48 protein-coding genes and 1 pseudogene (1 of these 49 cut by a window edge) are annotated in these 57,460 nt (G+C 64.9%); 20 read left to right on the top strand and 29 right to left on the bottom strand.

Annotation, left to right across the window (positions count from 1 at the left end):
• The 4 genes from peaB to LU671_RS24900 form a co-directional block, all read left to right on the top strand.
• Positions 1-1,009: the 3' portion of a quinohemoprotein amine dehydrogenase maturation protein gene (gene peaB / locus LU671_RS24915; protein ID WP_203652543.1), read on the top strand. The gene continues 422 nt to the left of window position 1, outside the view; the window shows 1,009 of its 1,431 coding nt (coding positions 423-1,431); its start codon lies beyond the left edge, outside the window; the stop codon is at positions 1,007-1,009.
• Position 1,010: 1 nt separating this feature from the next.
• Positions 1,011-1,334, top strand: a complete 324-nt coding sequence (gene qhpC / locus LU671_RS24910) for a quinohemoprotein amine dehydrogenase subunit gamma (RefSeq protein ID WP_050705338.1) — start codon at positions 1,011-1,013, stop codon at positions 1,332-1,334.
• Positions 1,335-1,353: 19 nt separating this feature from the next.
• Positions 1,354-2,475, top strand: coding sequence for a quinohemoprotein amine dehydrogenase subunit beta (peaD, locus tag LU671_RS24905; protein WP_232857246.1), 1,122 nt, complete (start codon positions 1,354-1,356; stop codon positions 2,473-2,475).
• Between the two features lie 163 nt (positions 2,476-2,638).
• Complete coding sequence (locus tag LU671_RS24900; protein ID WP_232857245.1) at positions 2,639-4,321, top strand: AMP-binding protein; 1,683 nt, start codon at positions 2,639-2,641, stop codon at positions 4,319-4,321.
• A gap of 3 nt (positions 4,322-4,324) precedes the next feature.
• On the opposite strand, the gene LU671_RS24895 is transcribed toward LU671_RS24900, so the two are convergent.
• The 3 genes from LU671_RS24895 to LU671_RS24885 all read right to left on the bottom strand — a co-directional run bounded on the left by LU671_RS24895 (position 4,325) and on the right by LU671_RS24885 (position 7,420).
• A complete protein-coding gene (locus tag LU671_RS24895) occupies positions 4,325-4,882 on the bottom strand; it encodes a TetR/AcrR family transcriptional regulator (protein WP_203652546.1) in 558 nt (185 codons plus the stop codon).
• A 299-nt stretch (positions 4,883-5,181) separates the two neighbouring features.
• Positions 5,182-6,333 (bottom strand): acyl-CoA dehydrogenase family protein, encoded by a 1,152-nt coding sequence (locus LU671_RS24890; protein WP_062363361.1) that lies wholly within the window; start codon positions 6,331-6,333, stop codon positions 5,182-5,184.
• A gap of 16 nt (positions 6,334-6,349) precedes the next feature.
• A complete protein-coding gene (locus LU671_RS24885; RefSeq protein WP_203652548.1) occupies positions 6,350-7,420 on the bottom strand; it encodes an enoyl-CoA hydratase/isomerase family protein in 1,071 nt (356 codons plus the stop codon).
• 330 nt (positions 7,421-7,750) lie between these two features.
• On the opposite strand from LU671_RS24885, the gene LU671_RS24880 reads away from it, so the two are divergent.
• From LU671_RS24880 to LU671_RS24870, 3 genes are all read left to right on the top strand, one after another.
• Positions 7,751-8,599 (top strand): helix-turn-helix transcriptional regulator, encoded by an 849-nt coding sequence (locus LU671_RS24880; protein WP_232857244.1) that lies wholly within the window; start codon positions 7,751-7,753, stop codon positions 8,597-8,599.
• 68 nt (positions 8,600-8,667) lie between these two features.
• Complete coding sequence (locus LU671_RS24875; protein ID WP_232857243.1) at positions 8,668-10,158, top strand: aldehyde dehydrogenase; 1,491 nt, start codon at positions 8,668-8,670, stop codon at positions 10,156-10,158.
• A gap of 22 nt (positions 10,159-10,180) precedes the next feature.
• Positions 10,181-11,563, top strand: coding sequence for an aspartate aminotransferase family protein (locus tag LU671_RS24870; RefSeq protein ID WP_232857241.1), 1,383 nt, complete (start codon positions 10,181-10,183; stop codon positions 11,561-11,563).
• Between the two features lie 130 nt (positions 11,564-11,693).
• Here LU671_RS24870 and LU671_RS24865 read toward each other — a convergent pair whose 3' ends face one another.
• The 8 genes from LU671_RS24865 to LU671_RS24830 all read right to left on the bottom strand — a co-directional run bounded on the left by LU671_RS24865 (position 11,694) and on the right by LU671_RS24830 (position 17,704).
• Complete coding sequence (locus LU671_RS24865; protein ID WP_232857239.1) at positions 11,694-12,095, bottom strand: ACT domain-containing protein; 402 nt, start codon at positions 12,093-12,095, stop codon at positions 11,694-11,696.
• A 102-nt stretch (positions 12,096-12,197) separates the two neighbouring features.
• Positions 12,198-12,683: a DUF2878 domain-containing protein gene (locus tag LU671_RS24860; protein ID WP_232857238.1), complete on the bottom strand. Its 486-nt coding sequence runs from the start codon at positions 12,681-12,683 to the stop codon at positions 12,198-12,200.
• A 3-nt stretch (positions 12,684-12,686) separates the two neighbouring features.
• Positions 12,687-13,946 (bottom strand): SAM-dependent methyltransferase, encoded by a 1,260-nt coding sequence (locus LU671_RS24855; RefSeq protein ID WP_203652554.1) that lies wholly within the window; start codon positions 13,944-13,946, stop codon positions 12,687-12,689.
• Positions 13,921-14,730 carry a DUF1365 domain-containing protein gene (locus LU671_RS24850; protein ID WP_232857237.1) on the bottom strand — a complete coding sequence of 270 codons (810 nt, stop codon included), beginning with the start codon at positions 14,728-14,730 and terminating at the stop codon, positions 13,921-13,923. The genes LU671_RS24855 and LU671_RS24850 overlap by 26 nt, the downstream gene beginning before the upstream one ends.
• Positions 14,727-15,974, bottom strand: coding sequence for an NAD(P)/FAD-dependent oxidoreductase (locus tag LU671_RS24845; protein WP_232857236.1), 1,248 nt, complete (start codon positions 15,972-15,974; stop codon positions 14,727-14,729). The genes LU671_RS24850 and LU671_RS24845 overlap by 4 nt, the downstream gene beginning before the upstream one ends.
• A gap of 6 nt (positions 15,975-15,980) precedes the next feature.
• The gene (locus LU671_RS24840) at positions 15,981-16,733 is read right to left on the bottom strand and encodes an SDR family NAD(P)-dependent oxidoreductase (protein WP_232857235.1); all 753 of its coding nucleotides are present in this window, start codon (positions 16,731-16,733) and stop codon (positions 15,981-15,983) included.
• Positions 16,730-17,152: a nuclear transport factor 2 family protein gene (locus LU671_RS24835; protein ID WP_232857234.1), complete on the bottom strand. Its 423-nt coding sequence runs from the start codon at positions 17,150-17,152 to the stop codon at positions 16,730-16,732. The genes LU671_RS24840 and LU671_RS24835 overlap by 4 nt, the downstream gene beginning before the upstream one ends.
• Before the next feature lie 105 nt (positions 17,153-17,257).
• Entirely contained in the window at positions 17,258-17,704 is a 447-nt protein-coding gene (locus tag LU671_RS24830) for a PAS domain-containing protein (protein ID WP_232857233.1), read from the bottom strand.
• A 153-nt stretch (positions 17,705-17,857) separates the two neighbouring features.
• On the opposite strand from LU671_RS24830, the gene LU671_RS24825 reads away from it, so the two are divergent.
• Positions 17,858-18,745, top strand: coding sequence for a MerR family transcriptional regulator (locus tag LU671_RS24825; protein WP_232857232.1), 888 nt, complete (start codon positions 17,858-17,860; stop codon positions 18,743-18,745).
• 7 nt (positions 18,746-18,752) lie between these two features.
• On the opposite strand, the gene LU671_RS24820 is transcribed toward LU671_RS24825, so the two are convergent.
• The 4 genes from LU671_RS24820 to LU671_RS24805 all read right to left on the bottom strand — a co-directional run bounded on the left by LU671_RS24820 (position 18,753) and on the right by LU671_RS24805 (position 21,846).
• Positions 18,753-19,682, bottom strand: coding sequence for a malate dehydrogenase (locus LU671_RS24820; protein WP_232857231.1), 930 nt, complete (start codon positions 19,680-19,682; stop codon positions 18,753-18,755).
• A 298-nt stretch (positions 19,683-19,980) separates the two neighbouring features.
• The gene (locus LU671_RS24815; protein ID WP_232857230.1) at positions 19,981-20,676 is read right to left on the bottom strand and encodes an anti-sigma factor; all 696 of its coding nucleotides are present in this window, start codon (positions 20,674-20,676) and stop codon (positions 19,981-19,983) included.
• Positions 20,673-21,212 carry a sigma-70 family RNA polymerase sigma factor gene (locus tag LU671_RS24810; protein ID WP_232857228.1) on the bottom strand — a complete coding sequence of 180 codons (540 nt, stop codon included), beginning with the start codon at positions 21,210-21,212 and terminating at the stop codon, positions 20,673-20,675. The genes LU671_RS24815 and LU671_RS24810 overlap by 4 nt, the downstream gene beginning before the upstream one ends.
• A gap of 100 nt (positions 21,213-21,312) precedes the next feature.
• Positions 21,313-21,846 carry a DUF3455 domain-containing protein gene (locus LU671_RS24805; protein WP_203652564.1) on the bottom strand — a complete coding sequence of 178 codons (534 nt, stop codon included), beginning with the start codon at positions 21,844-21,846 and terminating at the stop codon, positions 21,313-21,315.
• A 293-nt stretch (positions 21,847-22,139) separates the two neighbouring features.
• Here LU671_RS24805 and LU671_RS24800 point away from each other — a divergent pair, with 293 nt between their 5' ends.
• Positions 22,140-24,041 (top strand): potassium transporter Kup, encoded by a 1,902-nt coding sequence (locus LU671_RS24800; protein WP_232857227.1) that lies wholly within the window; start codon positions 22,140-22,142, stop codon positions 24,039-24,041.
• A gap of 162 nt (positions 24,042-24,203) precedes the next feature.
• On the opposite strand, the gene LU671_RS24795 is transcribed toward LU671_RS24800, so the two are convergent.
• The 3 genes and pseudogenes from LU671_RS24795 to LU671_RS24785 all read right to left on the bottom strand — a co-directional run.
• Entirely contained in the window at positions 24,204-24,746 is a 543-nt protein-coding gene (locus LU671_RS24795) for a Fic/DOC family protein (protein WP_332880096.1), read from the bottom strand.
• A 65-nt stretch (positions 24,747-24,811) separates the two neighbouring features.
• Positions 24,812-24,982 (bottom strand): YhfG family protein, encoded by a 171-nt coding sequence (locus tag LU671_RS24790; protein ID WP_232857262.1) that lies wholly within the window; start codon positions 24,980-24,982, stop codon positions 24,812-24,814.
• A gap of 255 nt (positions 24,983-25,237) precedes the next feature.
• Positions 25,238-25,356, bottom strand: a pseudogene (locus LU671_RS24785) (LysR family transcriptional regulator); the annotation flags it as partial.
• Between the two features lie 236 nt (positions 25,357-25,592).
• Between LU671_RS24785 and LU671_RS24780 the strand changes: the two are divergent.
• From LU671_RS24780 to LU671_RS24770, 3 genes are all read left to right on the top strand, one after another.
• Positions 25,593-26,576: a DUF1852 domain-containing protein gene (locus tag LU671_RS24780; protein ID WP_232857225.1), complete on the top strand. Its 984-nt coding sequence runs from the start codon at positions 25,593-25,595 to the stop codon at positions 26,574-26,576.
• A 27-nt stretch (positions 26,577-26,603) separates the two neighbouring features.
• Positions 26,604-27,632, top strand: coding sequence for a methionine synthase (locus LU671_RS24775; RefSeq protein WP_232857224.1), 1,029 nt, complete (start codon positions 26,604-26,606; stop codon positions 27,630-27,632).
• 87 nt (positions 27,633-27,719) lie between these two features.
• Positions 27,720-28,229 carry a flavin reductase family protein gene (locus tag LU671_RS24770; protein ID WP_232857223.1) on the top strand — a complete coding sequence of 170 codons (510 nt, stop codon included), beginning with the start codon at positions 27,720-27,722 and terminating at the stop codon, positions 28,227-28,229.
• A gap of 361 nt (positions 28,230-28,590) precedes the next feature.
• Here the strand turns inward: LU671_RS24770 and LU671_RS24765 are convergent, their stop codons facing one another.
• From LU671_RS24765 to LU671_RS24735, 7 genes are all read right to left on the bottom strand, one after another.
• Positions 28,591-29,052, bottom strand: a complete 462-nt coding sequence (locus LU671_RS24765; RefSeq protein WP_156859478.1) for a type II toxin-antitoxin system YhaV family toxin — start codon at positions 29,050-29,052, stop codon at positions 28,591-28,593.
• Entirely contained in the window at positions 29,052-29,369 is a 318-nt protein-coding gene (locus LU671_RS24760) for a type II toxin-antitoxin system PrlF family antitoxin (protein WP_232857222.1), read from the bottom strand. The genes LU671_RS24765 and LU671_RS24760 overlap by 1 nt, the downstream gene beginning before the upstream one ends.
• Before the next feature lie 116 nt (positions 29,370-29,485).
• Positions 29,486-30,841 carry a hypothetical protein gene (locus LU671_RS24755; RefSeq protein ID WP_232857221.1) on the bottom strand — a complete coding sequence of 452 codons (1,356 nt, stop codon included), beginning with the start codon at positions 30,839-30,841 and terminating at the stop codon, positions 29,486-29,488.
• The gene (locus LU671_RS24750; RefSeq protein ID WP_232857220.1) at positions 30,838-37,134 is read right to left on the bottom strand and encodes an AAA domain-containing protein; all 6,297 of its coding nucleotides are present in this window, start codon (positions 37,132-37,134) and stop codon (positions 30,838-30,840) included. Before LU671_RS24750 ends, LU671_RS24755 begins: the two co-directional genes overlap by 4 nt.
• A 14-nt stretch (positions 37,135-37,148) precedes the next feature.
• Complete coding sequence (locus tag LU671_RS24745; RefSeq protein ID WP_232857218.1) at positions 37,149-37,784, bottom strand: 4Fe-4S single cluster domain-containing protein; 636 nt, start codon at positions 37,782-37,784, stop codon at positions 37,149-37,151.
• Between the two features lie 2 nt (positions 37,785-37,786).
• A complete protein-coding gene (locus tag LU671_RS24740; protein ID WP_232857216.1) occupies positions 37,787-39,619 on the bottom strand; it encodes an AAA family ATPase in 1,833 nt (610 codons plus the stop codon).
• 306 nt (positions 39,620-39,925) lie between these two features.
• Positions 39,926-40,840 carry a LysR family transcriptional regulator gene (locus LU671_RS24735; RefSeq protein ID WP_232857215.1) on the bottom strand — a complete coding sequence of 305 codons (915 nt, stop codon included), beginning with the start codon at positions 40,838-40,840 and terminating at the stop codon, positions 39,926-39,928.
• Between the two features lie 207 nt (positions 40,841-41,047).
• Between LU671_RS24735 and LU671_RS24730 the strand changes: the two genes are divergently transcribed.
• The 6 genes from LU671_RS24730 to LU671_RS24705 all read left to right on the top strand — a co-directional run bounded on the left by LU671_RS24730 (position 41,048) and on the right by LU671_RS24705 (position 50,576).
• Complete coding sequence (locus tag LU671_RS24730) at positions 41,048-42,070, top strand: zinc-dependent alcohol dehydrogenase family protein (RefSeq protein ID WP_110738667.1); 1,023 nt, start codon at positions 41,048-41,050, stop codon at positions 42,068-42,070.
• Between the two features lie 259 nt (positions 42,071-42,329).
• Entirely contained in the window at positions 42,330-43,730 is a 1,401-nt protein-coding gene (locus LU671_RS24725) for a hypothetical protein (RefSeq protein ID WP_232857213.1), read from the top strand.
• 117 nt (positions 43,731-43,847) lie between these two features.
• Entirely contained in the window at positions 43,848-45,500 is a 1,653-nt protein-coding gene (locus tag LU671_RS24720; protein WP_232857211.1) for a VRR-NUC domain-containing protein, read from the top strand.
• Positions 45,497-47,752: an ATP-dependent DNA helicase gene (locus LU671_RS24715; RefSeq protein WP_232857209.1), complete on the top strand. Its 2,256-nt coding sequence runs from the start codon at positions 45,497-45,499 to the stop codon at positions 47,750-47,752. Before LU671_RS24720 ends, LU671_RS24715 begins: the two co-directional genes overlap by 4 nt.
• Before the next feature lie 79 nt (positions 47,753-47,831).
• Complete coding sequence (gene pgm / locus LU671_RS24710) at positions 47,832-49,469, top strand: phosphoglucomutase (alpha-D-glucose-1,6-bisphosphate-dependent) (RefSeq protein WP_232857208.1); 1,638 nt, start codon at positions 47,832-47,834, stop codon at positions 49,467-49,469.
• 222 nt (positions 49,470-49,691) lie between these two features.
• Positions 49,692-50,576, top strand: coding sequence for a pirin family protein (locus LU671_RS24705; protein ID WP_232857206.1), 885 nt, complete (start codon positions 49,692-49,694; stop codon positions 50,574-50,576).
• 74 nt (positions 50,577-50,650) lie between these two features.
• Here LU671_RS24705 and LU671_RS24700 read toward each other — a convergent pair whose 3' ends face one another.
• The 3 genes from LU671_RS24700 to LU671_RS24690 form a co-directional block, all read right to left on the bottom strand.
• Positions 50,651-51,544 carry an RHS repeat-associated core domain-containing protein gene (locus LU671_RS24700; RefSeq protein ID WP_232857204.1) on the bottom strand — a complete coding sequence of 298 codons (894 nt, stop codon included), beginning with the start codon at positions 51,542-51,544 and terminating at the stop codon, positions 50,651-50,653.
• Positions 51,545-51,699: 155 nt separating this feature from the next.
• A complete protein-coding gene (locus LU671_RS24695; RefSeq protein WP_232857203.1) occupies positions 51,700-52,116 on the bottom strand; it encodes a RidA family protein in 417 nt (138 codons plus the stop codon).
• Complete coding sequence (locus LU671_RS24690) at positions 52,116-53,432, bottom strand: flavin-containing monooxygenase (RefSeq protein ID WP_232857202.1); 1,317 nt, start codon at positions 53,430-53,432, stop codon at positions 52,116-52,118. Before LU671_RS24690 ends, LU671_RS24695 begins: the two co-directional genes overlap by 1 nt.
• Before the next feature lie 430 nt (positions 53,433-53,862).
• Here LU671_RS24690 and LU671_RS24685 point away from each other — a divergent pair, with 430 nt between their 5' ends.
• On the top strand, positions 53,863-54,540 hold the full coding sequence (locus LU671_RS24685; protein ID WP_232857200.1) for a DUF1028 domain-containing protein: 678 nt from the start codon (positions 53,863-53,865) through the stop codon (positions 54,538-54,540).
• Positions 54,533-55,693: an acetylornithine deacetylase gene (argE, locus tag LU671_RS24680; RefSeq protein ID WP_232857199.1), complete on the top strand. Its 1,161-nt coding sequence runs from the start codon at positions 54,533-54,535 to the stop codon at positions 55,691-55,693. The genes LU671_RS24685 and argE overlap by 8 nt, the downstream gene beginning before the upstream one ends.
• A 71-nt stretch (positions 55,694-55,764) precedes the next feature.
• Here argE and LU671_RS24675 read toward each other — a convergent pair whose 3' ends face one another.
• Positions 55,765-57,156: an APC family permease gene (locus LU671_RS24675; protein ID WP_232857197.1), complete on the bottom strand. Its 1,392-nt coding sequence runs from the start codon at positions 57,154-57,156 to the stop codon at positions 55,765-55,767.
• Positions 57,157-57,460: the final 304 nt, after the last annotated feature.

Raw genomic sequence — 57,460 nt, 5'->3', positions numbered from 1 at the left:
GGTGGAGATGCTGCTCAAGGAGTCGCCCGACGAGCAGCGCTACAGCGTGGTGTTCTTCGGTGGCGAGCCGCTGTCCAACCGGGCGCTGATCGAGCACATGGTGGCTTACTGCGAGCGGCGCTTCGCCGAGGTGGGCAAGCAGGTCGAGTTCATCATGACCACCAACGCCACCTTGCTGACCGAGGAAGTCGTCGACTGGCTCGACGCTCACCGTTTCGGTTTGTCGGTCAGCATCGACGGGCCCAAGACCGTGCACGACCGCAACCGCATCACCGTGGGCGGGCAGGGCACCTACGACGTGGTGCGGCGCAAGGCCGACATGCTGCTGTCGCGCTACCGCAGCCGGCCGGTGGGCGCGCGGGTCACCCTGACCCGTGGCATCACCGATATCGAGACCATCTGGAACCACCTGTTCAACGAACTGGGTTTCGCCGAGGTCGGTTTCGCCCCGGTGACCTCCGGCGACATGGCCGACTACAACCTCACCGGCGACGAGCTGGTGCAGGTGTTCGCCAACATGAAGGCCCTGGGCCGGCGTTACCTGGAGGCGGCGCTGGAGCATCGCAACATCGGTTTCTCCAACCTGCACCAGCTGATCACCGATATCCACGAGGGCCACAAGAAGGCCCTACCGTGCGGCGCCGGGCTGAAGATGCTGGCGGTCGACCACGAGGGCGAGCTGAACCTGTGCCACCGTTTTACCGGCTCCAGCCTGCCGACCTTCGGCAACGTGCACCAGGGCGTGAAACAGGCGCAGCTCAATGATTTTCTCTCGCAGCGCCTGGACCGCAGCGGCACCGGCTGCGACAGCTGCCGCATCCGCAACCTGTGTTCCGGCGGCTGCTACCACGAGAGCTACGCCCGCTATGGCGATCCGCAGCACCCGACCTACCACTACTGCGAGCTGATGCGCGACTGGGTCGACTTCGGCATCGAGGTCTATAGCCGCATCATGGCCGCCAACCCGGCCTTCATCGATCGCTACATCACTCCCAGGAAGGCGCATTGACATGAAGCACCTCAAACCGCTGAACAACAAGGCGCGCATCCTCGAACAGGCCGCCGCCGAAGACCGCGTCGACGAAGTGCTGGCCATGAGCGCCGTGGCCGGCTGCACCGCCACCACCGACCCGGGCTGGGAAGTGGACGCCTTCGGCGGCGTCAGCTCGCTGTGCCAGCCGATGGAGGCCGACCTCTACGGCTGCTCCGACCCTTGCTGGTGGCCGGCCCAGGTGCCGGACATGATGAGCACCTACCAGGACTGGAACGCCCAGGCGACCAACTCCGCCGAAGACTGGCGCAACCTCGGCACCGTATTCCCGAAAGACAAATAGAACGACAAGGGGAAACCGCATGAAAGCTGGATTCTGCGCGCAGCTCGCGCTCACCATTGCCGCCACGGCCTGCGCCTGGGCGGCCCAGGCAGATGATGCAGGCCCGGCCTTGAAGGCCGGCCATGAATACCTGATCGCCACCAACTACCCGAACAACCTGCATGTGGTCGAGGTGGCCAGCGACACCCTGTACAAGACCTGCCGCATGCCCGATTCGTTCGGCCCCGGCACGGCGATGATGGCGCCGGACAACCGCACCGCCTACGTGCTGAACAACCATTTCGCCGATATCTACGGCATCGACCTGGACAGCTGCAAGACCACTTTCCACGCCAACCTCTCCAGCGTGCCGGGCGAGGTCGGCAAGGCCATGTACTCCTTCGCCATCAGCCCCGACGGCAAGGAGGTCTACGCCACGGTCAACCCGAGCCAGCGCCTGAACGACCACTACGTGGTCAAGCCGCCGCGCCTGGAGGTTTTTCGCACCAGCGACGGCCTCGACGCCAAGCCCGTGCGCAGCTTCCCGATGCCGCGCCAGGTCTACCTGATGCGCGCCGCCGACGACGGCAGCCTGTACGTGGCCGGGCCGGACATCTACAAGCTCGACGTCAAGACCGGCCAGTACAGCATCGCGCTGCCACTGCGCAGCTGGAACCGCCCAGGCTACAGCGCCCCCGACGTGCTGTACTTCTGGCCGCACCAGAGTTCGTTGCATGAGTTCTCGATGCTCTACACCATTGCGAAGTTCAAGGATGCCAAGCAGGACCCGGCCACCGCCGAGCCGCTGTACGGCTACCTGAGCATCGACCTGAAGACCGGCAAGGCCCACACCCAGGAGTTCGCCGAACTGACCGAGTTGTACTTCACCGGCCTGCGCTCGCCCAAGGATCCGAACCAGATGTACGGCGTGCTCAACCGCCTGGCCCGCTACGACATCCAGCAGAAGAAACTGGTCAAGGCCGCCAACCTCGACCATACCTACTACTGCGTGACCTTCGACAAGGCCGGCGACAAGCTCTATCTGGGCGGCACCTTCAACGACCTGGCGGTGTTCGACCCGAACACGCTGGAGAAGGTGAAGAACATCAAGCTGCCCGGTGGCGACATGTCGACCACCACGCCGCAGGTGTTCGTTCGCTAGAGGACCGGGAAATATACATCCCCGTGTAGGAGCGGCCTTGTGCCGCGAAAGGGGCGCGCAGCGCCCCCGGCGATTTCAGCGTCACAGCGAGATTGGGGCTGCTTTGCAGCCTTTTCGCGGCACAAGGCCGCTCCTACAGGGATAGCACAACAAGAGAGCCCCTATGCCCCAGCCCAGCCATACCCAAGGCTCAAAAGCCACTCCCTTGCTCACCCACTGCATCGGTGACGCTTTCGACGCCACCGTCGCCCGCTTCCCCGACCGCGAAGCCCTGGTGGTCCGCCATCAGCACCTGCGCTACACCTGGCGGCAACTGGCAGACGCTGTCGACCAGCACGCCCGCGCCCTGATGGCCCTGGGCCTGCAGGCCGGTGATCGCCTGGGTATCTGGGCGCCCAACTGCGCCGAGTGGTGCATCACCCAGTTCGCCAGCGCCAAGATCGGCGCGATCCTGGTCAACATCAACCCGGCCTACCGCACCAGCGAGCTGGAGTACGCCCTGGGCCAGTCAGCCTGCCAATGGGTGATCTGCGCCGACGCCTTCAAGACCTCCGACTACCACGCCATGCTGCTGGACCTGGTACCCGAGCTCGGCGCCTGTCGGCCGGGCGAGCTGCGCAGCGCCCGCCTGCCCGAGCTGCGCGGGGTCGTCAGCCTGGCCGCCACGCCTCCGAATGGCTTCCTGGCCTGGCCGGCGTTGCAGGCCCGCGCCGGCGAAACCGACGCCGGGCAACTGGCCGCACGCCAGGCCAGCCTGCACCGGCACGAGCCGATCAATATCCAGTACACCTCCGGCACCACCGGTTTCCCCAAGGGCGCTACCCTCAGCCACCACAACATCCTCAACAACGGCTACATGGTCGGCGAAAGCCTCGGGCTGACCGAGCACGACCGGCTGGTGGTGCCGGTGCCGCTGTACCACTGCTTCGGCATGGTCATGGCCAACCTCGGCTGCATGACCCACGGCAGCACCCTGATCTACCCCAATGACGCCTTCGATCCGCTGCTGACCCTGCAGGCCGTGGCCGAGGAGCGCGCCACCGCGCTGTACGGCGTGCCGACCATGTTCATCGCCGAACTCGACCACCCGCGCCGCCATGAATTCGACCTCAGCAGCCTGCGCACCGGCATCATGGCTGGCGCCACCTGCCCGATCGAGGTGATGCGTCGGGTGATCGACGAGATGCACATGGGCGAAGTGCAGATCGCCTACGGCATGACCGAGACCAGCCCGGTGTCGTTGCAGACCGGCGCCGTCGACGACCTGGAGCGCCGGGTGACCAGCGTCGGCCGCACCCAGCCGTGGCTGGAGAGCAAGGTGATCGACAGCGCAGGTGGCACCCTGGTGCGCGGCGAGATTGGCGAGCTGTGCACCCGTGGCTACAGCGTGATGCTCGGCTACTGGAACAACCCCAAGGCCACCGCCGAGAGCATCGATGCCGATGGCTGGATGCACACCGGCGACCTGGCGGTGATGGACGACGAAGGCTATGTACGCATCGTCGGCCGCAGCAAGGACATGATCATCCGTGGCGGCGAGAACATCTATCCGCGAGAGCTGGAGGAGTTCTTCTTCACCCACCCGGCGGTGGCCGACGTGCAGGTGATCGGCATCCCCTGCAGCCGCTATGGCGAGGAGATCGTCGCCTGGATCCGCCTGCACCCGGGGCAGGCGCTGGGCGAGGAAGCGCTGCGCGACTGGGCGCGGGCGCGCATCGCCCATTTCAAGGTGCCGCGGCATTTCCGCTTTGTCGACGCGTTCCCGATGACGGTGACCGGCAAGGTGCAGAAGTTCAGGATGCGCGAGATCAGCATCGAGGAACTGGCCGGCGGCACAGATCGCTAGTCATCAGCCCTGTGGCCGGGCACCGTTGAGGAACAGCTGCTCGACCGTCTGCGCAGTGTTGGCGCTGGCGGCGCGACCGCGGTGCTCGGCATCGACCATGCCGTAGATCATGGTCATGAATATCTCGGTGAACACTGCCGCGCTGATGTCGATGCGTAGCACGCCCAACTGCTGGGCACGCAGGAAGAACGCATCCATGGCCTGGATATAGACCTGCCAGCGCAGGTCCTCGGCGTCGTTGAGCAAGGTATCGGGGCGGTACTGGAACATCAGGAACATCAGCAGTTCGCGATGCTTGAGGTGTTCGGCGATCAGGTGTCGGATGCCGGCCAGCGGTTCGACGCGCTCGAGGTCGGCTTCAAGAATGACCTGGTTGAGCACCTGCTCGCCATGATCCTCGAGCAGTTTCACCAGGTTGTCGCGGGTGCCGCAGAAGCGGTGCAGGGTGGCCTTGCTGACCCCGGCGGTTTCCGCCAGCTCCTTGAGGGTGGCGCGGGGGTGGACGACAATGGCCTGGGCCAGGGCCTTGAGCAGGCGCTCTTCCTGGAGGGTTCTACGCATGTGGGACCTCGAGTCGGGGTTCGGCGACGAAATATCCAAAATTGTATCATATGAGACGAATAAATCTCATAAAGGGTGCGCAAGGCCGCTCTCACGGAACAAAACACAATTCTTTGATTTGACTGGGGCAGCGTGGGAGCGGGCTTGCCCCGCGATGCGACGTTTGGCACCGGCTACGCCGGTGATCGCGGGGCAAGCCCGCTCCCACGCTGGAACTCTGTTACCTGCGCGACAGCGTAGCCCGAAGGGCTGGGCGATCTCCTACAGGGATCGTGCGTGGCTTGAGGCAATGGCCGGGCTCACACCGTGTAATGCTTCAACTCACGCGCAATCAGCATGCGCTGGATCTCGCTGGAACCCTCGTAGATCTGGGTAATGCGCGCATCGCGATAGTACTTCTCCACCGGATAGTCTTCCAGGTAGCCGTACCCGCCATGCACCTGGATCGCCATCGAGCAGACCCGTTCGGCCATCTCCGAGGCGAACAGCTTGGCCTGGGAGGCCTCCGACAGGCAAGGCTTGCCGGCACTGCGCAGGCGCGCGGCATGCAGGATCAGCAGGCGCGCAGCGTTGACCTGCACCTGCATGTCGGCCAGCAGGTTGGCAATGCTCTGGTGCTCGTTGATCGGCTTGCCGAACTGGATGCGCTCGCGGGAGTAGGTCAGCGCCGCCTCGAACGCCGCGCGGGCAATGCCCAGGGCCTGGGCGGCGATACCGATACGCCCGCCTTCGAGGTTGGACAGGGCGATGGCCAGGCCCTTGCCGCGCTCGCCCAGCAGGTTGGCGGCCGGGATGCGGCAGTCGTCCAGGGTCACCGCGCAGGTGTCGGAGGCACGAATGCCCATCTTGTGCTCGCTGCGGTCGACCTTGAAGCCTGGGTTGTCGGTCGGCACCAGGAAGGCCGAGAGGCCTTTCTTGCCCAGTTCCGGGTCGGTCACGGCAAAGACGATGGCCAGCTTGGCCCGGCGGGCGTTGCTGACGAACTGTTTGGCGCCGTTGATGACCCACTGGCCATCGACCAGCTCGGCGCGGGTGCGCAGGTTGTGGGCCTCGGAGCCGGCCTGGGGCTCGGTCAGGCAGAAGCAGCCGATCGCCTCGCCGCTGGCCAGTTGCGGCAGCCAGGCCTGCTGCTGCTCGGGGGTGCCGTAGGCCAGCAGCGGGCCGCAGCCCACCGAGTTGTGGATGCTCATCATCGCCCCGGTGGCGCCATCGGCGGCGGAGATTTCCTCGACCGCCAGGGCGTAGGCGACATAGTCGGTGTAGCTGCCGCCGAACTGCTCCGGGGCGACCATGCCGAGCAGGCCCAGTTCGCCCATCTTGCGCACCACGTCATCGTCGATCCAGCCGGCCTTTTCCCAGGCCTGGGCATGGGGCGCGATCTCGCCGCGGGCGAAATCGCGGGCCATGTCGCGGATCATTATCTGCTCTTCGCTTAGTTCCAGGTCTTGCATCTGTGTACTCCCGGGCTCACAGGCCTTCGAAGAATTGGTCGACCCGCTGGGCAGTGAGGCCGGCCAGGGTCGGCGGGTTCCAGCGGGGTTGCTTGTCCTTGTCGACGATCAGGGCGCGCACGCCTTCGATGATGTCGCCGTGGGCGAACCACTGGCGGTCGATGTGCAGTTCCATGGCGAAGCAGTCTTCCAGGGCCAGGTGGCGGCCACGGCGCAGCAGTTCCAGGGTGACCGCCATGGCCAACGGCGAGCGGGTTTCCAGCAGGTCGGCGGTGTCCAGCGCCCATTGGCGGCTGTCGCCGATGGTCACGGCGCGCAGTTGCTCGATGATGCTCGGCAGGTCGGGCAGGGCGAAGAAGTGGTCGATCACCGGGCGCAGTGTCGCCAGCGGCGCGTCCGCCAAGGTCTGTGTGCCCTGCTTGGCGAGCAAGCCTTGCAGGTCCTTGAGCGGGTTGGCGCCGAAGGTCAGGCGGTCGAGCCCGTCATCCAGGGCCGCGAGCTGCTCACTGTCGACGTACCAGTCGGCCAGGCCGCAGTAGAGGGCATCGGCAGCCTTGATCTGGCTGCCGCTGACGCCCAGGTAGATACCCAGTTCGCCCGGTACCCGGGGCAGGAAGTAGCTGCCGCCGACATCCGGGAAGTAGCCGATGCCCACCTCGGGCATGCCCAGGCGGCTGCGTTCGGTGACGATGCGCAGGTCGCAGCCCTGGGCCAGGCCCATGCCGCCGCCGAGGGTGAAGCCGTCCATCAGCACCAGCACCGGCTTGCGGTAGCGGTGGATGCACAGGTCCAGGGCGTATTCCTCGACGAAGAAGTCCTCGTGCAGCTTCTCGCCGGCCTTGTAGCTGTCGTGCAGCGAGCGGATATCGCCACCGGCGCAGAAGCCCTTGGGGCCCTCGCCACGCAGCATCACGGCGTGCACCTGCGGATCCTGGGCCCATTGGTCGAGGTGGCGCTGCAGGCTGCGTACCATGTCCAGGGTCAGGGCATTGAGGCCGGTGGGGCGATTAAGGGTGAGGTGGCCAATGTGGTTGCGGACCTCGGCCAGTACCTGATCCGTTGCCGAGGGTTGAGCGTGCGCGGTCATCGCGGTCTCCCTGCTTTGTTATTGATTTTCCAAGTGAAGTCCTGGAATGCGCGGGCGGATCGAACGATCCTGTCATGCAAAATTACCCTGCACAATTGGCAAATCTGCAGGGTTACCCTGCATTTTTGTCGCCATGCGCATTCCAAGTCTGATGCAGCACTGTAACAACTCCACGCCCCCTGTAGGAGCGGCCTTGTGCCGCGAAAGGGCCGCTCCTACAGGGGGACGTGCAGCAATTGAGACTGGCTCCTCACCCCGAAGGGTGATAGCCGCCCCGTCCCCCCCATGAAACAATCCCGCCCAGCACTCACCCTGGCGGGGACAACAACAATGAGCAACGCCCAGCTGAATTCGCCCGACTGGTACGCGCAGATGGCCCGCGTGGTCGACGCCATTGGCACGCCCGGCTTCGTCGAGGCGTTGTTCGCTGCCCTCAACCAGCTGGCGCCGTGCCAGGCCATCACGGTGTTCCTGTACCCGCGCAAGGGCTTGCCGTCGGCGCTGTTCGCCAAGGACGACGAGGGGCCCTGGCTGCCCGAGGGCAATGTGCAGAAGTACCTCGAAGGCTACTACCTGCTGTGCCCGTTCTACCGCGCCTGCATGGACGGCATGCCCGCCGGCTGCTACCGCCTGAGCGATGTCGCGCCCGATCATTTCAAGCGCAGCGAGTACTACACCTCCTTCTACCAGCATGCCCACCTGGAGGACGAGCTCAACTACCTGGTGCCGCTGGACGCCCAGCTGTCCATCGCCGTGGCCCTGGGCAGCACCCGGCGCCTGGGCAGTCGCCAGGTGGCCGAGCTCAAGTGCGTTGCCGCCTGGGTGGTGGCAGTGGTGCGCCGACACTGGGGGCAGTTGGATGCCGAGGCCCTGGGCGGACGCTTCGAGAGCGCGCTGGGGCGGCAGATCAACGCCGCGCTGAACAATTTCGGCTCATCCCTGCTCACCGAGCGTGAATGCCATATCGCCCAATACCTGCTGCGCGGCCATTCCACGCGCTCGCTGGCCGAGCGCCTGGGGATCAGTGAGGACACCGTCAAGACCCACCGCAAGAACCTCTACGCCAAGCTCGACATCGCCACCCAGGCCGAGCTGTTCTCGCTGTTCATCGCCTCGCTGGCCCAGGCCCAGGAAGGCCTGAGCAAGGACCCACTGGAAAGCTACCTGCGGCGGCGCTGAACCACCGTTTCACCTCATCCAGACAACGACAATCACCGGCCCCGCGTGTGGCCGGAGGGGAGACCTGCGTGCATACGAAAAGCGATTGGCAGCAGCGCGCTGCACGGCAAAGCTTCATCACCACCGCGTTGATCGACGGCCGCCCGGTGGCGGCTCGTGACGGTGCCACCTTCGCCGCCATCAATCCGGCGACCGAGCAGTGCCTGGCCCAGGTCGCCGCCTGCGCCGACCACGAGATCGATCAGGCGGTGCGCGCCGCCCGTCGCGCCTTCGAGCACGGGCCCTGGGCACGCATGGCGCCGGCCGAGCGCAAGCGCGTGCTGCTGCGCCTGGCCGAGCTGATGCTGGCCCACCGCGAGGAACTGGCGCTGCTTGACTCGCTGAACATGGGCAAACCGGTGATGGACGCCTACAGCATCGACGTGCCCGGTGCTGCGCATGTGTTCGCCTGGTATGGCGAGGCGCTGGACAAGCTCTACGACCAGGTCGCGCCGACCGCCGCCAGCGCCGTGGCAATGATCAGCCGCGAGGCGCTGGGCGTCATCGGCGCGGTGGTGCCGTGGAACTTCCCGTTGGACATGGCCGCCTGGAAGGTCGCCCCGGCACTGGCCGCAGGCAACAGCGTGGTGCTCAAGCCCGCCGAGCAGTCGCCATTCTCGGCCCTGCGCCTGGCGGAGCTTGCATTGCAGGCGGGGTTGCCGGAAGGCGTGCTCAACGTGGTGCCGGGCCTGGGTGAAACCGCGGGCCGCGCCCTGGGGCTGCACCCGGACGTGGACTGCCTGGTGTTCACCGGCTCCACCCAGGTGGGCAAGTACTTCATGCAGTACTCGGCGCAGTCCAACCTCAAGCAGGTGTGGCTCGAATGCGGCGGCAAGAGCCCGAACCTGGTGTTCGACGACTGCCGCGACCTCGACCTGGCAGCGCAGAAAGCGGCGTTCGGCATCTTCTTCAATCAGGGCGAGGTGTGCTCGGCCAACTCGCGGCTGTATGTGCAGCGCTCGATCCATGACGAGTTCGTCGAGCGCCTGCTGCGCCAGGCCCGTGAGTGGCTGCCGGGCGACCCGCTGGATCCGGCCAGCCGCGCCGGCGCCATCGTCGATGCAGGGCAGGCCGCGCGCATCGAGGCGGCCATCGCCCAGGGCCGGGCCGAGGGCGCGCGCCTGCTGTGCGGCGGCGAGCGGCTGAGCGTCAACGGCTCGCAGAACTTCATCACGCCAACGATCTTCACCGATGTGCGCCAGGACATGGTCCTGGCCCGCGAGGAAATCTTCGGCCCGGTGCTGGCGGTCAGCGCCTTCGACGACGAGGAGCAGGCCATCGCCTTGGCCAACGACAGCGTCTACGGCCTGGCCGCGTCGGTCTGGAGCGACGACCTCAACCGCGCCCACCGCGTGGCCCGGCGGCTCAAGGCCGGCACGGTGTCGGTCAACACCGTCGACGCTCTGGACGTGACCGTGCCGTTCGGCGGCGGGCGCCAGTCGGGCTTTGGCCGCGACCTCTCGCTGCATTCGTTCGACAAGTACACCCAGCTCAAGACCACCTGGATCCAGCTGCGCTGACATTCACCCGAGGAGAACAACAATGAACGCACCTTTTGCGCCCAAACGCGACACCCGCGACTACCAGGCCAGCGACGCCGCCCACCACATCCACGCCTTCCTCGACCAGAAGGCGCTCAACGCCGAGGGGCCACGGGTCATCACCCGGGGTGAAGGCCTGTACCTGTGGGACAACGACGGCCGCCGCTACCTGGACGGCATGTCCGGCCTGTGGTGCACCCAGCTCGGCTATGGCCGCAAGGACCTGACCGCCGCCGCCGCCGCGCAGATGGACCAGCTGGCGTACTACAACATGTTCTTCCACACCACTCACCCGGCGGTGATCGAACTGTCCGAGCTGCTGTTCAGCCTGCTGCCGGGCCACTACAGCCACGCCATCTACACCAACTCCGGCTCCGAGGCCAACGAGGTGCTGATCCGCACTGTGCGTCGCTATTGGCAGGTGGTCGGCCAGCCGAGCAAGAAGATCATGATCGGCCGCTGGAATGGCTACCACGGCTCGACCCTGGCGGCCACGGCGCTGGGCGGGATGAAGTTCATGCACGAGATGGGCGGGCTGATCCCGGACGTTGCGCATATCGACGAGCCGTACTGGTTCGCCGCGGGCGGCGAGCTGACCCCGGCCGAGTTCGGCCGCCGCTGCGCCCTGCAACTGGAGGAGAAGATCCTCGAGCTGGGCGCCGAGAACGTTGCCGGTTTCATTGCCGAGCCGTTCCAGGGCGCCGGCGGCATGATCTTCCCGCCCGAGAGCTACTGGCCCCAAATCCAGCGCATCTGCCGCCAGTACGATGTGCTGCTGTGCGCCGACGAGGTGATCGGCGGTTTTGGTCGCACCGGCGAATGGTTTGCCCACCAGCACTTCGGTTTCGAGCCCGACACCCTGTCCATCGCCAAGGGCCTGACCAGTGGCTACGTGCCCATGGGCGGGCTGGTGCTGAGCAAGCGCATCGCCGAGGCGCTGGTGGAGCGGGGCGGGGTATTCGCCCACGGCCTGACCTATTCCGGTCACCCGGTGGCAGCAGCGGTGGCGGTGGCTAACCTCAAGGCCCTGCGCGACGAAGGCATTGTGCGCCAGGTCAAGGAAGACACCGGACCGTACCTGCAGCGCATCCTGCGCGAGGTGTTCGCTGATCATCCACTGATCGGCGAGGTGCAGGGCGCCGGGTTGGTGGCGGCGTTGCAGTTCGTCGAGGACAAGGCCACGCGCAGGCGTTTCGCCAATGAGAACGACCTGGCCTGGCAGTGCCGCACGTTCGGCTTTGAAGAGGGGGTGATCATTCGCTCCACCCTGGGGCGGATGATCATGGCGCCGGCGCTGGTGGCCAGCCGAGGCGAGCTGGATGAGCTGGTGGAGAAGACCCGTATTGCGGTGGATCGGGTGGCGGGGATGGTTGGCAGACGCTGAGTCTGGCTTGAGATCCTGGGGCTGCGTTGCGGCCCTTTCCGGCCGGTCCGACGCCTCGGCAAGGCCGCTCCTACAGGGGTACGCGATCCGGGTAGGAGCGGCCTTGCGCCGCGAAAGGCCTGACTTATGATTATCCAGCGTTGTCTGACAGCGCCTTCAACACCGCCATGGCGCGCTGGGCGTCGTCGACACCGACAAAGATGTGGTCATGGTAATAGGCCGCCACTACGTTGCAGCTGATGCCCGCCTTGCCCAGCGCGGTGGCGAACGCCGCAGTCAGGCCCACGGCCTCGAGGGAAGAGTGGACGGTCAGCGTGATCCAGGCGCAGACATAGGTGTAGGGCAGCTGCATCGCGTCCGCGACCGTTTGCTCCAGGATGACCGTCCAGCCTTCGCGCTCCCTGAAGCTGCCTACAATGTTCAGGTCTTGCAGCTGCGAGGCGTCAGTGACCGTGGCAAAGACATACTCGCCATCATTGAGTTCGGGCCTCATGGACTGGAGAAGTTTTTCAATCGAGGTTTCGCCATGCATCGCCTGGGCTCCTTGGGTTGTGAGTCGGCAGTCTAGAGCGTTCACCGGGGGCGAATGAAATTAGCATTGCACGCAGGGCATTAGGACAATCGATTTCGCCGCTCAGCGCCACGCTGCCAGGCGTACCAGCGCGGGCAGCAGCGCCCAGATCGGCGCCAGCAGCAGGGCGGTGGTGACCGCGCCCAACGGCAGGTCGACCTGTGCCAACCGGGCACCGGCCAGATAGGCCAGCGGCCCGCCCAACGCACCCAGCACCGCCCCGCGCCAGAACGGCTGGCCGGCCCAGGCCAGGCTATGGCGCAGGCCGCTGGCCAACACCAGCCACATCAAAACCAGCCACACGGGTAGCGGACGGCTGTCGAAAGTAAACACGCCAATCGCGCCCAACAGGCTGTCCACCAGGCAGCCGGCCAGCGTCACGCGCAGTAGCGCCCAAGCCTCGCCAGGGCGGTCCTGACAGAGGTATACATGCACCGCCATGACCGGCGGCACCACCAGCAGCAACCCGGGCCATCGGGCGCCGAGCACGCACAGCCACCAACCGGCCTGCAGCCACAGGGCATTGGCGATCAGCCAGCCACGGCGCATGGGTCAGTGCCCGGGCAACGGAGCGCGCCGTGCCAGGGGAGCTGCCCAGAGCAACTGGGCGACGCCGATGGCGCGCTCCTCGAAACCGCCCTGGCAGTAGCACAGGTAGTACTCCCACAGGCGCTGGAACATTTCGTCGTAGCCGAGCGCCGTCAGCACACCGCGGGCCTGGCGCAGGTTGTCGCGCCAGTGCCGCAGGGTGCGGGCGTAGTCCAGGCCGAAGTCCTCCAGGTGCACGAGGTTCAGTCCTGTCTGGCGGCTGGCGGTGTCGAGCAGCACGCTCAGCGACGGCAGGGCGCCGCCGGGGAAGATGTAGCGCTGGATGAAGTCCACCGAGCGACAGGCCTGGGCATAGCGCTGGTCGCGGATGGTGATGGCCTGCAGGAGCATCAGCCCGTCGGGCTTGAGCAGCGTGGCGCACTGGCGAAAGTACACAGGCAGGTAACGGTGGCCGACGGCCTCTATCATCTCGATCGAGACCAGTTTGTCGAAGGTGCCCGCCAGGTCGCGATAGTCCTGGCGCAACACCGTCACACGGTGCTCCAGCCCCAGCGCCTGGACGCGCTGCAGGGTGAAGGCGTACTGGGCCTCGGAGAGCGTCGTGGTGGTGACCCGGCAGCCGTGCCGGGTCGCGGCGTGGATCGCCAGGCTGCCCCAGCCGCTGCCGATCTCCAGCAGGTGATCCTGCGCACGCAGTTCGAGCTTGCGGCAGATCTGCTCCAGCTTGTTCAGCTGGGCCTGCTCCAGGGGTTGCTCGGGGTGTTCGAACCGGGCCGCCGAGTACATCATGGTCGGGTCGAGCAGGTGTTCGAACAGGACGTTGCCCAGGTCGTAGTGGGCCAGGATATTGCGTTTGGCGCCGCGCCGGTTGTTGCGGTTCAGGCGATGCAGCAGGCGCAGCAGGGGGCGACCCAGACGCGCCAGGCCACCCTCCAGGGCGTCCAGTACCTCCAGGTTGGCCACGAACAGCCGGGTCACGGCCGCCAGGTCCGGGCTGTGCCAGTAGCCATGGATGTAGGCTTCGCCGGCACCGATCGAGCCATTGCCGGCCACCAGGTTCCAGGCCGCGCCTTCAAGGATCTCCACTTCGGCCTGCAACGGGCTGTCGGTGTCGCCGAAGCTCCATTGCCGTCCCCGCTCGCGCAGCCGCAGGTGGCCGTGGCGTAGCTTGCCCAGTTGCGCCAGCACCGCGCTGCGGGCCAGTCCACCCAATAGCGGTGTGAGGCCTGCGGATTTGCTAACGCTCAGGGTGGGGTTCGACATGGTCGGGCTCCTCGCGGCGATGGCCGAGCGCCAGGCTGCCCTGGCTGGCGGTATGGTCGTGAACGGGGACACGCTTGAACAACAGGCGCAGTGCTTGCCAGTAGATGGCCGAGACGGTGCGCAGGCTCATCCAGGGGAAGGACAGCAGGTAGCGATGCAGCGCGGCGCGGTCCAGCGGCTGGCGGCGCACGGCGAGGTCGGCTTCGAAGACCTTCTGGCCGTCTTGCCAGTTCTCCATGTGCACGTGAATCCGCTGCGTATCCAGATGGAAGTGCAGGTGGTAGTCCATGGCCATCGGCAGGAAGGGCGATACGTGAAAGGCCTTGGCCATGGTGAACGGTTGCTCGAGGCCGTCCCGCACCGGCAGCACATAGTGGAAGCGCTCGCGCCACGGCGTGTTGCGCACTTCCAGCAGAATCGCCGCCAGCTGCTCGTCGCGGTCATGGCAGAAGTACAGGCTCACCGGATTGAACGACAGCCCCCAACTGCGCAACTGGGTCAGCAGGCGCACCGGGCCTTCGGGAACCTGGCCGGTGGCCTGGCTGACCAGTCGGCGGGCGGCCTGGGCCAGCGGCTCGCCCTTGCCGGTCAGCGCCGGCAGGTAGTCGGTCTCGCGCCAGCTCAAGGGCGCCAGTCGCCAGCGCCCCACCCAGCGCGACAGGCCCAGCAGCCGGGCCTGCTCGTCGAGGTCCAGGTAGAACATGCCGATCTGGTAGCGGAAGGCATGCTGCCGGGGCCCCAGGCGCCGATGGCTGACCCAGCCCGGGCACAGGCTGCTGTTCACAATTGCTCTCCGAAGTGTTCGGCGACCTTGAGCGCACTGACCACGCCGTCTTCGTGAAAGCCGTTGCCCCAGTAGGCGCCGCAATAGTAGCTGTGGTGCTGGCCCTGCAGCTCGGCCTGGCGGGCCTGGGCGGCGGTGGCGGCGAGGCTGTATTGGGGGTGGGCGTACTGGTAGCGGGCGATGATCTGCGCCGGGTCTACACGTGAGGTCTGGTTGAGGCTGACGCAGAAGGTCACCGGGGCCTGGATGCCCTGCAGGATGTTCATGTTATAGGTCAGCGCGGCTGGGGCCTGTTCGGGGCCGCCCAGGCGGTAGTTCCAGCTGGCCCAGGCCTTGCGCCGGCGCGGCAGCAGGCGGGTGTCGGTGTGTAGCAGCACATCGTTGCTGGCGTAGGTGATGGCCCCAAGCACCGCGCGCTCCTGGGCGCTGGGTGCTTCCAGCAGGGCCAGGGCCTGGTCGCTGTGGCAGGCGAACACCACGTTGTCGAAGCGCTCACTACCGGCCTTGCCGTGCAGGGTGACGCCGCCTTCGTCGCGGCTCACCCGGTCGACTTTGCACGCCAGGCGAATGCGCTCGGCGAACGGTCGGCACAGCGGTGCGACATAGCTGCGCGAACCACCCTCGACGACCCGCCACTGCGGACGCCGGTTGACCGACAGCAGCCCATGGTTGCGACAGAAACGCACGAAGAACTGCAGGGGAAAACCGAGCATGTCCGCCCGTGACATCGACCAGATTGCCGAGCCCATCGGCACGACGTAGTGCTCGATAAAGCGCCGGCCATAGCCCTGTGCCTGGAGGTAACCGCCCAGGGTGGTGGACGGGTCGATGCGCTCGCGGTCCAGGTCGGCCAGGGCCTGGCGGTTGAAGCGCAGGATGTCGCGCAGCATGCCCCAGAACCCCGGCGACACCAGGTTGCGTCGCTGCGCGAACAGGGTGTCGAGGTTGTGGCCGTTGTATTCGAGGCCACTGCCCGGGTCGTGCACCGAGAAGCTCATCTGGGTCGGTCGCGAGGCGACCCCAAGCTGGTCGAGCAAGCGGATGAAGTTCGGGTAGGTCCAGTCGTTGAACACGATGAAGCCGGTGTCCACCGCGTGGCGCTCGCCGTGCCAGGGCACTTCGACGGTATGGGTGTGGCCGCCGATCCAGTCGTCGGCCTCGAACACCGTGACCTCGTGGCGGCGCGACAGCAGGTGGGCGCAGGTCAGGCCGGCGATGCCGCTGCCTATGATCGCGATGCGCATGGCGGGCTATTCCTGTGGCCGTCTTGCCAGGCGTCGACCCAGCGCCAGGCGCCAACGCGGCGGCAGCGCGCCGAGCAGGCGCAGGACCAGGGTGAACGCAGTGGGGAAGTTGATTTCCAGCGGCCGCCCGGGCAGGCGCCGGGCGATATGGCGGGCGGCGCGCTGCGCCGTCCAGCGCTGAGGCATGGGGAAGTCGTTGCGCCGGGTCAGGGGCGTATCGACGAAGCCGGGGCTGACCAGGGTGACATCGATGCCTTCATTGGCCAGGTCGATGCGCAGCGATTCGATCAGGTAACGCACGGCGGCCTTGGATGCGCCATAGGCGCCGGCCCGGGGCAGGGCGAGCCAGGCCACCGAACTGCCCATCACCACCACATGCGGGCGCTCGCCACGGCGCAGCATGGGCAGGGCGATGGCCAGGCAATGACACAGGCCCAGCAGGTTGGTGCGCACCACGCGCTCGACCAGGTCAGGGTCGAATCGACCCGGCTCCAGGTATTCACAGGTCCCGGCGTTGAGGATCACGCCATCGAGTGCGCCCCAGGCTTGCTGCAGTTCCCCGGCGATCAACGCCAGCCGTTCGCGGTCGTCGATATCGCCAAGGGCCGCCAGCGCCTGCCCGGGAAAACGTTCGACCAAGGGCGCCAGGCGCTCGGCGCAGCGGCCTCCCAAGGCTACCTGGTGCCCCTGTTCCAGCAGTTGCGCGGCCAGCGCCGCGCCGATGCCGCTGCTGGCGCCGGTCAGCCAGTAGCGGCTCATGCCAGCCGACCCTTGAGCCAGCGGATGGCGCCGCCCATGACCGGGACATGTTCATAGAGCAGGGCACCGGCGTCGAAGTAATCCTGGTGAACCTGTACCCGCTGCTGCCATTGCAGATGGCTGCAGCCCTGCAGGCTGATGGGCCGGCCACCGGCCAGGCGTGGATGGCGAAAGTGCAGGGTCCAGCGCAGGTAACCCTGCCCGGGCCGGACCTCGTCGGCGCCGGTGAAGGCATAGCGGATGTCGTGGGCGTTGGCGTAGAGCTGGGCGAAGTACGCCTTCAGGGCCGGCAGGCCATCGACCCGGTGCAGCGGGTCGCGAAAGCTGACATCTTCGCTGTACAGGTTTTCCAGCGAGTCCAGGTTGCCCCGGTGCAGGCGGGCGAAGCATTCGGCGAACTGCTGCAGGTAGTCTGACATGCGCGGCTCCGGGCAATCCTGTACAACGATGGCGAGTTGTACAGGTATGACTGAAGCCTAGGACTAAAATTGTACAAACACAATCTTCTTGTACAGCTTTTGCCGTCAGCGTCCGGCTGCCGCCAGCGCCTCGCGCAAGCGCGCGACCTCCGCTTCCAGTTCACGCACTTTCTCCTCGGCGGCCACCTGGGCCGTGACATCGCGCTGGATACCGATGTAGTAGGTCAGTTGGTCGGCTTCGTTGCGCACCGGGGTAATCGACAGCTCGTTCCAGAACGGGCTGCCATCCTTGCGGTAGTTGCGCAGCACCTGGCGGCAGGGGCGGCCTGCGCGGATCGCCTGGCCGATGGCGGCGACGCCCGGCTGGTCATGGTCGGTGCCCTGGAGAAAGCGGCAGTCCTGGTAGAGGATGTCGTCCGTGGCGTAGCCGGTGAGCCGTTCGAAGGCCGGGTTGACGTAGATGAGAATGCTGTCGTTGCCCTCCTGTTCGGCGACGACGATGCCATCGTTGGACTGCTCGACCATCAGTTGCAGGAGTTTCGCGTTGATCATGGAGCTCACCTGTCGGATCGTGTGTGCGAATGCGCAGCGTAGCTTCCGTGCGAGAACCTCGGGCGCGTGTGCCGACCATGATGACCCAAGCAGGCTCGCCGCAACAGGTACCCATGGGGTTAGAATGTGTCTTCACCCATTCGAACCCTGGCCATGACCGACGCCCCTTCCTTCGACTTGCTGCCCATGCGCGACGTGGTCAGCCTGACCGGCATCAACCCCGTGACGTTGCGCGCCTGGGAGCGCCGCCATGGCCTGATCAGCCCGCAGCGCACCGAAGGCGGGCACCGGCTGTACACGGCCAGGGATGTCCAGCGCATTCGCGACATTTTGCGTTGGACCGGCAATGGCGTGCCTATCAGCAAGGTTGGCGGGTTGCTCGCCGGCCAGCCCGAAGCGCCCCCCGCGCAGGACGATGCCTTTCACGACTGGCGCCAGGCCGTTGTCCGGGCGACCAAGGCGTTCGACGCACAGGCGCTGGAAGGCATTCACGGGCAGCTGTTCACGCTGTTGCCCAAGGCCTCGGTGATGCACGAGGTGTTCATGCCGGTGTGGCGCGAGCTGGCCGAAGGTGAGGCTTTCGGCGAGCGCAGCCAGTGGCTGTTCCTGGACACTTTCCTGCGCGCCCGTCTGCTGCTGCGCCTGCACATGAACCAGGCCGATGCGCCACGGGTGCTGCTGGCCGGCGCCGAGGGCCTGGCCGAGCTGCAGTTGCTGTGTGCCGGCCTGCTGCTGAGTGATCGGCGCCAACGCATCGAGGTGCTGGGGTGTGGCCAGCCGCTGGAGGAGCTGGCGCTGGTGTGCAGGGCAATCCAGCCGGCGGTGCTGGTGGTTGCGGTGCGGGGGCCGGTAAGCGCGGCCTTGGCGAAACGACTGCGTTCGTTGCAGATGGAGATCGCTTGCCCGCTGGCGCTGGTGGGCGAGGGGCTGGGGGCGTCGCAGGTTGTGTTGCAAGGTATTCCGGTGTGTCTGCTGGATGAGTGTGATCCTCAGGCGCCCGGCATGCTTGATGCGTTGATCAGGGGCGCCTTGGACCTGTGATGGCTACCTACAGCGCCTTCATCTCCGCAATATCCCGCGCCACCTGATCCGCGGAGCGGTCGAACATCGCCTGTTCCTGCGCATCCAGCGGCAGCTCGATCACCCGCGTGATGCCCGCGTCCGAGAGCACGCAGGGAACCCCCATGGCGATATCCGTGCGTCCATACTCGCCCTCGAGAATCGCGACCGCCGGCAGGATGCGGCTGCGCCCGTTGGCAATCGCATCCACCATCTGCGCGATCGCCACGCCCGGCGCATCGCAGGCGCTGCCGACCTTCTTCAGGGCAAGGATCTCGCCGCCACCTTTACGGGTACGCTCAACGATCTGCTCGATCTGCTCACTGGACAGCAAGTGCGCCAGCGGCACCGCACCGACCATGCAATAACGCATCAAAGGCACCATGCTGTCGCCGTGCCCACCCAGGACCAGCGCCGTGATATCCCGTGCCGAAAACCCGGTCTGCTCGGCGATGAAACATTTCATGCGCGCGGTATCCAGCACCCCCGCCTGGCCGAACACCTTGTCGCGGCCCAGTCCACTCAGGCTCCAGGCCCGGTAGGTGAGCACGTCGACCGGATTCGACACCACCAGCACCGTCGCGCTCGGCGCCTGCTGTTTCACATCGCGCATGATGCCGTCGAGTATCGGCAGGTTGATGGCCAGGACATCCTGGCGCGACTGGCCAGGCTTGCGCGGCACGCCCGCAGTGATCACCACCAGATCGGAACCCTGCAGCAATTGCGCATCCGACCCGCCGTGCACCTTGGTATCGGACCCGGACTCCACCGCCGCCTGCCAGACATCCAGCGCCTTGCCCTGCGCCAGCTCACCCTGGACGTCGATCAGCGCCAGTTCACGGCAGAGCGCGTCCCGGGCGATGATCTGGGCCGCTGCCTCACCGACGATACCGGCACCCACGATTGATAGTTTGTTCACCTCGCACCTCCTCGTGGCTCGCGTTACCCGCAACACGCGCGCCTGTACAGGGAAGTATTGCCTGCCCGGGCGAAAAGGCTACCCGAGGTGGAGCCCTGTGGGCCCTTGGAGCCATCCCTTTCAAGGTTTTTGCGTTTTTTGGGATATGGCCGCTCTAATTCAAGATTGGCGGGGTCGCTTTGCGACCCTTTCGCGGCACAAGGCCGCTCCTACAGGCGACCGCGCCCCCCTGTAGGAGCGGCCTTGTGCCGCGAAAGGGCTGCAAAGCAGCCCCGGCAATTCGAAGCCGAACGCCAATTCAGAGCACTTTGACCGCCCGCCCGATGAACTGTACAGGCCCGTTCGGACGTCCGCTTGCAGAGCCACCCGCATTCTCCAGGGTCAGCTCGAACAACTGGTTGGGCTCTACCGCAGGCAGGCGCTCCAGCGGCACGGTGACCTGCTCCCCAGGTTTGATCAGCCCAAGCGAGATTGGTGCTGGCCACTGTTCACCCTTGGTCCAGAACTGCAGGACCTTGCCTCCCGGGACCTCGGACTTGCCCAAGGGAATCAGCTGGACCTGATCAGCGCCACGGGCCTGGACCACCCAGCCAGGTGCCTGGGTGGCAGGCGCCACCAGCACGACCATATAGGTGGTGGCAGGCGACTGTACCGTCAGCAGTGCAAGACCCAGTAACAGACTGGCTGCAAGGCCGGCACCGGCCAGCCCTTGCCACAGCCCCAGGCGTCGCCACCATGAGGGCTGGGCAGGGCGGTCGCCCAGGCTACGGTTGATCCGTTGCCACAGTCGGGGACTGGGCGCAAGTGGCGTGGCCAGCGCGTTCAAGCCCAGCAGTCGCTGCTCCCAAGCGTCCACGGCGTCACGCAAGGCACGGTCGCTGTCCAGGCGCTTGAGCACGGTCTCCTGCTGTTCGGCCGACAACGTGCCTAGCACGTACTCCCCGGCCAGTTGCTCGAGGTCATCGGTGCTTTCGTTACCCGGCTCGTTGGTCATCCCATGCACTCCCGCAGCGCCTTGAGGCTGCGTTTGATCCACGACTTGACCGTGCCCAGCGGGGTGTCGAGCAGGCGGGCGATCTCGGCATGGCTGCAGCCGTCGACGTAAGCATGCAGGATGCACTTGCGCGGCGCGGCGTCGAGCTGGTCGAGGCAGCGGTGAATCCTCGGTGCATCGGCCTGCAAGGTCATGTCATCGTGATAGGGCGCGATATCGACGGTGGCAACATCGTCGATCACCACTTCTCGGCGGGTATCGCGTATGAAATTCAGGGCCAGGTGCCGGGTCAGGCTGTACACCCAGCCACGCGCCGAGCCTCGGGCCGGATCAAAGCTGGCCGCGCGAGTCCAGATGCGGATGAAGGCGTCATGGACGATGTCCTCGGCGGTGGCGTGGTCGCGGGCGATGCGCCGGGCCACGCCGAGCAGCCGGGCACCCTCCTGGTCGTAAAGCGCCTGCAGGGCGCCGCGATCGCCCCTGGCACAGGCCTGGAGACAGCGCTCGTAGTCGAATGGCGTCGTGGGCAGGTTCAAGGTCGGGCCGATCCTCATGCTACCGGGAGCCCCGGCCGGTCGGCCGGGGACTGTCGATGAGCGTAGCTCAAGGGTGCTGGCGCGCCTTGCGCGCAGGCCCTCAGTTGGCGGCCCAGAAGATGTAGTCGGCCTGGTACTTGACGATCTGCTTCTCGCCCTTGTTCTGCGCCGTGCAGGCGGTCTGCGGGGCGACACCGCCACGGGTGGCCAGGCGCTGGACGAAGCTGACGCCGCTCATGGCGCCCTTGCCCTCGGCGGGATTGGCCTTGACCAGCTGGTACGGCAGGTCACCCTTGGCCGCCGGGGCGACGGCCAGCTGCGTGCCGGTGATCTTCGAGCCGTCCTTGGCCTGCCAGGTGGCGGGCGGGCCGAAGTAATCGCCCACGGCCTTGCCGTTCCGGTCCTTGAGCACGGCCTTGGGGCCGACGAAGGTCCATTCGGTCTGGCCGGGAGCGTCGGCCTTGTCGCGGCATTCGTAGGTGATTTCGCCGACACCGACGGTTTCCAGCGCTACCTTGTGGCCGTCCGGCACCTTGACGGCATCGGGGACCCCGGTCTGGGCGTGGGCGGTCGGCAGCAGCATGGCCAGGGCGAGGCCGCAGGCGGTCAGGAACGAAACGTGTGCGATGTTCATCGAGCGATCTCCTGGTGGGGGCATGGCAGGGCATTCAGCTGTTGCCCTGAGTTGAATACCCACCAGAACGGGATCTGGATGCACTCAAGCGTAAAAAGAGAGACCTGGCCGACGGAGCGCAAGGTGGCCAGCAGTCTTCCTCCGATGTCGAGCGCTCATCGGGCAATGGCGTTTCTTTACGCTTTCTTTATGCCGGCCTTTGCAGCTTGAGAAGATACTGGCGCGGTTTTTCTGCCCCCCCCAGCCTGCCTGCCCGCATTCAATGTTTACGCAATACTGACGAGACGTTACCTGTGAGCCAATCCGCAACCGTTGAAAACCAGTCCCACGCCAACAAAAGCACGGGCGTCGGCCTGCTGGTCGCCGCCGTCGGCGTCGTCTATGGCGACATCGGCACCAGTCCCCTGTACACGCTCAAGGAGGTGTTCTCCGGCCATTTCGGCGTGCAGGCCAACCTTGAGGGGGTGCTGGGCATCCTGTCGCTGGTGTTCTGGTCGTTGATCTGGGTGGTTTCGGTGAAGTACGTCCTGTTCATCCTGCGCGCCAGCAACCAGGGCGAGGGCGGGATCATGGCGCTGACCGCGCTGGCCAGGCGGGCGGCACGTCCCTATCCGCGGCTGAGCAAGGTGCTGGTGCTGCTGGGGCTGTTCGGCGCGGCGCTGTTCTACGGCGACAGCATGATCACCCCGGCCATCTCCGTGCTGTCGGCGGTGGAGGGCCTGCAGTTGGGCATCGACGGTATCGAGCACTGGGTCGTGCCCCTGGCGGTGGTGGTGTTGGTCGGGCTTTTCATTATCCAGAAGCATGGCACCGCGCGTATCGGCATCCTGTTCGGGCCGGTGATGGTGCTGTGGTTCGTGGTGCTGGGGGCGCTCGGCATCCATGGCATCGTGCAGCGGCCCGAGGTGCTGCAGGCGCTGAACCCGTCCTGGGCGGCGCACTTCTTCGTCGCCCATCCGGGCATCGGCGTGGCGATTTTGGGTGCCGTGGTGCTGGCCTTGACCGGTGCCGAGGCGCTTTATGCCGACATGGGGCACTTCGGCCGCAAGCCGATTTCCCGCGCGTGGTTCATCCTGGTGCTGCCGGGCCTGGTGCTCAACTACTTCGGCCAGGGTGCGCTGATCCTCGACAACCCGGCGGCGGTGCGCAACCCGTTCTACCTGCTGGCCCCCGAGTGGGCGCTGCTGCCGATGGTCGCGCTGGCCACCCTGGCTACCATCATCGCCTCGCAGGCGGTGATCTCCGGCGCCTTCTCGCTGACCCGCCAGGCCATCCAGCTGGGCTATGTGCCGCGCATGTTCATCCAGCACACCTCCAGCGAAGAGCAGGGGCAGATCTATATCGGCATGGTCAACTGGGCGCTGATGGTCGGCGTGGTGCTGCTGGTGGTCGGCTTCGAGTCGTCCAGCGCCCTGGCGGCGGCCTACGGCGTCGCGGTGACCGGCACCATGCTGATCACCACGCTGCTGGCCTCGGCGGTGGTGCTGTTGCTATGGAAGACCCCGCGCTGGCTGGCGATTCCCTTGCTGCTGGGCTTTCTGCTGGTGGACGGCCTGTACTTCACCGCCAACGCGCCGAAGATCCTGCAGGGCGGCGCCTTCCCGGTGATCGCCGGCCTGGCGCTGTTCGTGCTGATGACCACCTGGAAGCGCGGGCGCAGCATCATCGTCGAGCGCCTGGATGAAACCGCCTTGCCGCTGCCCTTGTTCATCGCCAGCGTGCAGGCGCAGCCGCCCCATCGCGTGCAGGGCACGGCGGTGTTTCTTACCGCCCGCTCCGATGCGGTGCCCCACGCGCTGTTGCACAACCTGCTGCACAACCAGGTGCTGCACGAGCAGGTGGTGCTGCTGACGGTGGTGTCGGAGGATTCGCCGCGGGTGACGCAGGACAAGCGCTTCGAGGTCGAGGCGTTCGGCCAGGGCTTCTTCAGGGTCAGCCTGCACTTCGGCTTCATGGAGGAGCCCGACGTGCCCCTTGCCCTCAGCCACAGCAGCACGGCGGCGCTGGACTTCAGCCCCATGCGCACCACCTACTTCCTGAGCCGGGAAACCGTGGTGCCGACCAAGCGAATCGGCATGGCCAAGTGGCGCGAGCACTTGTTCGCCTTCCTGTTGAAGAATGCCAACAGCAACCTGCGGTACTTCAAGCTGCCGCTGAACCGGGTGATCGAGCTGGGGACCCAGGTCGAGATGTGAGGGGGCATCACGGGGCGCCGGTAGCTTACTATCCTGAATGGCATAGCAGGGGTATGGCGAGGAGTGGCAACGCGCGCCGGGCGCCCAGGACGCCGCCAAAAGTGAACAGCTTATTTCCGAGGCAGGACACTAGTGTGAGCTTGAGCGCGCTGGGTGCTCAATTCAAAAGTCCACTTCCATGATTTCAGAACCGATACATTTATCGAAGATTGCGGCCAGAGGGACATCGTTGCCGTAGTAGGATGCAATACATGCATTGACCCATTCTTCACGGTTGGCCAAGTCCCAATTTATAATGTAACCTGCGTTGAATACCAGACATTCAAATAAGTAGCGCTGTGTTCGTCCGTTGCCTTCCCGGAACGGGTGCGCGACGTTCAACGTACCGTAGGATTGCGCAACAGCGGAAACCAGTTTTTCTCGGGAGTACCCTTCAAACCAGTGCGCGTCGGCCATCTTCGAAAATTCTTTCTCGGTTTCGGACTCGATAAACTCTGGACTGCAGAACCTTGTTTCGCCCTTACTGATTGTTAACGTTCGGGTCTCGCCTGCCCAGCTATACACATTGCAGAACAAGGCATGGTGCACCCGCTTCAAAGCGTCGAGGTTGTAGGGCGGCTGGACAAAGTCCATCGTTTGCAAGGCAATTTCGTTGAGGTACCGCTCGGCCTCTTCAAGGTCATCTGCATCTTGCAGATCAAGCAAGTTTATAAGCACGTCGCTACCCGGGTAGCAATCCGGTGCTTGGTCAGTACCGTACTTGTCTCGGCTCAAGCTTTGATGCGTCGGACGGCATGAAGAGCCGCAGCGCGGGTAGGCAGCTTCACTTCGCCATCGGTAGGGGATGGCACAATGCCCTCAAGGCGCAGGCTGGCCGCGAAATTGGATTTTCGATACTTGGCGAAACAAGCTTTCTTGGCTTGCAAACTCAGCTTATCCATCATTTGCCCTCGAGTCATTGCCTGGTAAGTATAACCGATCGCCCTGCAATGGCGCCACGTCAGACCACGACGTTGCCCTTGGACATCACTCAAAGTCTGTCCGGATGCCTCAAGAACATGGCGATTCGTGAAAGCGGAATTGGCGGTATCAGCGGGCATTCATCGGGGTACAACGGTCGGTGATCATGGGCCTCATATCGCCAGCCCTGATACGACATTGACACCTTCCAGCGTCGCAAACGAAATGTCCTTGGCCGTCAGCTCCGAAGTCCGCACCTGCGCGGGCTCGATGTCCGCGGGCTCGAAAAACGAGTGAAGATGTCCAGGCGGTGGCGCTCGATGGGGTAGGTGATCAGCGTCTGGCTGGCCAGGTCGCCGCGCTCCAGCGCGGGCAGCGGCGTCGTGCAGGCTATCGGTATCGCGCAGGGCGTGGATCGTGCGCAGGTGCCTTGGATTGATCATGAGTGGAATTAAAGATCATCTCAAGAAAAATGAGTTTGTCTCATTGTGGCCGTTTATTGACAATCCCCCCATTGAATTTTTCCTTCGAAGCCGGGCAAGCAGGAAGACTTTTCAGGATCTATTTCGGGAATCAGGGTGCCGGGTCACAATGAATAAAACCTTCACGTTCGCCATTAAAAGTATTCGTTTCGACGAGGACTATCTGCCTGCGGACAACACCCGCATCACCACCAACTTTGCCAACCTGGCCAGGGGCGCGAGCCGCCAACAGAATCTGCGCAACACGCTGGCGATGATCGACAATCGCTTCAATGCCCTGGCGCATTGGGACAACCCCAAGGGTGACCGTTATTCGGTAGAGCTCGATATCGTTTCCGTCGAGATGAAGATCGCGGGTGAACAGGCAGGCGATGCCTTGCCGTTGATTGAGATCCTGAAAACCAGCATTGTCGACCACAAGACCAACGAGCGCATCGAAGGCATTGTCGGGAACAATTTCTCCTCTTACGTGCGGGACTATGACTTCAGCGTGCTGTTGCTGGAGCACAACAAGGGGCAGTCCGGTTTCAGTACGCCGGAGGCGTTTGGCGAGCTGCACGGGAAACTGTTCAAGCGCTTCGTGAATTCGAGCGCTTTCAAGGAACACTTCAACAAGCCGCCGGTCATCTGCCTGAGCGTTTCGAGCAGCAAGACCTACCAGCGCACTGAAAATCAGCACCCGGTCCTGGGTCATGAATACCAGCAGGATGAGTACTCATTGACCGATGAGTACTTCGCCAAGATGGGCCTGAAGGTGCGCTATTTCATGCCGCCGAACAGTGTCGCGCCCCTGGCGTTCTACTTTGTCGGCGACTTGCTGGGTGATTACAGCAATCTCGAGCTGATCAGCACCATCAGCACGATGGACACCTTCCAGAAGATCTACCGCCCCGAGATCTACAACGCGAACTCGGCGGCAGGCAAGTCCTATCAACCCAGCCTGAAACACCAGGACTACTCGTTGACTCGAATTGTCTACGATCGCGAAGAGCGCAGTCGTCTGGCCATTGAGCAAGGCAAGTATGCAGAAGAACAATTCATCAAGCCGTACCACGCCGTGCTGCAGCAGTGGTCCGCTCATTACGCTGTTTGAACGATCGAATACACAAGGCCTTGCGTCATGAAAAAACTACTCCCCACTTCGACTGCCGGCAGCCTGCCCAAACCGTCCTGGCTGGCCCAGCCGGAAACCCTCTGGTCGCCCTGGAAACTGCAAGACGAGGCGCTGGCCGAGGGCAAGCAGGATGCGTTGCGTCTGTCGTTGCACGAGCAACAACTCGCCGGTATCGATATCGTCAGTGACGGTGAGCAGACCCGTCAGCATTTCGTCACCACGTTCATCGAGCACCTCGACGGCGTCGACTTCGAGAAGCGTGAAACCGTCCGCATTCGTGACCGCTACGACGCGAGTGTTCCGACGGTCGTGGGCGCCGTGGCTCGTCAGAAGCCGGTGTTCGTGGAGGACGCCAAGTTCCTGCGTCAGCAAACCTCGCAGCCGATCAAATGGGCGCTGCCAGGCCCCATGACTATGATCGATACGCTGTATGACGCGCACTATAAAAGCCGCGAAAAGCTGGCCTGGGAATTCGCCAAGATCCTCAACGAGGAAGCCCGCGAGCTTGAGGCTGCCGGCGTTGACATCATCCAATTCGACGAACCCGCCTTCAACGTCTTCTTCGATGAAGTGAATGATTGGGGCGTTGCCACCTTGGAGCGGGCGATCGAAGGCCTGAAATGCGAAACGGCAGTGCATATCTGCTACGGCTATGGCATCAAGGCCAACACCGACTGGAAGAAGACCCTGGGTTCCGAGTGGCGCCAGTATGAGGAGGCGTTCCCCAAGCTGCAGAAATCCAAGATCGACATCGTCTCGCTGGAGTGCCACAACTCCCACGTTCCGATGGAGCTTATCGAGCTGATCTGCGGCAAGAAGGTGATGGTCGGGGCCATCGACGTGGCCAACCACGCCATCGAAACCCCGGAGGAAGTGGCCGATACCCTGCGCAAGGCCCTTCAGTTCGTCGACGCCGACAAGCTCTACCCGTGCACCAACTGCGGCATGGCGCCGTTGCCGCGCGCCGTGGCACGCGGCAAGCTCAATGCACTGAGTGCAGGTGCAGAGATCGTGCGCCGAGAACTCGCGAGGTAAAGCCGAGCGCGGTGTGGGAGGGCTGGGGCGTGCAGCTTCGGCCCTTTTTCATTGTTGGCGGGTTGTATCAAATCTTCAGGACCTACTATGTCGCTTCCTTGTATGGCTATCGAGCCGTTGCGCTTTCGCCAAGCGCTCGGGCACTACGCCTCCGGCATCACGGTGATCACCTCGCACAGTGATGGCGAACCGCTTGGCTTTACCTGCCAGTCGTTCTACAGCGTGTCGATGAATCCGCCGCTGGTGTCGTTCAGCGTCATGTCCAGTTCGGCCAGCTATCCCGGAATTCGCCAGGCCGGCCGTTTCGCGGTCAATATCCTGTCAGGCGAGCAGGTCGGGATTTCCAGCCAGTTCGCTCGGCGTGGCACGGACAAGTGGCAGGGCATCGACTGGCAGACGTCGCCGCTGGGCAATCCGATCATTGCCGGCAGCCTGCACTGGCTCGATTGTGAGATTCACGCCGAACACGCTGCCGGTGATCACCTGATCGTGATTGGCGAGGTGAAGGCGTTGAACGTGCAGGACGCCGACGCCGCGCAGCCACTGCTGTATTTCAAGGGACAGTATCGTAGTCTCGCCGCAGTGGATGCGGCTTGAGTCTTAATTCATCATGCGCGCGATCATGTTACTGCGTCAGGTACAAAGATTGCGCCTAGGGTGGTGTACAGCAGCCACAAAATGCTGCTCACCATCCACAGACTCGATAGCGTAAAAAGCGAGATCCATTGCACCGCGTTACCGAACCGGCGCTTGGTCACGCGAATGGGACTTTCGACCTACAGGCTGTCCGGATCCCCGAAGAACATTTTGACATTCATATAAGTCAAAAGGTTATGAACGGGAAACTGGATTTGTACCCCAGATGTACCCCTTTCAACAGCAGCTACGAGTGGATTCCAGTGGACGCAACGAGGAGGGATCGGTTTCAAACGTGCAATCTCTCACTCACTTGCGTAATTTATGCTTTGGGCTCGTCCCAGTCGCTACGCGTCGCAGCAGTCAGCGCATCCCAGTCATCAGGAGGGTTGCCGCGGCCCAGCATCTTCTCGAATACGGCGTAGGGATCGGATTTGCTGCCTGCGGAGCGTAGGGTATTTTCGTCGTTGACCCATGCATAGACGATGACCTTGGATCTTGAGTCGTAGCGAAAGAACAGCCGAAAGCGCCTGCCGATTTTTGCACGGCGCCAATGTCGGTAGGCGGTGCCCAGCGTATTGCCTTGGCGGAACTCATCACGGCCCGGATCGGCAGGCACAGCCTCCATGATCAGATGGCTCAATGCCCGAAACAGCTTGACGTTGGCGTTGCTCTCAAAACCTTGCGGGTCGTTCTGCTCGGCCCGGGCGGCCGCTTCTTGCAATTTGCGTAGCTGTAACGTCACACCTTCATGGAACAACAGTGTCCAGCCATGTCGCAGCATCAGATCGCGACCTCACCGTCGATATCTTCGTCCAGGTTTACGGAGTGGTTTGCGTTGGCGAGCATGGTTTGCGCCAAGTCTTCCGGCAGAGTGGTGAGGTTGCGGCCGTCTCGGATATCAGCCTCCAGCAAACCCAGGAATGCACCGATGGCAGGGTCTTCGTGGGTGGTTTCTACGCGGCTGACCACGATTTCACCGTTGCGTACGTCGAATGCAATTTTGCCACCTGTGTCTATGCCCAGTAGCTGGCGAACGGATTTTGGCAGCGTGACCTGCCCCTTCGAGGTCAACGTGGCGATTTCGTGGATGGCAGGCATGAGCGTTCTCCCGGATGTATTAACTGAATGGTAAGGAAAAATCCTTACACGGTCAATCTTGGTTTTCTGCTGATCAAGCATGGGCGGGGAGGACGCTAAATAGCGCCCTGGATGAGTTACACCACTTGCTGGGGCACGATCTGTGCGGCGGCAGCTATGTCTCCGTCTTCAGCTGTAAGTACTTCTTTAAGTGGCGTCTCTCCCACCCCCATCGCTCGCTCGATCAGCAGTTCGCTTCCATGGCCCTCAAGCATCGCTTGCAACCGCCCGAACTCGTTGCACCAGATCGTCTCGATATCCTTGTCGCGCTGGGTGTCGCGATCATGGCTCAATGCCACTGCTCGCACTTGCAAGCGGCCGTTCTCGGCCTTGCCTCCCAGCTCTACGCCGTAGCCTGGTGTGGCTGGCTTGCGCAGCACTACCTTGCCCGATTCGGCCCAGGCGGTGGTCATGCCTTCGCGCACTTCGTAGCCGAGTTCGGCCAAGCCCTGAAGCATGGCTTCGCGACGGGCAAGGGCGGCGTGTGCTTGCACATGAGCGGCAAGAACCGCTTCGCAGTGGCTGGTCAGCTCGCCCACCATAGTCTGCGAGGTGGCAGTTGTGCACAGGCTGACCTTCTCGAGCAATACCTCGTTTCCAGCATCCAGGTGGGCTCGCACTCCGTTTGCCAAGTCGTGGAGCTTGGCCAACGAATCGCGACTGAGTTGGAAGTCGCGATTATTGTCGGCCAACTCGATCACCAGGCTGTCGAGCAGCAAGTTACGCTGCTGCGCCTGGGGCTGTGCTTCGGCTCGGGCCAAGGCTTGGACAAAGGGCAACGCACGGGCTGCGCCTTGCAACAGGTGCAGCTCGGCGATATGTCGGTCGATCTGCTGCAGGCGCGGATCACGGATCGTTTGTGCTCGTTCGGCTAACCACGTGTTGAGGTCGGGCGCGGGGGCGTCCTCCTTGAGCCGCTGAGCCAGCGCGTGTTGCTGCTCGTCAAGGGTTTGCGCTTCGTTGCTGCTGCTCAATTGGGCGAAGCCTTGGGCGAGCAGTTGCTCGGCATTGGCCAGTTGGGCGCCATCGGCCAGTTGTGTCAGAGCTTGCGCCACGTGCGGGGCGGTGTCAGTGCGGCCGCTTAGGGCCTTGAGCAGCAGCGCTGCGTTTTCCTGCATGCGGCGTTGGTGCTGGCGCTGCTCGGTCGCTTGCCGAACAGCGCGCTCCTCGCGGGCCAGTTGGTCGCGTCGCAGGTGCTCGATCTCGATGGGGACGGCTTTCTGCAGCTCTCGGAACTGGTCATCAGTGAGCAAGGCGCGCAATCGCGCTTGCCGTGCCCGCGTGGCCGTGCGCTCCTGCTCACTCATTTGGCCAAGCCCTTCGGCTTGGGCCTCCCAGCGTGCCACGGCCTGATCAAGGAGGCGCAGATGGCCTTCGCAAATGGCGATGATTTCTTCACGGGTAACGATGCGCACCACCTTCGGGCCACTCATTGGCAGCTCTCCTTTTCGTTGGATGAGGCCGTCTGCTGCTCAGCCTGCATGGCGCCCTCGATGGCCACACGCAAGCGAGCGCGCTCGTTGTCGCCGTCGTGGTACCAGGCCTGGGATGAGACGCGGTGGATCTGCGGGATTGCTCGGCGCAATACTGAGGGCCGCCAGATTTCCCGGGCCCGGGCGCGTTCGAGCAAGGCGTGGCTGGGCGCGTCGCATTCGATACCGATGGCATAGATGCCGGTCGCCGGGCTTGCGATGGCGAAGTCCAGGCCAAACGCGTCGCCTTCGCTGGCCGGAGCGGCATTCCAGCCCAAGGAGGCGATGAACGCGCCAACGATCCTGGCGAAGCCGTCGCGGCCCTGGTAGTGCCCATGCACCTGCGTGCTGCGGTCCGTCTGCAGGCGGCCCAGCAGCTTGCTGCTGTAGTCGAATTCGCCGGCACACAGCGCTCGCGCGTACTCCAGGTAGCCTTGCAGGTAGTCGCGTGGGCTGGCAGGGGCGCGCTGGGTGTTGAGCATGTCGGAAATGTCGGCGATGGGCATCGAGGTGATCATCACCACCTTGCGTCGAGCACGGGTAACCGCCACGTTCAGGCGGCGTTCGCCACCGGTCTGGCCGAGCACCCCGAAGTGGCGGCGGAAGGTGCCCTGGCTGTTGCGGCCGAAGGTGGAAGAAAACACGATCACGTCGCGCTCGTCACCCTGCACGTTCTCGACGTTCTTGACGAACACCGACATGTCTTCACCGTCCTCGCTGCGTTCGCGTTCCTGGGCGTACGCGGCGCGGAAGGCTTCGTTCTCGGAGGCGTGAGCTTCCAGGTGCTCCTCGATCAGCTCGGCTTGCTTGCGGTTGAAGGTCACAACGCCCACTGAAGGGCGGTGCGCGTAAGGGAGCTGCCAGAGCGCCTCCAGGTACTGTACGACACGCTCGGCTTCGGCAACGTTGCTCTGGTTCTGGTACAAGCCCTCGACCTGAATCAGTTCCAGCGGCTGGAGCTGACGAATGCTTGCCCGGGGGTGGCGCACCGGCACGTTCAGGCGGTTACCGTAGAACGAGGCGTTGGAGAAACCGATCAACTCGCGGTAGGCCGAGCGGTAGTGGATCTGCAGGGTGGTGCTGGGCAGGGCGTTGCGCGCCAGTTGCAGCAGGTCTGGGCAGTCCTTGATTTCGCGGCGGTTCCAGGTGTCTTGGAAGGCCTCGCGTTGCTCTTCGTCAGCGTCCTCGTCCGGTTCGTCGCCATCGAACAGTTCGGCCTCGTCACTTTCGACCCGGCTGGAGAAGAACGCAGTCGGCGGCATCTGCTTCTCGTCGCCGCTGACCACTGTGACCTGACCGCGGAACAGGGTCGGCAGGGCAAACTCCACCGGCATCTGTGATGCCTCGTCGTAGATTACCGTGTCGAACAGGCCGTTCTTCAGTGGCAGCACCCGGCTGGCCACGTCCGGGTTCATCAGCCATACCGGGCGCAATGTCATCAGCCCGAGCGGTGCACCCAGTTCGAGAAACTCTCGCAGCCTGCGTGATCGCTTGCCGGTCAGCCGGGTCACGTCCTCCCACTGCTTGCGGCTGCCTAGGCGCGCCGGGTCGATGCCGGTGGCCAACAGCTGGCGGTTGAGCTCACGCATCCGTGTATCGGCCTGAGCCAGGCTGGCGACCTTGGCCTGGGCCTCTTCCTGGCTGAACAGCAGTTCCGGGTTCGCCTGTTCGATGCGGTGCTTCCAGCCCAGCCGCGCTTCGCGGTTGAGCAGACGGCGCACGGCGGCTTCGAGTTGCTCGGAGGGCAAAGCGTCGAGTTGCGCCTGGCGCTGGCGCAGGAGGGCCAGCAGGTCCAGGTCAGCCTCGGCAAGTTGCCCGGCGCGGGCCCGGAAGCCCTGGTAGGCCGCCAGGTGGGGTAAGGCGTCGTGCAGGCGACTGAGTGCCAGTTCGTTACTCAGGTTGTGTTCCACGGCATGCCGCAACTGTTCAGCCAGTTCGTTGCCGAGCCAGTCGTCGAGCAGCTTGAGCTGGTTTAGGCTGGACTGGCGAACGCCTTGGCGCAGCAAGGAGGCGTCCAGATCGCCGAGCAATGCCTCCAAGTGTTGTTTGTCACCGGTAAGCACGGCGTCATCTGCTTGGCGTGCGCGAGGCGACTGTGCCAGTGCCTGTGCCAACGCCTGGATCTCGACGAGCTGACGGATATCAGCTTTGACCAAGGCCGCCAGTTCCAGGCCCGCCTGGGCGGCGACGCTGTCCAGGGTCAACGCTTGGTGAAGTGCAGCAAGTTCGGCGCGCAGAGGGCGCCATTGCTGCTCCAGATCGATGGCCGCGCGCAGCCCTGGCAGGGCTTCATCCATACGGCTGTCACCCTGCGCTTCGAGGAAACCGCGCAGGCGCTTGCGCCTGAGCAGGTGCAACGGATTGACGCGCGCCAGCCAGGAGCGAGCCCCCATGACCTGGGCGCAATCGCTTTCCAGGCTGCGCATCGGCTTGCTGTCGAGCAGGCTCAGCGCGGGCGACAGTGCTGGCAGGTAATCGCCTTCGGGCAGTTGGTCGAGCTGCTGTTGCAGTTGCCGCAGCTCGTTCAGCATCGATTCGCCACGCGGCAACTGCTCGCCGTCCTTGCTGCGGAACAGCGGCAGCCAGCGGGCCAGGCGCAGCCGCTGTTCCTGGCTCAGACCGAGCAAGGCAGCCACATGGGCGGCTATCCATGCCCGGTACGGTGCAGGGTCTTCAATCTCGAAGCTGGCCGAGTGTGTTTGCAGGGTAGCCTGGCGCTGCAGCTCTGCCTGGCTGAAAGCCTCAAGGCTGTCGGTAAAGGCCTGCAGTGTAGAGCGGTCCGTGGCGAACGGCTGCAACTGCGACAGGGCGCTGCCTTCGTAGCGGGCGGGCAACCACAGGCGTATCAGTGGTGCGCAGTTTTCTTCCAGGCGGGTCAGGCTGGCAACGTCAAGCACAGCCAGGCGCTGGCGCAACGCCGGGAACTCGAGTGGTGCCGGCCCATCTTCGAGGGCGATCAGCTCACCCAGCAGGCGTCGGTAGCTCAAGCCTGTGGCCGGGTCCGGGCGGTGCAGGCTCTGGTGGAAGCGGTCCAGCTCGCCTTCGAGTGCCTCGATTCGCGCCGCCGCCTGTTCGCGCTGGCGGAGCAGGCCTTGGCCTTCATCGCCACCGATGAACAGGGTTTCCAATTGTTCGCGAATGCTGCGGATGATCGGCTCACGGTCGCGGTTGACGTCATTGAGCATGACGATGCGCTGGCCCAGCCCTTCGGCCACCAGGCGCTTGTACACAACCTCTAGCGCCGCGTGCTTCTGGCAGACGATGAGCAGGCTGCGCTGGCGGCCGATGGCGTCGGCGACCATGTTGACGATGGTCTGGCTCTTGCCGGTGCCCGGTGGCCCCTCGACCAGCAGGCCCGGGCCTTGGCGTGCTTGCAGCACGGCTGCTTCCTGGGAGGGGTCGCTGGCGACGGTGAAATAGCGGTGCAGTTCAGCCGGTGGAGCCACGGCCTCGGCTTCCTCATCGGCCCTGAGCCGCAATGCGGTCTCGAGCCCGCTGCCTGCAGGTGAAAGCGACTTCAGCTGGCGCAGGTCTTCGCCAATGGCCTGGCCCATGAAGGTGACGTGGAACAATACGCCGGCACAGGCCAGTTCGTCCTGGTAAGGCACGACTTCCACGCTGCTGGCCGGTAGGCCGGCGATGCTGCGCGAGCGCGCAGTTGCAAGCATGCCGAACGCATCCATCACGTCGCTGGCGCGGATCGAGGAGCGGCTAAGCAACTCGTCGGCCGTCTTGCGCCAGCGCTTGCAGGCTTCGGCCCCGAGTACGCTTTCCAGCGCGGGGTTAAGGCGCACCTCTTCGCGTTCGCTGTCGAAGGCCAGGGCCGCAAGGCCCCGGCTGCCCACTTCCAGCAGCAGCTTCACCGGCCACAACAGCAGCGGAATGATGCGTGTGCGCGTGGTGCCGCGTGTGTCGCGACTGAGCAGGAAGGGGAAACCCAGGTAAAGGCCGTCAATGCCGGTGTCGCGTTTGTACAATGCGCTCTGCCGGTGTAGCGCGTGCAGGCGTGAGGCAATCTGCGGCATGGCCTGGAAGCATTCCGGGTCCAGGTTCACGGCCCGTTCGTTGCGCAGCAGCAGGTGGTCGAGCAGGGCGGCGGCCGGGTGGCGCTCGCTGTGCAGTTCGTTGAGATCGACTCGGGCGGTGGTCTTGCCGATGCTCATGCGCACCAGCGGGCCGCGCATCACTGCGGTTACCACCTTCTTCTCGAAGAACTCTAGGATCTGTGACACATACTGCTGCTTTTGCGGCTCAAACCACTGGCTTGCCGGAATGGCCAGTAGCACCAGGGTCTGGGCCAGCGGCATGCGCCGTTCCAGGCGGAACTGCTCGGCCCAGGCATCCACTGCGGCTACGCCGCTGCGGGAGAACCCGCGTATGCGCTCATCGACGCTGTGGTAAAGATCTTGGCGCGGATGCTGCAGTAGCGCAGTGGCAGCTTCGCTGTCGAACCAGCCGACCTCGACGCTGGTGGCCAGCTCCGCTGCTTCCTGGATGATTGCATCCACCGAGCGGAATTGCCCGATCGAAGCGCTGAGCAGCACGATTAGGTCTTCTTCGGCGATGACCCGTCGTTCCGCCAGTGCCTGCAGGCCGGGGTGCTCGGTATCCGGCAGCAGCCGCTGGCGCGCTTGCCATTCGCTGGTGAGCTTTGCCCGCGAGGTCGATAGTATGTATACCCGCAAGGTCTCCTCGACCAGTTCGATCTGCTGGTGCAGGGCGCGCTGGCGAACCTGTTCGGCGCGCAGTTTGAGGCGAGAAAGCCAGTTGTCGGTCTGCAGTTGTTCCAGCAGGTCGGGCACCGAGCCACTGATCAGCCGGTAGCCTTCCAGCGGGTGCTCCAGCAACCAGCCTGGGGTGACGATATCGCCGCGGTGGATCAGCGGGATTTCCGGGTTGAGCAGTTTCAGCGCGAGCATCAAACGGAAATCGTCCTCGAGCCCGTCATGCTGTACCACCTGGCGCAGGCCGGCGAGCAATGAGGGGGGAAGACCAATCTGCTCGGCCCAGGTGACGATGACGCCGCGCAGCAGGTGGTCGAGTGCCTGCTGCCAGTGCTCGGCGTGAGCGGCGGCGAGGGCGAATACCGCTGGTTTGTGGTAGCGCGCTTCACCCAGTTGCAAGGTGGCACCTTCGCCGTCGTCGCGTTCGGCAAAGGCTGAAGCCGGTGCCTGCACCGGGCGTCCGTCGAGCCACACCTCGACCTCGGGCCATTGCCAGCGCTGGTGCCGGTCACGTGCCAGCAGGCCGCGCAACAACAGGTTCAGCTCCGGGTCGAGGTCGTCGGGAATCGGCACGCCGTTGGCCAGTACATGGATGAGGAAGGCATTGGCATGGATGCCCTCGAAGCAGGCGCCCCCGGTCAGTTGTTCGAGCAGGATCATGCCCAGGCTCCACCAGTCCGAGGCGGAAGCCACACCGCCGGCGATGGCTTCAGGAGCCATGTAGCGGCTGGTCTCCAGGGGCGAGACGATGTCCAGGTCGAATTCTGACAGGCGCGCCGAGCCAAAGCCGCTGATCACTAGGTCCAGTGGCTCGTGGGCACGTATAAGCAAGCTGGCCGGGCGCAAGTCACGGTGACGCAGCCCAGCCTCGTTGAACGTGTGTAGTGCCTGGCCCAGCTCTCGCAGCACATGGCGCACGCTGTGGGCTTCGCGGATCACGCCGCCGAGGTCGGCCAGGCTGCCGCCGGTCAGCTCCTCGATCACTTCGAAGGCACGGCCATCCCAGCGGCCGGTGGCGATGATTTCGGGCACGTGCTCGCGCGGCAGGCGGCGGATCACGTCATAAACCGCAGGGTCCGGTTCCGCGCCTGGTCGATAAAGGGTGAGCACCGCTTGGCGAGCGGTTTCCTGGTGCACTGCCAGGTAACGCTCGCGGACGCCGTCGGTATTGCTGATCTGGCGGATCAGCGACCAGCCTTCGATCAATGTTTCGCTGGTTGCGGGCGTCTCGTCGACCGGGGCAACTGGCACATCGTTGGTTGAGGGCTGGGCGGGCAGGGCATCGCACTCCAGGCACATCAGGTCGCCGGGGTCCATGGCATGGCCGTTTTCACAGACGATGCCATGGGCCGGGAGCGTATCCGTCGGCGGAAGCTTGTCCAGAGTATGGATGACCTGCGGCCGCCAGCCGTCAGCCTGGATCGGCTCGCCGGCGAGGTCCCAGTTGCACGGGTGCTGGTCGACGCTGCCCTCGCAGAACATTTCCTGTACCGGGCGTGCAGTGTTGCAATTGGGGCAATAGCGAATCATCGGGCGAATTCCGGTCAGTGGCGGTGCGCGCTGGTGCGAATCTGGTGGCCTTGCGCGTTCAAAAGGTCGCGCAGACGCAGTACGTCGTCACGCCGAGGGATCCCCGCCATCCATACGCTGCCGTTCTCGTCGAACATCAGGTCGAGGGCCTGGTCGGCGGGTTGCAAGGGGCGCTGGTAGCTGGCCAGGCGTTCATGGCCGAGCGGGGTCAGCAGATTCAGGCGCTGATTGTCGCTGCCGCGCAGCGCCAGGGATTGCTCGCTGCGCTCGTCGAAGGGGTCGCTGATCAACGCATCGATCAGACCTTCGGCTTGTTGCAGCAGGGGTTGCAGGTGTTCCAGCGTGTAGCCGCTGTACACCAGAATGTCCAGGGGGGGTGACTGGCGCAACCCTTGAAGCAGAGCGAGCAGGGCAGGGAACTGGTCGAAGGGTTCACCGCCCGAGAGGGTGATGCCTTCGGCCTCAGCCAACCAGGGCGTCAGTTGCTCCAGCAGTTGTGCAATACGCACGCGGCGCTTGCCTGGCCCCCAGGTGTCAGCGGATATACACCCCGGGCAGCGGATGCTGCATCCCTGAAACCAGATGCCCAGGCGCCGACCTGGGCCGAGGGTGGTTACCGGGAAGTGCACGCGGGAGAGGCTCAGCTCCATGGTCAGCGACGTTCCAGGGTCAATCCGCCGACTCCCAGTCGGCTGATGGAGAAATGCTCGCCAGGTTGCGCGTCCTGATCAAACAAGGCTCGCGCCAGCGGGTTGAGCAGATGCGCTTCGAGTTGGTTGCGGATACCCCGGCCGCCATTCGACAGGTCACGCAGGCACAGGGCGTGCAACGCCTGACGCGCCTCAGGGGCGATGGTCACGTGTAGTTCCTGCTGTTTTAGGTCCTTGAAGGTGGCATCGACCATCTGTTCGAAGATCTGCTGGCCGACTTCTTCACGAATGAAGTCGAAAACGATGACGTTCTCGCCGATACGGTTGAGAATTTCCGGACGATTGAGCACCAGTTTGAAGTGCCGGTCGATCTCGCTGTGGACTTTCTCCCGGACCTGCTCATAGGGCTCGCCCGGCAGCACATTGGCAACGCGCTCGCCGTTGTCGCCCAGGCGGTAGATGCCCAGGTTGGAGGTGAACACGATCAGCGCCTCGGAGAAGTACACCCGGTCACCGCGCCCAGAGGTCAGCACGCCATCGTCGAGAATCTGCAGGAACTTGTCGAGGATGCGCGGGTGGGCTTTTTCGATTTCGTCGAACAGCACCACGCTGAAGGGTTTCTCGCGAATCGCGTTGGTCAGTTCACCACCGACGTCGTAGCCGACATAGCCTGGTGGCGCACCGATCAAGCGCTGGTCGGCATGCTCTGCACTGAATTCCGACATGTCGAAACGGATATACGCGTTTTCGTCGCCGAACAGCAGGCTGGTCATGGTCTTGGCCAACTCGGTCTTGCCCACTCCGGTGGGGCCGGCCAGGAAGGCCACGCCACGCGGGCGGTTACCCTTGCGGCTGGCGCCGACGCCGGTCATCGCCCGCTTGACGATGTCCAGCATGTGGGTCACAGCGTGGTCCTGGCCTTTCACTCGCTGGTGCACTAGCTCGTCGCCCTGGCGGATGCGCTGGCGATCAATGCGCAGCCAGGGGTCCTCGGTGACACCCACTTTATATCGGCGCACGGCATCGGCTATCTGCACCATGGCCACCCCCTCGACCCGTGCGAGTTGTGCGATCGCACTGAGGTCGAGCAGCAATAGGCCCTCGGTGTTATGCACGAAGGCGTCCGCGGCTTGGGCGAGCGCGTCCTGACTTGACTCCTGGCTACCGGCGAGCCCCTTGAGCAGGGCCGGGGCCAGGGCGCGGCGGGCCAATTGGTCAGGTTTGGATACCGGAATGTGGCGAATCCGGGGATTGTCGACCAGCAGCCAGTCCGGCAGGTCGCCTTCTTTTTCCACCAGCCACAGCAGCGTATTGAAGAATGGCTTGCGCGTTTGTGGCTGCGGCCGGCTGCGCGCCTGGTGGGCATGCACCAAGGCCTGAGTGAACAGCTGATGCTCCGCCGCGCTTAGGGAATCGCTACGTACCGCCAGGCGCGAGGCGAAGTCGATGATCAGGGCGACCGGTGCATCGGCGCGGGCCAGCAGACGCTGCACGGTGGCGGCGAGCAAGTCGATACCCGCTGACGCGGCACCGTTCACCGCGGTCAGGCCGAGTTCCTGGAGTAAGGCTTGGCCCGGTGCCGGGTCGCTGCCGGGCCTGCAAAGCACACGAAAACCAGCCACCGGGTCCCAAGCCAGCACATGGCCATAGCCGCTGTCGAGCAGGGCGTCGCAGAGGGTTTGGTTGAAACTCTGAGCCGTGACCGTGCCAGGGGCGATCTCGCAGGCTTGGAGGTCCCTAATGTTACCCGATAGGACAAATTGGCTTTTCAGTGGAAGGAAGCGGACGAGGTCTCGCATCCAACGCGGGGTTTGAAACGGTGTAATCCCTGACATGATCAACTCGTCTAGGTTGTATCCTTGGCAGGGTATTGTTCCTTGCGTGTATTTTCCAGTGTTGCTGTCTGAAAGTTCAGCGTGTTGGATGGCAGAATCTTGGGGATGCCTCGATACCTCCCGTATACCTCGTGAATAAGGGGTATGCGAGCTCTGTTCACTATCGAAAGCGGCCTACCAATAGACCTAGTAAGGCATCGTGCCTTGCGTCGCGCTGGCTTGTTTGGCCAAGCGCAATCAGGTTTTCGACTCCATGCTCATTGGATAAGCAAAAATGATCAGAAGAACGGCCTATTTCAGCGAAACCTAAAGACTGTCCGGATCGCCGAAGAACATCTGTATCCGCGACCGCAACCACTTCTCCGCCGGATCATTGTCCTGCGCCCCACGCCAGGCCATGTGCAGCTCGAAGGTGCGCACCTCCAGCGGCAGGTCCTCTGCCCGCAACCCACCCGCCGCAGTCAGCGCATCGGCCGTGTAGTCCGGCACCGTGGCGACGATATCGGTCCCCGCCAGCAAACTCCCCAATCCGTTGAACTGCGGCACCGCAAGCACCACGTGGCGCTTGCGGCCGATCTCGTCCAGTGCCTCGTCGATGAACCCCGAGAGGTCGCCGGCGAACGATACCAGGGCATGGGGCCGGGCGCAGAAGTCATCCAGGGTGATGCTGCCGGGCATGCTGTCGGCGCGCAGCAGCTTGGGCATGCTGCGGCGCAGCACCTTGCGCTTGGCGTTGGCGGGGAGCTCGTTGGTGTAGCTCACGCCCACCGAGATTTCGCCCGAGGCCAGCAGGGTGGGCATCAGCAGGTAGTTGACCCGGCGCACCACCAGGACAATGCCGGGGGCTTCGGCGCGGATGCGTTTGAGCAGCTGCGGCAGCAGGGCGAATTCGGCGTCGTCCGACAGACCGATGCGGAACACCGCGTTGCTGGTGGCCGGGTCGAACTCGGCGGCGCGGCTGACGGCGGTGGAGATCGAGTCCAGCGCCGGCGACAGCAGGGCGAAGATCTCGTGGGCGCGCGCCGAGGGCTCCATGCTGCGGCCGGTGCGCACGAACAGCGGGTCGTCGAACAGGTTGCGCAGGCGCGACAGCGCGGCGCTGATCGCCGGCTGGCCGAGGAACAGTTTCTCGGCGGCGCGGGTCACGCTGCGTTCGTGCATGAGCGTTTCGAACACGATCAGCAGGTTGAGGTCTACGCGACGCAAGTCGTTACGATTCATTCGATGCGGCTCGCCTGAAGTGGGGCAGGGGTGAATCTTAAGGCCAAAGGCTGGTACCCTGCACCGATTTCCGGGTGCCAATGCACAGATTTGTCAGGGGCCCAATCAATGACAGGCATGTCGACTATTAACAGCCACTGATGGTCCAACCGTGAAAGCCCGGATAAAGTCCGTGGTAATACGAGATTCACACAGGCGAGGTATGCGATGTCCCGCATGATCCGTTTCCACAAGTTCGGCCAGGCCGATGTGCTCCGATGCGAGGAGCAGGCCGAACCGTCCCCGGCTACCGGCGAGGTGCAGATTCGCGTCGAGGCGATCGGCGTCAGCTGGTACGACGTGCTCTGGCGGCAGAACCTGGCGCCGTCCCAGGCGCGGCTGCCGGCCGGCATCGGCCACGAGATGGCCGGCGTGGTCACCGCCGTGGGCGAGGGTGTGGACGATATCGCGGTGGGCGACCGGGTCGCCAGCTTCCCGGCCACCAGCGCCAACGACCACCCGGTGTATGGCGATGTGATCGTCCTGCCGCGCAGCGCCATCACCCGTTACCCGGATGTGCTGACCCCGATCGAGGCCAGCGTGCACTACACGCCGCTGCTGATCGCCTATTTCGCCTTCGTCGACCTGGCGCGGGCCAAGGCCGGGCAGACCGCGCTGGTCACCGACGCCAGCCACTGCGCGGGGCCGGCCTTCGTGCAACTGGGCAAGGCCCTGGGGCTGAAGGTGTTCGCCGCCACCAAGGAGCCCGAACAGCGCGAGTACCTGCTGGGCCTGGGCGCCGACAAGGTGATCGTCACCGAGGAACAGGACCTGCTGATGCAGATCGGCAAGTACACCGATGGCCGTGGCGTGGACATGGTCCTCGACGGCATGGGCGGCCCGCAGATGTCGCTGCTCGGCGATGTCCTGGCGCCGCGTGGCAGCCTGGTGCTGTACGGCCTGCAGGGCGGCAACCAGACGCCGTTCCCGGCCTGCGCGGCGTTCCAGAAGAACATCCAGTTCCATGTGCACTGCATCGGCAACTTCACCGGCAAGCCGGAGCTGGGCATCGCCCAGGACCAGGTGGCCCTGCAGCGGGCGCTGCGCGACATCAACCAGTTCACCGCCGACCAGCTGCTGACGCCGCAGATCATCAAGGTGTATCCGTTCGAGCAGGTGGTCGAGGCGCACCGGCACATGGACGAGTGTCCGTGTGGTGGGCGGGTGGTGCTGGATATGGGTGTGCACTGAAGCCACGTGTGACCCCTGTAGGAGCGGCCTTGTGCCGCGAAAGGGCCGCAAAGCGGCCCCGGCGATTGATGCGTCAACGCTGTAACCGTGGGGCCGCTACGCAGCCCTTTCGCGGCACAAGGCCGCTCCTACAGGGACGTCAGGCAAATTTAGCTAAATGTCCTACTAGGCTTTAGGAAGTTTCCTTCAAGCTCGGTTTGCTATTCATCTGCCAGAATCGGACTTCAATTCGAAGCCGTCAGGGAGATGGAGCGATAGCATGACCGAGACCCACGACCAAGCCATGCATTATGTCTACCAGCAAGTCCTGCAGCGCCTGCTGGAGCACATGACCCAGGCCCAGCGCGCCTCGGTGCAGCTGCTGGTCCAGCGATTGCTGGTCATCGCCGGCGGCCAGGAATACGTCGGCAACGTTCGGGTGCTGGTGCTGCACGGTGTCGACCGGCGCAGCGCGCATCTTCTGGCCTGCCTGCGCGCCGCGCAGTTGAGCATCGCCCTGCGCCATGGCGCCACCTGCCGCCTGCGCGTGCTGGCGGCCCGCCTGCCGACCCTCGACGATACCGCCCTGGCCCTTCACGACCGTTGCTTCAGCGCGCTGTTCATGCATGACGATCCGCGGGTGGAGCTGCTGCGAGCCGATGGCGGGCAGCTCGGTCCGTTCGGTGCCCGCCAGGCCTGCACGGCCGAGCAACTGGCCGATGCGGGCAACGCCTGGTTGCTGTTCGGCCATCTGGTCGGCGGGCAGCCGGACGCGATGCTCGGTGCCAGGGGCTACCTGGAGCTGGCCAACAGCCTGGGCCAGGCGCTGGCCGGGGAGGCCGGCGAGCAGATCCTGATCAGCGCCGTGCCGTTTTCACAGCGCCACCGCTTGCTGGCCTGGGGGCGGCGCTGCCTGCGCCATACCGTGGAGGTGGCCCACGCCCTGACGCCTCACAATGTGCTGGCGGCGGGTCTCGAGCAGTTGGGCGAGGTGCTGGCCGATCCCTGGCAACCACCGACTTCGCCCGTGCTGCGCCAGCCCGGCGGCGAGCCGCGCCTGGTGATGGTCGAGGACCTGTTGCGCCACCCGGACGACGGTGGAGCGCTGGACCGCATGCTCGGCCGGCAGGACGTCAAGGGCAGTCAGGCCCAGGGGCCGTCAGGGCTGTTCGATCCCTTGCCGCTGGCCCACCTGCATGGACTCAAGGCGCAGTACCTGGATCAGCGCAGCTATCGCGAGGGCACCCAGGCGTTCTTCCAGCGCTTGCGCCAGCCGTCGACCGCCTGGCCGCAGGGGCGGGCCTTGCGCAGCGAGGCACAGACGCGCCTGGCTGGCGCCTATGGTGTGAGCGAGGCGCAACTGGTCTGCCAGCTGTTCACCCCGTTCGAGGCGCAAGGGCACAACCTCGAGACCTTCGTGCTGCGGTGTCATCCGGGCATGCGCGTCGCACTGCCGTACCTGCACCGTGCCTTGCAGGGGCGTCCCTGCCCGGAACCGGTCAGCCAGTGGCTGGTTGAAACCAGCGGCCTGCAGCTGGCGCAGTTGCGGGGGCTGTATGCCGGCACGCTCAGCCACCAGGCCCGGCGCCTGTTCCAGCTGCTGGGCCGGCGCGACCTGTGGCTGCGGCCTTTGCCGGCCAGCCCGGGTGGCGGCTATCCGCTGTGGCGCGCCGTCGAGTAGGCCAGCTTTCTGGGCGAGTGCTCTTAACGATCGTGTGACCGTCGATCCAGCGCGCTTGCCCAGGCATGTGATCTGTATGTATAACCAGTGCTTGTTCCTCAGCAACCGACTAGCACCGTGATCGCCCATTCCGTCGATGATCCCCTGTACTACCTGCACAACTTCCGCCAGGTCCTGCGCTGGGTCGGGCAGCGCTATGCCGACCTGCTGGACCGCGACGAGCACGGTTTCATCCAGGTCTTCAGCGAACTGCCGGTGCCCAGCCAGGCCCTGCTGGTACGCATGGTCATGCGCAAGGGCGAGCTGTTTCGCAGTGACAAGCTCGACTATGCCGAGATTGGCGACACCGAGGTGGCCCTGGCGCCGTTGCTGGCGTTGGGCTGGGTGGTCGACGACGCGCCGATGACGGTGGAGCAGCTGTGGGCGTTGCTGCGCAAGGACGAGCTGGCGACGTGCTTCGCCGGGCGACTTCCCCGGCCGCGGGCCGGCAAGGCCGGGTTGCTGGAGCAGTTGCAGGCTTTGGGTTTGCCGGCCGGCCCGCTGGCCCAGTGGTGCCCCGGTTTCCCGGTGCGGATCCTGCATTGGTGCCAGCAGCCGTTGTGCGACCGCCTGCGCCTGCTGTTCTTCGGCAACCTGTACCAGAGCTGGTCGGACTTCGTGCTTGCCGACCTCGGGGTGTTCCGCTACGAACAGGTGGCGTTCAGCGACGACTCGCGGGCCTTGCGCCAGCGTGCCGAGGTCGACCTGGCCATGACCCTGCACCAGTGCGCAGAGCACCTCGAGCAGGGCGCCCCGCCTGCCGAGCTGCTCGCGGCACTGGACGGGTTCGACGATAGCAACCCCTGGCTGGCCCGGCGCCGGGCGCGCCTGCTGTTCAGCATCGGCCAACAGTGCGAGCGCCTGGGGGACTGGGACCTGGCACTGCGGATCTACGCCGACTGCGCGCACCCCGAGGCACGTATTCGTCAGGTCCGGGGCCACGAGCGCAGCGAGCAATGGCCAGAGGCTCATGCCCTGGCTCGGCATATGGCCCAGGCACCTGCCAACGCTCTGGAACGCCAAGCTCTGGAACGCCTGCTGCCACGTCTGGCGCGCAAGCTTGGCGGTCCGGCACAGCCGCGCCGGCGCAGCGAGGCAGTGACACTTATCGAACTGGAACTGCCGGCCGAAATGGCAGCACTGGGGGTGGAAGAGGCAGTGCGTCAGCATCTGGAGCAGGACAGCGGCAGCGTTCACTATGTCGAGAACACCCTGTTCAACAGCCTGTTCGGCCTGCTGTGCTGGGAGGCGATCTTCGCCCCGGTGCCGGGGGCGTTCTTCCACCCGTTCCAGAGCGGGCCGCAGGACCTGCACGACGTCGACTTCCAGCAGCGTCGCGCGGCACTGTTCGACGCCTGCCTCGGGCGCCTGGACGATGGCAGCCATCGTCAGGCCATCCGCGACTGCTTCCAGGCCAAGCAAGGCCTGCAGTCGCCTTTCGTGTTCTGGCAGATGCTCGACGAGCCGCTGCTCGAACAGGCACTCGAGCACTTGCCGCCCGCGCACCTGAAAGCCTGCTTCCTGCGCCTGCTGCAGGATATCCGCGCCAACCGCGCCGGCATGCCCGACCTGATCCAGTTCTGGCCGGGGCAGGGCGGCTACCGCATGATCGAGGTCAAGGGGCCGGGTGACCGCCTGCAGGACAACCAGCTGCGCTGGCTCGAGTTCTGCCATGCCCACGGGCTGCCGGTCGCGGTCTGCCATGTGCGCTGGAGCGATGTGCCGGCATGAGCTACACCGTGGCCGTGCGTGCCCTGTGTGAATTCAGCGCCAAGGTTGGCGACCTTGACCTGCGCTTCACCCCGTCGCCCACCGCCCAGGAGGGCATTGCCGGACACCGCCGGGTGGTGGCGCGGCGCGCCGCCGGCTATGAAGCGGAGGTGGCGCTGGAGGGCGAGTACCAGGGGCTGCGGGTGCGCGGTCGCGCCGATGGCTACGACCCGGCGCGCAATCGCCTGGAGGAGATCAAGACCCACCGTGGCGATCTGGCCAGGCAGCCCGACAACCACCGCCAACTGCACTGGGCCCAGGCCAAGGTCTATGCCTGGTTGCTGTGCCAGGCACGGCAGCTGGCGGAGATCGATGTGGCGCTGGTCTATCTCGATGTCGACAGTGACGGCCAGACCGTGATCAGCGAGCGTTACCAAGCCGATGAGCTCAAGCACTTCTTCGAGACCCAGTGCCAGCGCTTCCTGGCCTGGGCGCAGGCCCAGGAACGACGGCTGAGCGAGCGGGACCGGGATCTTGGCGCGCTGACATTCCCCTATCGCGAATTCAGGCAGGGCCAGCGCCAATTGGCCGAGACGTTGTACAAGGCCGTGAGCACCGGCCGCTGCCTGATGGCCCAGGCCAGCACCGGCATCGGCAAGACCCTCGGTACCCTGTTCCCGCTGCTCAAGGCCGTGGTGCCGCAGCAGCTGGACAAGCTCTACTTCCTTACCGCCAAGACCCCAGGCCGGGCCCTGGCCCTCGATGCACTGCGCCAGATCACCCGGGCGTCGCCGCAACCAGCCCTGCGCAGCCTCGAGCTGATCGCCCGCGACAAGGCCTGCGAGTACCCCGAGAACGCCTGCCATGGCGAATCCTGCCCTTTGGCGCGGGGCTTCTACGACCGCCTCCCTGCCGCCCGCGAAGCCGCCGCGCAGGTGTCGCTGCTCGACCGTGCCAGCCTGCGCGAGGTGGCCTTGGCGCACCAGGTCTGTCCTTATTACCTGAGTCAGGAGATGGCGCGCTGGGTCGACCTGCTGGTGGCCGACTACAACTACTACTTCGACGCCCATGCCTTGCTGTTCGGTCTGGCCCAGGCCAACCAGTGGCGCACGGCGGTACTGGTGGACGAGGCGCACAACCTGGTCGAGCGGGGGCGGCAGATGTACAGCGCCAGCCTCGACCAGGGGCAGTTGCTGGCGTTGCGCCAGAGCAAGCCGGCCGGGCTGGGCAGTGCCCTCGACCGGCTGAACCGGCAGTGGAACGCGCTGTACAAGGCCCAGGTGGCGCCGTACCAGGCCAGCGAACAACTGCCGGACGCCTTCTTGCGTGCCCTGCAGCAGTGCATCGGGCTGATCCAGGAGCGCATGAACCAGGCGCCCGCCGAAGTCGAGCCCAAGGTGCTGGAGTTCTTCTTCCAGGCCCTGCAGTTCAGCCGCATCGCCGAGCTGTTCGACGAGCACTTCCTGTTCGATATCAGCCCGCGCAACGGCCCACGGGGGCGGCGCCTGGCCACGCTGTGCCTGCGCAACGTGGTGCCGGCGCGGCTGCTGGGGCCACGGATGAGCGCGGCGCGCAGCGTAACGCTGTTTTCTGCCACGCTGAACCCGCGGCACTTCTACAGCGACCTGCTGGGCATGCCCGCTGACACGGCCTGGCTGGAAGTTGCCGCGCCGTTCCGGGCCGAGCAGTTGCAGGTGCGCATCGTCAGCGAGGTGTCCACCCGCTACCAGCAGCGCCAGGCGTCGCTGGCGCCGATTGTCGAGCTGATCGCCGCCCAGTTTGCCGGCCAGCCGGGCAACTACCTGGCCTTCTTCAGCAGCTTCGAATACCTGGAGCAGGTGGCGCGGCTGCTGGAGGCCAAGCATTCGCAAATTCCCCTGTGGCGCCAGGCCCCGGGGATGGACGAAACCAGCCGCGAGGCCTTCCTGGCGCGTTTCGTGGAGCACGGGCAGGGTGTGGGTTTCGCGGTGCTCGGCGGCGCCTTCGGCGAGGGTGTGGACCTGCCGGGCACGCGCCTGATCGGCGCCTTCGTTGCCACCCTCGGGCTGCCCCAGGTCAACCCGGTCAACGAGCAGTTCAAGCAGCGCCTGGGCCGTCAGTTCGGCGCCGGTTTCGACTATGCCTACCTGTACCCGGGCGTGCGCAAGGTGATCCAGGCCGCCGGCCGGGTGATCCGCGGCGATCAGGACCGTGGCGTGTTGATGCTGATCGACGAGCGCTTCGCCGAGCCCCGGGTGCGGCAGATGTTCCCCAGTTGGTGGCAGCTGGGGTGAACGCCGCCATCGCCTGGCGCTGAAACTCCCAGTACACTGCGCGTTCCAACACCTACTTCTGTTGATTTCGAGGTTCCGCATGACGCTCAGTCCTTTGGCAGGCAAGCCGGCTCCGGCCAGCGTGCTGGTCGATATCCCCCGCCTGTTGACCGCCTACTACACCGGCCGTCCCGACGCCGCGGTGGCGGCCCAGCGCGTGGCCTTCGGCACCTCGGGCCACCGCGGCACGTCGTTCGAGCTGAGCTTCAACGAATACCACGTGCTGGCGATCACCCAGGCCATCTGCCTGTATCGCCAGGAAAAGGGCATCGACGGCCCGCTGTTCATCGGCGCCGACACCCACGCGTTGTCTGCCCCGGCCGCCGCCAGCGCCCTGGAAGTGCTGGCCGCCAACGGCGTGCAGGTGATGCTGAGCCAGGATGACGAGTACACCCCGACCCCGGCAGTGTCCCACGCCATCCTCTGCTACAACCGTGGCCGCCAGCAGGGCCTGGCCGACGGTATCGTCATCACCCCGTCGCACAACCCGCCGCAGAGCGGCGGCTTCAAGTACAACCCACCCAACGGCGGCCCGGCCGACAGTGACGTGACCAAGTGGATCGAGGCCAAGGCCAACGAACTGCTGGCGGCCAACCTGGCCGGCGTCAAGCGCATGGACTACAAGCAGGCGCTGGCGGCACCGACCACCCAGCGTCACGACTACGTCAGCAGCTATGTCGCTGACCTGGAAAACGTCATCGACTTCGAGGTGATCCGCAGTGCCAACCTGCGCCTGGGCGTCGACCCGCTGGGTGGCGCCGGGGTGCGCTACTGGTCGGCCATCGCCGAGCGCTACCAGCTGAACCTGGAAGTGGTGAACACCGAGGTCGACCCGACCTTCCGCTTCATGACCGTCGACTGGGATGGCCAGATCCGCATGGACCCGTCCTCGCCGTATGCCATGCAGGGCCTGATCGGCCTGCGCGAGCGCTTCGACGTGGCCTTCGCCTGCGACCCCGACCACGACCGCCACGGCATCGTCACCGCCGACGGCCTGCTGCAGCCGAACAACTACCTGGCCGTTGCCATCGACTACCTGTACCGCAACCGCCCGCAATGGCGCAGCGATGCGGCGGTGGGCAAGACCGTGGTCTCCAGCGGCCTGATCGACCGTGTCACCGCCGCGCTGGGCCGTGAGCTGTACGAAGTGCCGGTGGGCTTCAAGTTCTTCGCCCAGGGCCTGTTCGACGGCTCGCTGGGCTTTGGCGGCGAAGAGAGCGCCGGCGCCTCGTTCCTGCGCAAGGATGGCAGCGTCTGGGCCACCGACAAGGACGGCCTGATCCCGGCGCTGCTGGCGGCCGAAATGACCGCCCGCACCAAGCGCAATCCGAGCCAGATCTACGCCGACCTCACCGCCAAGCTGGGCAAGCCGTACGCCACCCGCGTCGAGGCCAAGGCCGATGCGCGGCAGAAGGCGCTGCTGAGCAAGCTGGCGCCGGAGCAGGTCACGTCCACCGAGCTGGCCGGCGAGCCGATCCAGCAGATCCTCAGCCACGCGCCGGGCAACGGCCAGGCCATCGGTGGGTTGAAGGTGATGACTGCCAACGGCTGGTTCGCCGCGCGGCCGTCGGGCACCGAGGACATCTACAAGATCTACGCCGAGAGCTTCATCGACGAGGCGCACCTTGCGCGCCTGGTGGCCGAAGCCCAGGTGCTGGTGGACGCGGCGATCGCCTGATCTACGTCGTTGTACAAGGTCGGCGCGGTCCCTGTGGGAGCGGCTTCAGCCGCGAACACCGGCGCAGCCGGTGCCAGGCACCGCGTCGCCTGATTCGCGGCTGAAGCCGCTCCCACAGATCGCGTGATTGTTCTGCCAGTAGAACGATCCATGCTATTTCCTCCGTCTACCGCTTAATTAGCCTCCTCGGTAAGGTTATACCTATCCAAGAGGAGGCTTCTCATGAAAAAGATCCAGGGTATCCACCGCAGCCCCCACGCCCACTGGGTGGGCGACGGCTTCCCGGTGCGCAGCCTGTTCACCTACGACCATCTGGCCCGGCACATCAGCCCGTTCCTGCTGCTGGACTACGCCGGCCCCCACGACTTCACCCCGACCACGGCCCGTCGCGGCGTCGGCCAGCATCCGCATCGCGGTTTCGAGACGGTGACCATCGTCTACCAGGGCGAGCTGGAGCACCGTGACTCCACCGGCGCCGGCGGCTTGATCGGGCCGGGTGACGTGCAATGGATGACCGCCGCGGGCGGCATCATCCACGAGGAGTTCCATTCCCCGGCCTTTGCCCGTAGTGGCGGTACCCTGGAAATGGTGCAGCTGTGGGTCAACCTGCCGGCCAAGGACAAGCGTGCCGCGGCGGGCTACCAGACGCTGCTGGCCAACGACATTCCCGTGGTGGCGCTGGCAGGCGAGGCGGGCAACCTGCGGGTGATCGCCGGACGTTACATGGATCATCAGGGACCGGCGCGCACCTTCACCGAGATGGACGTCTGGGACCTGCGGCTGAAGGCCGGTGCCACGTTGCAACTGCCCTTGGCCGCCGGGCGCAATGCCGCGCTGGTGGTGCTGCGCGGCAACCTGCGGGTCAACGACGAGCGCGAGGCCGGCCCGGCCAGCCTGGTGCTGCTGGAGCGCGATGGCAGCGATGTGCGCCTCGAGGCGCTGGAAGAGGTCAGCGTGCTGCTGCTCAGCGGCGAGCCGATCGACGAGCCGATTGTTGGCTACGGGCCGTTCGTGATGAACAGTCAGGCGGAAATCGCCGAGTCGTTCGATGATTTCCAGGCCGGGCGGTTTGGGCAGGTAGGCGGTGTCGAGCGTGGTATCTATTGACAAATGCGGCAAAGGAGCTGCATGGGCCGCCTCTGCTGAAATAATGCCTAGTGTGGTGTTTCAGAAACACCACACTAGATTGAGGTACGCACGCCCCCATTTTGCCTAGCTGTTGATTCCTGTCTACGAGCATCCAATGCCTCCTGATTGGGAATCCACTCATCCCAGGAATCTGTTGATTCAATCGAGCTGCTGCGGGATCGTGAGTAATTGTTCTCGGCCGTACGTGCCTCGGGGCTGTATGCCACGTTGGCAGATGTTTGTGCTTGTACTGGACGTACTATCGCCATGGGCCTACGTGTTTGGGTCGAGGGTGGCAACGATATGAACGATCTGTTAGCGGGAGCGTTTGTCCAACCTGGCTGTGGCGACACCAAGTCATTTGCCGGTCGGGCGGGAAGGGTTGAGGAAATCACTGCCACACTGCGTTGAGTGGCTGGCTCGGTCCCTGTGCGAGGGCGAGGCGACACCGCCACGGTGGGCAATATGCGAGGTGGCATGGAGGTCGTACGTAGAGACGCGTTACCGTTTTTGCCATTCGCGGGGAAGGGCTGATGAATCAATCCTCGGAACTTGGTAACAGCGGTTGTTACTACTGCCGCAATATATAAATTCATTGTGCTGCTCATGCCCGAGGAATCTGCTCGATTGATGGGGTCGTTATGGCAATAGGAGTAAGCATTAATACCTCCATCACCAAATGGGCTCATATCGTCGGCGGAGACAAAACGCATCAGTACTGGGTTGAAGCTTCGATAACCGTTTCCAAGCAGGTAAACACCGGTCGAAGGCTCGCGGTGCTGGCTATTGAAACCGAGCAGGGGCGCTACTGCTCGCGCAGATCCCAGGTGTCCAAAGGCACAGTAGACAAACACATCTGGCGGCTGGTCACTAAGTCGTTTCAAAACCGAGCCGGCAATATCTGTCACCAGCAGCCTTGTGGATGGCAGGAAGTTTGGATGAGACATGGCCGCTCCTGAGTTTGGCAAACTCGAAAAGCTGACTATGGAGTGGGTTGCCTGTACCGACAACTGGCAGAACTATCAGTTGGCTCAACGCTGGTTCAGCGAAAATCCTTGAAAGGGTGAAGGGGCCGCAAGGCAGCCCCAGGTATCGCATGTCGTTACTCCTGATCCGGCACCACCGCGATCACATCGATCTCCATCAACCACTCAGCCTGGGCCAACCCTGCCACCACCAGCCCGGTGGAAATCGGGAACACCCCCTTGAGCCATTTGCCCACTTCCTTGTACACCGGCTCGCGGAAGCGCGGGTCGGTGATGTAGGTGGTGGTCTTGACGATGTGCGACAGGTCCGAGCCCGCTTCTTCGAGCAGTTGCTTGACGTTCTTCATCGCCTGCTCGGCCTGGGCCTGCGGATCGCCCAGCCCCACCAGCCGGCCTTCGAAGTCGGTCCCGACCTGCCCGCGCACATAGATGGTGTTGCCGGCGCGCACCGCCTGGCACAGGTCGTTATCCAGAGTCTGGTTGGGGTAGGTGGCCTTGGTGTTGAACATGCGGATGCGAGTGTGGGTAGGCATCAGAGGGCTCCGAAAGTGCTGACGTTGCTGATCGAGGGTTGCTGCTCATCCGCCGCGCGCTGCTCGCGGTCGCGGTAAGCCAGGTAGGTGCGCTGGGTGGCGATATGGCCGGCAACGTGCTTGGCGTCGTGCCACACCCCCCAGATGAACGACGAGCCACGGCGCGACAGCCAGGGCAGGCCGAGGAAATACACGCCCGGCTCCCTCGACACGCCGCGCTGGTGCTGTGGCTTGCCGTTGGCGTCGAAGGTGTCCACCTGCAGCCAGCTGAAGTCCACGCCGTAGCCGGTGGCCCAGATGATGGTCCTGACGTTGGCCTGGGCCAGGTCCAGTTCCGGCAAGGGCTGGCTGACGCAGGCCGGGTCGGGCAGGCGCTTGCGTGCCTCGGGCTCTTCCGGCAGGTCCAGGCCGTTGCGTTCGATATAGGCGTCGGCGGCGTCCAGCAGGGCCAGGTAGTTCTCGTCGCCGCGGTTGATGTTCTCGGCCAGGTTGTCCTGGAAGCGGGCCACGCCGCCCTCGAACGACTGGGTCAGGCCGACCAGGGTCATGCCCTGGTGGGCGAGGGCGCGGAAGTCCACGGTGTGGCCGCCGCGGGCGCCGGACACGGCGATGGTCACGTGCTCGCGGCCAGGCTTGGCGATCTCCGCGTCCCACTCGCCAAGCACGCCCAGCCACCAGCAGAAATCGCGGTTGCGGTAGCTGCGCGGCGGACGGTCATGGGCGCCGACCGACAGGTACACCTGGCGCCCGGCGCGCATCAGTTCCTCGGCGATCTGCACCCCGGAGGAGCCGGCGCCGACCACCAGCACCGCGCCCTCGGGCAACTGCTCGGGGTTGTAGTAGGCGGCGGAGTGGATCTGGTGCAGGCTTTCGTCCTTGGGTGCGATGGCCGGGATCACCGGGCGCTGGAACGGGCCGGTGGCAGCCACCACGCGGTTGGCGCGGATCACGCCCTGGTTGGTGTCGATGGTGAAGCCCGGGCGGTCGGCGTTGCGCACCACCTTCCTCACCTCGACCCCGGTGCGTACCGGCAGGTTGTACTTGCGCACGTACTGCTCGAAGTAGTCGGCGACCTGGTCCTTGCCGGCGAAGGCGTCGGCGTCTAGGTCGAATTCCAGGCCCGGGAAACGGTCGTGCCAGACCGGCCCGTTGGCCACCAGTGAATCCCAGCGTCCGCTGCGCCAGGCCTCGGCGATGCGCTTGCGCTCCAGCACCAGGTGCGGCACGCCGAGCTTGCTCAGGTGTTCGCTCATGGCCACGCCGGCCTGGCCGGCGCCGACCACGAGGGTGTCGATTTCGATGTTGTTCAGTGTCATGTCCCAGCCCTTCTTCAGCGGCGTTCTTGTTCAGGTCGGTGGGGACCGCCTTTGCCTGGAGCCAGACTAGGGATGGGCGGGAAATCGCGAAAATAGTATTTAGCTGGGGCTTGCCGATAAATTGGCGAAGGCCTGTGTTGTGGCGCGGATGTTCAGGGTTGCGCAGGATCTTGTAGGAGCGGCCTTGCCGAGGCGTCGGACCGGCCGGAAAGGGCTGCAGAGCAGCCCCGGCAATCTTGAGGTGGGCACAAATCCAGGGGCTGCTGCGCAGCCCTTTCCGGCCGGTCCGACGCCTCGGCAAGGCCGCTCCTACACAGGATGCATTCGCAGGCGCCTTAGTTTTTTCCTGCCCAGTACCGAGGAAAATGTTGGTTTCGCAGCTCCCGGGGCCCACCGAGAATGCCGGTAACCTCAACACAGGAGCTGCACCATGACCTTCTCCATCATCGGCCGCTGCCAGGAAACCGGCCAGGTCGGCATCGCCATCAGTTCTTCGAGCATCGCCGTTGGCGCCCGCTGCCCGTGGGTACGTGCCGGGGTCGGGGCGGTGTCGACCCAGAACATTACCTTGCCGGCCCTCGGCCCGCAGATCCTCGACGCCCTCGAACAGGGCCAGTTGCCGCCCGCAGCGGCGCTGGACCGGGTGCTGAGCGCCAATGGCTGGAGCGAGTATCGCCAGGTCACGGTGATCGACAGCCAGGGCCAGGTGGCGCTGTTCACCGGCAAGGAGGCCCTGGGCGTGTACAACGCCGTGGCCGGCGAGCAATGCGCGGCGGCCGGCAACCTGTTGTCGTCGCGGGCGGTGATCGAGGCCATGGTGACGGCGTTCGAGCAGGCCGGCGGCCACCTGGCCGACCGCCTGCTGGCGGCGATGCACGCGGCCATGGCTGCCGGTGGCGAGGCGGGGCCGGTGCACTCGGCGGCGTTGAAGATCGCCGGAGAGCTGACCTGGCCCTTGGTGGACCTGCGCGTGGACTGGGCCGAGCACGATCCCATCGGTGAACTGGACAGCCTCTGGCAGGCCTACCGCCCGCAGATGCAGGACTATGTGACCCGCGCCCTGAACCCGACCGCCGCGCCGAGCTATGGAGTGCCGGGCGATGAATGAGGTTTCCAGCCGTGCGCTGCTGGAGCGCTTGGTCGGGTTCGCCACGGTCAGCCGCGATTCCAATCTCGAGCTGATCGCCTTCATCCGCGAATACCTGGCCGGACTTGGCGTTGCCAGCGAGCTGTTCCACAACGAGGCGGGCACCAAGGCCAATCTGTTCGCCACCATCGGCCCCGCCGACCGTGGCGGCGTGGTGCTCTCCGGGCACACCGACGTGGTACCGGTGGAGGGCCAGGCCTGGACCGTCGAACCGTTCCTGCTCACCGAGCGCGAAGGACGCCTGTACGGCCGTGGCACGGCCGACATGAAGGGCTTCATCGCCTCGGTGCTGGCGGCGGTGCCGGCGTTTCTCGCCCAGCCGCTGAAGCTGCCGGTGCACCTGGCTTTTTCCTATGACGAAGAAGTGGGTTGCCTGGGGGTTCGCTCGATGCTCGCCGCCCTGGCGCAGCGTCCGCACAAGCCGCGGCTGTGCCTGATCGGCGAACCCACCGAGCTCAAGCCGGTGCTCGGCCACAAGGGCAAGCTGGCCATGCGCTGCCAGGTGCATGGCGCCGCCTGCCACTCGGCCTATGCGCCCTACGGCGTCAATGCCATCGAGTACGCGGCGCGGCTGATCGGCAAGCTGGGCGAGATCGGTGACGAGCTGGCGCGTCCCGAGCATCACGACGAGCGCTTCGACCCGCCGTTCTCCACGGTGCAGACCGGGGTGATCAAGGGCGGCCGGGCGCTGAATATCGTCCCCGAGGAGTGCGAGTTCGACTTCGAAGTGCGCGCCTTGCCCGGCTTCGAGGCCCAGGCCGTGGCCGACCGTCTGCAGACCTACGCCGAGGCCGAGCTGCTGCCGCGCATGCATGCCGTCAGTGGCGCCAGCGATATTCGCCTGCGCGCCCTGAGCGCCTACCCGGGCCTGGCCACGCCAGCCGAGAGCGAGGCTGCACAACTGGTGGCGTTGCTCAGCGGTTCGGACGATTTCGGTACTGTGGCCTTTGGCACCGAGGGAGGCCTATTCGATCAGGCGGGTATCCCCACGGTGGTCTGCGGGCCCGGGAGCATGGACCAGGGGCACAAGCCCGACGAGTTTGTCAGTGTCGAGCAGTTGCAGGGATGCGATGCGATGTTGCGGCGGTTGGTGGATCATCTGAAGCAGGCATGACAATCGCGGAGCCAGCCCGCTCCCACAGGTTGCGCAGGCATCTGTGGGAGCGGGCTGGCCCCGCGACAAGGTTATAGCGGCTCAGGCCTGAACAACGGTTTCTTCATCACGCCCTTGATCCACACGACGGCAATCAGCGACACCACCGCCAGTACCACTCCCGCCGTACCGAAGACCTTCAGGTTCATTTCCGGGCTGGGGGAGGCATGCCAGATCGCGTACAGCATCCCGCCGATACCGAACAGCTGCGGCAGTGGGTAGAACGGTGTGCGGAATGGCCTCGCCAGATGTGGGTAGCGCAGCCGCAAGGCGATCACATCCAGGTGCACGATGATGTACGCCAGCAGCCAGGCCAGCGCGGCGGCCAGCAGCAACAGGTTGATTGCCGCGGCGTCCTGGCCCATCAGCAGGATCGGCAGGCCGGTGATCGCCGCGACGAACAGCACGGCCACCCAGGGCGTGCGCGCCCGCGGGCTGAGCTGCTTGAACTGGGGGAACGCCTGGCCGTTGCAGGCCATGCCGTAGAGCATGCGTGGAATGGCCGCGAGCGACGTGTTGAGGGTGCTGCAGGTGGCGGTCACCGCGGCGATCACCAGGAACACCTCGCCGGTCTTGCCGAACACCGTGGTGGCGAACAGGTAGTGGGGCAGGGCGTCGCTGCTCAGGGCTTCGCGGGGTACCAGGAACAGCGCGCCCAGGCCGTACAGGCCGATGGTGGCGAAGATCACGGTCAGGCCGATGATCATCGAGCGCGGGATGTTGCGTTCGGGCTTGCGGGTTTCCTCCACCAGCGAGCAGACGAACTCGGCGCCGACGAAACCCCAGACGGCCATGGCGGTCAGGGCCAGCACCCCGGCGCCCATGGGGTTCCAGTCGCCCTGCAGCAGGGTGGTGGTGACCCCCTCGGCATGCCCTTCGCTGATCGCGGCGACGCCGAGGATCAGCAGTACGATCACCATGACCACGGCCATGGCGCTCTGCAGCTTGGCGAAGATGTCGATGCCCATCAGGTTGAGGCCGGTGAACAGGGCGAGCACGCCGAAGGCCACCGAGTACTGCGGGAACACCCCGGGGTAGACCTTGCCGATGATCAGGTCGAGCAACAGCAGCTCGGCCGACAGGGCGAACATGGCCACCACCACGTAGCCGGAAAAGGTCGCCAGGATCGCCGGGAAGTGCCCCAGCGCCACTTCGGTGTAGCTCGACAGGCTGCCGGCGCGCGGCACCATCAGGGCCAGCTCGGAGAAGGAAAAGGCGTAGCTCAGGGCCAGCAGGTAGGCCAAGCCCAAGGGCACGATGAAGCCCAGGCCGGCGGCGCCGACCCCCTGCAGCATCATCACCATCACCCCTTGCGACACCACCAGGCCCACGGCCACCGCCAGCAGCGACCCCAGCCCCAGGACCCGGCGAAAGCCGGCTTGATCGTGCTGCACGCTGGCAGGCACGGACGCACTTGCACTCATGACAGTTTCCCCGCTCTTTGTTGTTGTAGTTGCGCCAGATACTGGGACAGGGGGCGGGGCGGGGAAATTAGTAAATATGTGGTTGCTGGGCAGGAAAAAGCTATGCGCGCCAACGCGGACCTGTAGGAGCGGCCTTGCGCCGCGAAAGGGCTGCGCAGCAGCCCCTGGGTTTTAGCGTTAAAGCATCAATCGCCGGGGCTGCCATGCAGCCCTTTCGCGGCGCAAGGCCGCTCTCATGGAACAAAACATAATTCTTTGATTTGACTGGGTAGCGTGGGAGCGGGCTTGCCCCGCGATGCGGTGT

The organism is Pseudomonas sp. NMI760_13 (genome assembly GCF_021283245.1).
Lineage (GTDB): Bacteria > Pseudomonadota > Gammaproteobacteria > Pseudomonadales > Pseudomonadaceae > Aquipseudomonas > Aquipseudomonas peradeniyensis.
The sequence above is the reverse complement of the archived record's forward strand: the minus strand, read 5'-3'. Positions and strand labels throughout refer to the sequence as shown.

Bases quoted from the DNA above. Each gene is read 5' to 3' on its own strand.
- qhpC (WP_050705338.1), top strand. From the start codon at position 1,011: ATGAAGCACCTCAAACCGCTGAACAACAAGGCGCGCATCCTCGAACAG.
- peaD (WP_232857246.1), top strand. From the start codon at position 1,354: ATGAAAGCTGGATTCTGCGCGCAGCTCGCGCTCACCATTGCCGCCACG.
- LU671_RS24900 (WP_232857245.1), top strand. From the start codon at position 2,639: ATGCCCCAGCCCAGCCATACCCAAGGCTCAAAAGCCACTCCCTTGCTC.
- LU671_RS24895 (WP_203652546.1), bottom strand. From the start codon at position 4,882: ATGCGTAGAACCCTCCAGGAAGAGCGCCTGCTCAAGGCCCTGGCCCAG.
- LU671_RS24890 (WP_062363361.1), bottom strand. From the start codon at position 6,333: ATGCAAGACCTGGAACTAAGCGAAGAGCAGATAATGATCCGCGACATG.
- LU671_RS24885 (WP_203652548.1), bottom strand. From the start codon at position 7,420: ATGACCGCGCACGCTCAACCCTCGGCAACGGATCAGGTACTGGCCGAG.
- LU671_RS24880 (WP_232857244.1), top strand. From the start codon at position 7,751: ATGAGCAACGCCCAGCTGAATTCGCCCGACTGGTACGCGCAGATGGCC.
- LU671_RS24870 (WP_232857241.1), top strand. From the start codon at position 10,181: ATGAACGCACCTTTTGCGCCCAAACGCGACACCCGCGACTACCAGGCC.
- LU671_RS24865 (WP_232857239.1), bottom strand. From the start codon at position 12,095: ATGCATGGCGAAACCTCGATTGAAAAACTTCTCCAGTCCATGAGGCCC.
- LU671_RS24860 (WP_232857238.1), bottom strand. From the start codon at position 12,683: ATGCGCCGTGGCTGGCTGATCGCCAATGCCCTGTGGCTGCAGGCCGGT.
- LU671_RS24855 (WP_203652554.1), bottom strand. From the start codon at position 13,946: ATGTCGAACCCCACCCTGAGCGTTAGCAAATCCGCAGGCCTCACACCG.
- LU671_RS24845 (WP_232857236.1), bottom strand. From the start codon at position 15,974: ATGCGCATCGCGATCATAGGCAGCGGCATCGCCGGCCTGACCTGCGCC.
- LU671_RS24840 (WP_232857235.1), bottom strand. From the start codon at position 16,733: ATGAGCCGCTACTGGCTGACCGGCGCCAGCAGCGGCATCGGCGCGGCG.
- LU671_RS24835 (WP_232857234.1), bottom strand. From the start codon at position 17,152: ATGTCAGACTACCTGCAGCAGTTCGCCGAATGCTTCGCCCGCCTGCAC.
- LU671_RS24830 (WP_232857233.1), bottom strand. From the start codon at position 17,704: ATGATCAACGCGAAACTCCTGCAACTGATGGTCGAGCAGTCCAACGAT.
- LU671_RS24825 (WP_232857232.1), top strand. From the start codon at position 17,858: ATGACCGACGCCCCTTCCTTCGACTTGCTGCCCATGCGCGACGTGGTC.
- LU671_RS24815 (WP_232857230.1), bottom strand. From the start codon at position 20,676: ATGACCAACGAGCCGGGTAACGAAAGCACCGATGACCTCGAGCAACTG.
- LU671_RS24805 (WP_203652564.1), bottom strand. From the start codon at position 21,846: ATGAACATCGCACACGTTTCGTTCCTGACCGCCTGCGGCCTCGCCCTG.
- LU671_RS24790 (WP_232857262.1), bottom strand. From the start codon at position 24,982: ATGGATAAGCTGAGTTTGCAAGCCAAGAAAGCTTGTTTCGCCAAGTAT.
- LU671_RS24780 (WP_232857225.1), top strand. From the start codon at position 25,593: ATGAATAAAACCTTCACGTTCGCCATTAAAAGTATTCGTTTCGACGAG.
- LU671_RS24775 (WP_232857224.1), top strand. From the start codon at position 26,604: ATGAAAAAACTACTCCCCACTTCGACTGCCGGCAGCCTGCCCAAACCG.
- LU671_RS24770 (WP_232857223.1), top strand. From the start codon at position 27,720: ATGTCGCTTCCTTGTATGGCTATCGAGCCGTTGCGCTTTCGCCAAGCG.
- LU671_RS24765 (WP_156859478.1), bottom strand. From the start codon at position 29,052: ATGCTGCGACATGGCTGGACACTGTTGTTCCATGAAGGTGTGACGTTA.
- LU671_RS24760 (WP_232857222.1), bottom strand. From the start codon at position 29,369: ATGCCTGCCATCCACGAAATCGCCACGTTGACCTCGAAGGGGCAGGTC.
- LU671_RS24755 (WP_232857221.1), bottom strand. From the start codon at position 30,841: ATGAGTGGCCCGAAGGTGGTGCGCATCGTTACCCGTGAAGAAATCATC.
- LU671_RS24750 (WP_232857220.1), bottom strand. From the start codon at position 37,134: ATGATTCGCTATTGCCCCAATTGCAACACTGCACGCCCGGTACAGGAA.
- LU671_RS24745 (WP_232857218.1), bottom strand. From the start codon at position 37,784: ATGGAGCTGAGCCTCTCCCGCGTGCACTTCCCGGTAACCACCCTCGGC.
- LU671_RS24740 (WP_232857216.1), bottom strand. From the start codon at position 39,619: ATGTCAGGGATTACACCGTTTCAAACCCCGCGTTGGATGCGAGACCTC.
- LU671_RS24735 (WP_232857215.1), bottom strand. From the start codon at position 40,840: ATGAATCGTAACGACTTGCGTCGCGTAGACCTCAACCTGCTGATCGTG.
- LU671_RS24730 (WP_110738667.1), top strand. From the start codon at position 41,048: ATGTCCCGCATGATCCGTTTCCACAAGTTCGGCCAGGCCGATGTGCTC.
- LU671_RS24725 (WP_232857213.1), top strand. From the start codon at position 42,330: ATGACCGAGACCCACGACCAAGCCATGCATTATGTCTACCAGCAAGTC.
- LU671_RS24715 (WP_232857209.1), top strand. From the start codon at position 45,497: ATGAGCTACACCGTGGCCGTGCGTGCCCTGTGTGAATTCAGCGCCAAG.
- pgm (WP_232857208.1), top strand. From the start codon at position 47,832: ATGACGCTCAGTCCTTTGGCAGGCAAGCCGGCTCCGGCCAGCGTGCTG.
- LU671_RS24705 (WP_232857206.1), top strand. From the start codon at position 49,692: ATGAAAAAGATCCAGGGTATCCACCGCAGCCCCCACGCCCACTGGGTG.
- LU671_RS24700 (WP_232857204.1), bottom strand. From the start codon at position 51,544: ATGTCTCATCCAAACTTCCTGCCATCCACAAGGCTGCTGGTGACAGAT.
- LU671_RS24695 (WP_232857203.1), bottom strand. From the start codon at position 52,116: ATGCCTACCCACACTCGCATCCGCATGTTCAACACCAAGGCCACCTAC.
- LU671_RS24690 (WP_232857202.1), bottom strand. From the start codon at position 53,432: ATGACACTGAACAACATCGAAATCGACACCCTCGTGGTCGGCGCCGGC.
- LU671_RS24685 (WP_232857200.1), top strand. From the start codon at position 53,863: ATGACCTTCTCCATCATCGGCCGCTGCCAGGAAACCGGCCAGGTCGGC.
- argE (WP_232857199.1), top strand. From the start codon at position 54,533: ATGAATGAGGTTTCCAGCCGTGCGCTGCTGGAGCGCTTGGTCGGGTTC.
- LU671_RS24675 (WP_232857197.1), bottom strand. From the start codon at position 57,156: ATGAGTGCAAGTGCGTCCGTGCCTGCCAGCGTGCAGCACGATCAAGCC.